The 57,671-nt window shown below is 47.4% G+C and carries 51 protein-coding genes (2 of these 51 running past the window's edge); 17 read left to right on the forward strand and 34 right to left on the reverse strand.

Annotated elements, in window-relative coordinates; all coding sequences use genetic code 11:
• Positions 1 to 317, forward strand: the 3' portion of a protein-coding gene (locus tag G3M78_12550) for a response regulator (GenBank protein QPJ66177.1). It extends 2,269 nt beyond the left edge of the window; the window shows 317 of its 2,586 coding nt (coding positions 2,270-2,586); its start codon lies beyond the left edge, outside the window; its stop codon occupies positions 315 to 317.
• Positions 318 to 458: 141 nt separating this feature from the next.
• A complete protein-coding gene (locus G3M78_12555) occupies positions 459 to 608 on the forward strand; it encodes a transposase (protein QPJ66178.1) in 150 nt (49 codons plus the stop codon).
• 108 nt (positions 609 to 716) lie between these two features.
• Here G3M78_12555 and G3M78_12560 read toward each other — a convergent pair whose 3' ends face one another.
• The 12 genes from G3M78_12560 to G3M78_12615 form a co-directional block, all read right to left on the reverse strand.
• The gene (locus G3M78_12560) at positions 717 to 1,859 is read right to left on the reverse strand and encodes a hybrid sensor histidine kinase/response regulator (protein QPJ66179.1); all 1,143 of its coding nucleotides are present in this window, start codon (positions 1,857 to 1,859) and stop codon (positions 717 to 719) included.
• A gap of 84 nt (positions 1,860 to 1,943) precedes the next feature.
• A complete protein-coding gene (locus tag G3M78_12565; protein QPJ66180.1) occupies positions 1,944 to 3,467 on the reverse strand; it encodes a response regulator in 1,524 nt (507 codons plus the stop codon).
• A gap of 327 nt (positions 3,468 to 3,794) precedes the next feature.
• Positions 3,795 to 4,913, reverse strand: a complete 1,119-nt coding sequence (locus tag G3M78_12570; GenBank protein QPJ66181.1) for a response regulator — start codon at positions 4,911 to 4,913, stop codon at positions 3,795 to 3,797.
• A 97-nt stretch (positions 4,914 to 5,010) separates the two neighbouring features.
• On the reverse strand, positions 5,011 to 6,297 hold the full coding sequence (locus tag G3M78_12575) for a response regulator (GenBank protein ID QPJ66182.1): 1,287 nt from the start codon (positions 6,295 to 6,297) through the stop codon (positions 5,011 to 5,013).
• On the reverse strand, positions 6,294 to 6,755 hold the full coding sequence (locus G3M78_12580) for a response regulator (protein QPJ66183.1): 462 nt from the start codon (positions 6,753 to 6,755) through the stop codon (positions 6,294 to 6,296). Before G3M78_12580 ends, G3M78_12575 begins: the two co-directional genes overlap by 4 nt.
• Positions 6,752 to 10,075 (reverse strand): hypothetical protein, encoded by a 3,324-nt coding sequence (locus tag G3M78_12585; protein ID QPJ66184.1) that lies wholly within the window; start codon positions 10,073 to 10,075, stop codon positions 6,752 to 6,754. The genes G3M78_12580 and G3M78_12585 overlap by 4 nt, the downstream gene beginning before the upstream one ends.
• Positions 10,062 to 10,658 carry a response regulator gene (locus G3M78_12590; protein ID QPJ66185.1) on the reverse strand — a complete coding sequence of 199 codons (597 nt, stop codon included), beginning with the start codon at positions 10,656 to 10,658 and terminating at the stop codon, positions 10,062 to 10,064. The genes G3M78_12585 and G3M78_12590 overlap by 14 nt, the downstream gene beginning before the upstream one ends.
• Entirely contained in the window at positions 10,639 to 11,088 is a 450-nt protein-coding gene (locus G3M78_12595) for a response regulator (protein ID QPJ66186.1), read from the reverse strand. The genes G3M78_12590 and G3M78_12595 overlap by 20 nt, the downstream gene beginning before the upstream one ends.
• A 27-nt stretch (positions 11,089 to 11,115) precedes the next feature.
• The gene (locus tag G3M78_12600) at positions 11,116 to 12,207 is read right to left on the reverse strand and encodes a two-component sensor histidine kinase (protein QPJ66187.1); all 1,092 of its coding nucleotides are present in this window, start codon (positions 12,205 to 12,207) and stop codon (positions 11,116 to 11,118) included.
• A 44-nt stretch (positions 12,208 to 12,251) separates the two neighbouring features.
• Positions 12,252 to 13,859 (reverse strand): PAS domain S-box protein, encoded by a 1,608-nt coding sequence (locus G3M78_12605; GenBank protein ID QPJ66188.1) that lies wholly within the window; start codon positions 13,857 to 13,859, stop codon positions 12,252 to 12,254.
• 72 nt (positions 13,860 to 13,931) lie between these two features.
• Complete coding sequence (locus G3M78_12610; GenBank protein ID QPJ66189.1) at positions 13,932 to 14,357, reverse strand: response regulator; 426 nt, start codon at positions 14,355 to 14,357, stop codon at positions 13,932 to 13,934.
• Complete coding sequence (locus G3M78_12615) at positions 14,347 to 17,364, reverse strand: PAS domain S-box protein (GenBank protein ID QPJ66190.1); 3,018 nt, start codon at positions 17,362 to 17,364, stop codon at positions 14,347 to 14,349. Before G3M78_12615 ends, G3M78_12610 begins: the two co-directional genes overlap by 11 nt.
• 651 nt (positions 17,365 to 18,015) lie before the next feature.
• On the opposite strand from G3M78_12615, the gene G3M78_12620 reads away from it, so the two are divergent.
• A complete protein-coding gene (locus G3M78_12620; protein ID QPJ66191.1) occupies positions 18,016 to 18,867 on the forward strand; it encodes a hypothetical protein in 852 nt (283 codons plus the stop codon).
• Between the two features lie 243 nt (positions 18,868 to 19,110).
• Here the strand turns inward: G3M78_12620 and G3M78_12625 are convergent, their stop codons facing one another.
• From G3M78_12625 to G3M78_12640, 4 genes are all read right to left on the reverse strand, one after another.
• On the reverse strand, positions 19,111 to 20,220 hold the full coding sequence (locus G3M78_12625) for a response regulator (GenBank protein ID QPJ66192.1): 1,110 nt from the start codon (positions 20,218 to 20,220) through the stop codon (positions 19,111 to 19,113).
• Between the two features lie 397 nt (positions 20,221 to 20,617).
• The gene (locus tag G3M78_12630) at positions 20,618 to 21,256 is read right to left on the reverse strand and encodes a response regulator transcription factor (protein ID QPJ66193.1); all 639 of its coding nucleotides are present in this window, start codon (positions 21,254 to 21,256) and stop codon (positions 20,618 to 20,620) included.
• Complete coding sequence (locus G3M78_12635; protein ID QPJ66194.1) at positions 21,240 to 23,723, reverse strand: PAS domain S-box protein; 2,484 nt, start codon at positions 23,721 to 23,723, stop codon at positions 21,240 to 21,242. The genes G3M78_12630 and G3M78_12635 overlap by 17 nt, the downstream gene beginning before the upstream one ends.
• A gap of 2 nt (positions 23,724 to 23,725) precedes the next feature.
• Positions 23,726 to 24,112 carry a hypothetical protein gene (locus tag G3M78_12640; GenBank protein ID QPJ66195.1) on the reverse strand — a complete coding sequence of 129 codons (387 nt, stop codon included), beginning with the start codon at positions 24,110 to 24,112 and terminating at the stop codon, positions 23,726 to 23,728.
• A 634-nt stretch (positions 24,113 to 24,746) separates the two neighbouring features.
• On the opposite strand from G3M78_12640, the gene G3M78_12645 reads away from it, so the two are divergent.
• Positions 24,747 to 25,715, forward strand: a complete 969-nt coding sequence (locus tag G3M78_12645) for a cation transporter (protein QPJ66196.1) — start codon at positions 24,747 to 24,749, stop codon at positions 25,713 to 25,715.
• 157 nt (positions 25,716 to 25,872) lie between these two features.
• Entirely contained in the window at positions 25,873 to 26,760 is an 888-nt protein-coding gene (locus G3M78_12650) for a hypothetical protein (GenBank protein QPJ66197.1), read from the forward strand.
• Between the two features lie 50 nt (positions 26,761 to 26,810).
• Here G3M78_12650 and G3M78_12655 read toward each other — a convergent pair whose 3' ends face one another.
• Positions 26,811 to 27,122 carry a hypothetical protein gene (locus G3M78_12655; GenBank protein ID QPJ66198.1) on the reverse strand — a complete coding sequence of 104 codons (312 nt, stop codon included), beginning with the start codon at positions 27,120 to 27,122 and terminating at the stop codon, positions 26,811 to 26,813.
• A 209-nt stretch (positions 27,123 to 27,331) separates the two neighbouring features.
• Between G3M78_12655 and G3M78_12660 the strand changes: the two genes are divergently transcribed.
• From G3M78_12660 to G3M78_12675, 4 genes are all read left to right on the forward strand, one after another.
• Positions 27,332 to 28,696: a sigma-54-dependent Fis family transcriptional regulator gene (locus G3M78_12660; GenBank protein QPJ66199.1), complete on the forward strand. Its 1,365-nt coding sequence runs from the start codon at positions 27,332 to 27,334 to the stop codon at positions 28,694 to 28,696.
• A gap of 237 nt (positions 28,697 to 28,933) precedes the next feature.
• On the forward strand, positions 28,934 to 29,134 hold the full coding sequence (locus G3M78_12665; protein ID QPJ66200.1) for a hypothetical protein: 201 nt from the start codon (positions 28,934 to 28,936) through the stop codon (positions 29,132 to 29,134).
• Positions 29,135 to 29,247: 113 nt separating this feature from the next.
• On the forward strand, positions 29,248 to 30,045 hold the full coding sequence (locus G3M78_12670; protein ID QPJ66855.1) for a carboxypeptidase regulatory-like domain-containing protein: 798 nt from the start codon (positions 29,248 to 29,250) through the stop codon (positions 30,043 to 30,045).
• Positions 30,046 to 30,081: 36 nt separating this feature from the next.
• A complete protein-coding gene (locus G3M78_12675; GenBank protein ID QPJ66201.1) occupies positions 30,082 to 30,510 on the forward strand; it encodes a cytochrome c in 429 nt (142 codons plus the stop codon).
• Positions 30,511 to 30,909: 399 nt separating this feature from the next.
• Here G3M78_12675 and G3M78_12680 read toward each other — a convergent pair whose 3' ends face one another.
• Both G3M78_12680 and G3M78_12685 read right to left on the reverse strand, forming a co-directional pair.
• Positions 30,910 to 32,106: a hybrid sensor histidine kinase/response regulator gene (locus G3M78_12680; GenBank protein ID QPJ66202.1), complete on the reverse strand. Its 1,197-nt coding sequence runs from the start codon at positions 32,104 to 32,106 to the stop codon at positions 30,910 to 30,912.
• Positions 32,096 to 34,591 (reverse strand): response regulator, encoded by a 2,496-nt coding sequence (locus tag G3M78_12685; protein ID QPJ66203.1) that lies wholly within the window; start codon positions 34,589 to 34,591, stop codon positions 32,096 to 32,098. Before G3M78_12685 ends, G3M78_12680 begins: the two co-directional genes overlap by 11 nt.
• Positions 34,592 to 34,717: 126 nt before the next feature.
• Between G3M78_12685 and G3M78_12690 the strand changes: the two genes are divergently transcribed.
• Entirely contained in the window at positions 34,718 to 35,509 is a 792-nt protein-coding gene (locus G3M78_12690) for a M48 family metallopeptidase (protein ID QPJ66204.1), read from the forward strand.
• A gap of 30 nt (positions 35,510 to 35,539) precedes the next feature.
• Positions 35,540 to 36,526 carry a GTP-binding protein gene (locus tag G3M78_12695; protein ID QPJ66205.1) on the forward strand — a complete coding sequence of 329 codons (987 nt, stop codon included), beginning with the start codon at positions 35,540 to 35,542 and terminating at the stop codon, positions 36,524 to 36,526.
• Positions 36,527 to 36,530: 4 nt separating this feature from the next.
• Here G3M78_12695 and G3M78_12700 read toward each other — a convergent pair whose 3' ends face one another.
• The 7 genes from G3M78_12700 to G3M78_12730 all read right to left on the reverse strand — a co-directional run bounded on the left by G3M78_12700 (position 36,531) and on the right by G3M78_12730 (position 43,090).
• The gene (locus tag G3M78_12700) at positions 36,531 to 37,295 is read right to left on the reverse strand and encodes an outer membrane lipoprotein-sorting protein (GenBank protein ID QPJ66856.1); all 765 of its coding nucleotides are present in this window, start codon (positions 37,293 to 37,295) and stop codon (positions 36,531 to 36,533) included.
• Positions 37,296 to 37,297: 2 nt separating this feature from the next.
• Entirely contained in the window at positions 37,298 to 38,593 is a 1,296-nt protein-coding gene (locus G3M78_12705) for a hypothetical protein (GenBank protein QPJ66206.1), read from the reverse strand.
• Positions 38,593 to 39,753, reverse strand: coding sequence for an FtsX-like permease family protein (locus G3M78_12710; protein QPJ66207.1), 1,161 nt, complete (start codon positions 39,751 to 39,753; stop codon positions 38,593 to 38,595). Before G3M78_12710 ends, G3M78_12705 begins: the two co-directional genes overlap by 1 nt.
• Positions 39,750 to 40,454: an ABC transporter ATP-binding protein gene (locus G3M78_12715; protein ID QPJ66208.1), complete on the reverse strand. Its 705-nt coding sequence runs from the start codon at positions 40,452 to 40,454 to the stop codon at positions 39,750 to 39,752. The genes G3M78_12710 and G3M78_12715 overlap by 4 nt, the downstream gene beginning before the upstream one ends.
• A gap of 11 nt (positions 40,455 to 40,465) precedes the next feature.
• Entirely contained in the window at positions 40,466 to 41,530 is a 1,065-nt protein-coding gene (locus tag G3M78_12720) for a hypothetical protein (protein ID QPJ66209.1), read from the reverse strand.
• Positions 41,531 to 41,654: 124 nt separating this feature from the next.
• On the reverse strand, positions 41,655 to 42,485 hold the full coding sequence (locus G3M78_12725) for a hypothetical protein (protein ID QPJ66210.1): 831 nt from the start codon (positions 42,483 to 42,485) through the stop codon (positions 41,655 to 41,657).
• A 95-nt stretch (positions 42,486 to 42,580) separates the two neighbouring features.
• Positions 42,581 to 43,090: a redoxin family protein gene (locus G3M78_12730; GenBank protein ID QPJ66211.1), complete on the reverse strand. Its 510-nt coding sequence runs from the start codon at positions 43,088 to 43,090 to the stop codon at positions 42,581 to 42,583.
• Between the two features lie 208 nt (positions 43,091 to 43,298).
• Between G3M78_12730 and G3M78_12735 the strand changes: the two genes are divergently transcribed.
• The 3 genes from G3M78_12735 to G3M78_12745 are packed head-to-tail and all read left to right on the forward strand — an operon-like array spanning position 43,299 to position 46,817.
• Positions 43,299 to 43,988 (forward strand): hypothetical protein, encoded by a 690-nt coding sequence (locus G3M78_12735; protein ID QPJ66212.1) that lies wholly within the window; start codon positions 43,299 to 43,301, stop codon positions 43,986 to 43,988.
• A 48-nt stretch (positions 43,989 to 44,036) separates the two neighbouring features.
• Positions 44,037 to 44,906, forward strand: a complete 870-nt coding sequence (locus tag G3M78_12740) for a hypothetical protein (protein ID QPJ66213.1) — start codon at positions 44,037 to 44,039, stop codon at positions 44,904 to 44,906.
• A gap of 12 nt (positions 44,907 to 44,918) precedes the next feature.
• Positions 44,919 to 46,817, forward strand: a complete 1,899-nt coding sequence (locus G3M78_12745) for a c-type cytochrome (GenBank protein QPJ66857.1) — start codon at positions 44,919 to 44,921, stop codon at positions 46,815 to 46,817.
• A 12-nt stretch (positions 46,818 to 46,829) separates the two neighbouring features.
• On the opposite strand, the gene G3M78_12750 is transcribed toward G3M78_12745, so the two are convergent.
• Together G3M78_12750 and G3M78_12755 are read right to left on the reverse strand one after the other, a co-directional pair.
• Positions 46,830 to 48,059, reverse strand: a complete 1,230-nt coding sequence (locus G3M78_12750) for a c-type cytochrome (GenBank protein ID QPJ66214.1) — start codon at positions 48,057 to 48,059, stop codon at positions 46,830 to 46,832.
• A 219-nt stretch (positions 48,060 to 48,278) separates the two neighbouring features.
• The gene (locus G3M78_12755) at positions 48,279 to 48,647 is read right to left on the reverse strand and encodes a PilZ domain-containing protein (GenBank protein ID QPJ66215.1); all 369 of its coding nucleotides are present in this window, start codon (positions 48,645 to 48,647) and stop codon (positions 48,279 to 48,281) included.
• Positions 48,648 to 48,875: 228 nt separating this feature from the next.
• On the opposite strand from G3M78_12755, the gene dnaK reads away from it, so the two are divergent.
• The 3 genes from dnaK (at position 48,876) to dnaJ (ending at position 52,642) form a co-directional block, all read left to right on the forward strand.
• Positions 48,876 to 50,786 carry a molecular chaperone DnaK gene (dnaK, locus tag G3M78_12760; protein QPJ66216.1) on the forward strand — a complete coding sequence of 637 codons (1,911 nt, stop codon included), beginning with the start codon at positions 48,876 to 48,878 and terminating at the stop codon, positions 50,784 to 50,786.
• Between the two features lie 97 nt (positions 50,787 to 50,883).
• On the forward strand, positions 50,884 to 51,504 hold the full coding sequence (locus G3M78_12765) for a nucleotide exchange factor GrpE (protein QPJ66217.1): 621 nt from the start codon (positions 50,884 to 50,886) through the stop codon (positions 51,502 to 51,504).
• A gap of 55 nt (positions 51,505 to 51,559) precedes the next feature.
• The gene (gene dnaJ, locus G3M78_12770; protein QPJ66218.1) at positions 51,560 to 52,642 is read left to right on the forward strand and encodes a molecular chaperone DnaJ; all 1,083 of its coding nucleotides are present in this window, start codon (positions 51,560 to 51,562) and stop codon (positions 52,640 to 52,642) included.
• 12 nt (positions 52,643 to 52,654) lie between these two features.
• On the opposite strand, the gene G3M78_12775 is transcribed toward dnaJ, so the two are convergent.
• The 6 genes from G3M78_12775 to G3M78_12800 form a co-directional block, all read right to left on the reverse strand.
• Complete coding sequence (locus tag G3M78_12775) at positions 52,655 to 53,473, reverse strand: metal ABC transporter permease (GenBank protein QPJ66219.1); 819 nt, start codon at positions 53,471 to 53,473, stop codon at positions 52,655 to 52,657.
• Between the two features lie 3 nt (positions 53,474 to 53,476).
• The gene (locus G3M78_12780) at positions 53,477 to 54,403 is read right to left on the reverse strand and encodes a zinc ABC transporter substrate-binding protein (protein ID QPJ66220.1); all 927 of its coding nucleotides are present in this window, start codon (positions 54,401 to 54,403) and stop codon (positions 53,477 to 53,479) included.
• Between the two features lie 18 nt (positions 54,404 to 54,421).
• Positions 54,422 to 55,516: a hypothetical protein gene (locus G3M78_12785; GenBank protein ID QPJ66221.1), complete on the reverse strand. Its 1,095-nt coding sequence runs from the start codon at positions 55,514 to 55,516 to the stop codon at positions 54,422 to 54,424.
• 117 nt (positions 55,517 to 55,633) lie between these two features.
• Positions 55,634 to 55,945: a hypothetical protein gene (locus G3M78_12790; GenBank protein ID QPJ66222.1), complete on the reverse strand. Its 312-nt coding sequence runs from the start codon at positions 55,943 to 55,945 to the stop codon at positions 55,634 to 55,636.
• Between the two features lie 138 nt (positions 55,946 to 56,083).
• Complete coding sequence (locus G3M78_12795) at positions 56,084 to 56,356, reverse strand: hypothetical protein (GenBank protein ID QPJ66223.1); 273 nt, start codon at positions 56,354 to 56,356, stop codon at positions 56,084 to 56,086.
• A gap of 106 nt (positions 56,357 to 56,462) precedes the next feature.
• Positions 56,463 to 57,671 carry the 3' portion of a glutamate synthase subunit beta gene (locus G3M78_12800; protein QPJ66224.1) on the reverse strand. Its footprint extends 264 nt past the window's final position, so the window shows 1,209 of its 1,473 coding nt (coding positions 265-1,473); its start codon lies beyond the right edge, outside the window — the gene reads right to left on this strand; it ends in the stop codon at positions 56,463 to 56,465.

The raw sequence follows: 57,671 nt of genomic DNA on the forward strand, positions 1-57,671 counted from the left end.
AAAATCTCCTTAACCTTCAATATGTTTACGAGGAAGAGGTAAATGAAAAATCTGAAGAAGAAACTATTGATGCAATCAATTTCAATAATCTGAATATAACAGAAAGCTTGCTCAATCAAATGAAAGAAGCCACCGAGCGTTACAACATCACCCTTCTGGAAAAATCAATTTCTGAACTCGAACAGAGCCACAAAGATCATAAAATTTTAGCAAAACATCTTAAAGTTTTGATGAATAAATATGACATGGAAGGGGTCGCCCAAATTCTCGTAAAACTAAACTCCCTAGAGAATTCCCCGGACTCTGATCTGGATTGAACCATTCCGTTACCCTTCGAAGCCCATTCGACTCCTCCCCACAATTGCAAGATCAACAATCCTTGAATAGCCTTTCAGCACAGGAGAAATGCTAAAGAAGAAGGCCCGCTGAATAGAGGGGCCGATCTTCATGGCATAAAGATGGTGTTTATCAAACCTTGGGAACAGACTCAGGACTTGCATGTGGAACGATTCAATCGAACGTATCAAACCGAAGTGTTGGACACATCTGTGTTCGGGCGATTATCAAAAGTACAGGAAATACCGAATAGCTGGATAAGGAAATATTAGCTTTTCAGGTGGGAGGCCAGCGTCAACGCGTGGGCCTTGAAAACCGAGACCCAACACGCAACAAAAAATAAAAAATATAATTGTCCAAAAGAAGATCAGTTGATCAAATTAATTAACAAACTTTTGAAGTTGTAACTTGAAACAACTTCCCTCCCCGGGTTTGCTTTCGACTTGAATCGCTCCCCCCATTAACTCAATGTACTTTTTCGAAAGAGTGAGTCCAAGCCCCAGCCCTGACACTTGCGAGCGATGTTTTTCTAAACGAAAAAGAGGCTCAAAGATTTTATCATAGTCCGAACTTTGAATCCCTTCCCCTGTATCCGCTACTGAAATGACTACTTTCCCGTTTTCAGAAGATATTAATCCAATATCAATCTTCCCCTGCTCCTTGTTGTATTTCACGGCATTGATCAACAAACTATCAAGAATCTGCTTGATCCGTTGCGCATCACCTGTCACAAAAATACTCTTCTTAAGATCAAAATCATGACCGATACGGATCCCCTTAGTTTCGGCCAGTTCCCTAATCGAACAAATGGAATTTTCTAGTAGTGGATTCAATTCAACTTTAGCTGTGAAAATCTTGTAGGCATTCGGTTCCAACAAACAAACATCCAGGATATCTTTAATTATACTGTGCAGGCGATTCCCAGCGTCCGAAATAAATTTAATGTTTTTATTCTGCTTTGGAGTCAGATTATCCTGATTGTTTTGCATTAATGCCGAAAAACCAATAATAGCATTCAATGGCGTCTTAAGTTCATGACTCATTCGAGTCAAAAATTCTGACTTTGCCAAACTATCATTTTGAGCAGCATGCAATTGTACAACCGCTAATTTTAAATCTTCAGTAGTCTTTTTCAGCTTGAGTTGTGTATGTACCCGGACAATCACCTCTTCCATGTTGAATGGCTTAACAATATAATCAACCCCTCCAACGGAAAATCCATCCACAATATCACTGGTCTCTGATTTCGCTGAGACAAATATGACAGGGATATCCTTTGTTGCACTGTTGGCTTTTAATTTTTGACATGTTTCAAAGCCATTCATACCTGGCATCATTACATCCAGCAGGATCAAGTCAGGTATGGTTTTCTCACTGAGCTTCAATGCCAGTTCACCATTAGTAGCAATGTAAATATTGAAGCCTTTAGAGCTCAGGATACTGCGCAAAACATTGAGATTCTCCAAAGTGTCATCCACAATAAGAATCTTCATGCCCTTCAATTCTTCATGATTCTGAAACATAATATTATGTATCCATTAAAGAATGGCTGAAGAAATCTATTAAACACACGGCAGTGCATTGTCTTTTAAAAGAGACACAGCGCATCACTTACACAAGGCTTGACAGATTTTCTGTTCAAGCTGGTACGCATTAAAAGGTTTAACAAGATACTGATTCACCCCCATTGTGATAGCGTCCTGAATTTTATCTTTATCATTCACGCAAGAAACCATAATGAAGGGGACATCCTTTGTTTGAGGATTCGATCGCACAGCCTTAAGCAGTTCCAATCCATCCATTTTAGGCATCACCAAATCTGATAGAACCAGATTAAAATTATTATGAGATAATTTCAAAAGGGCCGCATTCCCGCCATCCGCATCGACCAAATTAGTAAACTGATAACCCAGCTGTTTCAGAATTCCTTTGATTACCTGACGCATTACTCGGGAATCATCCACAATTAAAACACGATAATCTTCAACAGAGATAAGGGTATTGGGAAGCATTACCTGAAGCTTGTCAATAATCTCCTTATCCATTTTCCCGGCGCTTCCATGCGTTATAAATGCGGTACGATCCTCATCTTCAAATTGTTTATATATCTTTAATATTTCTGGGAAACATTTGATAAAAACGGAAACCACATCAGGATCAAACTGTTTAGCACTTTGTTCGGCAATATAGTTCCTCGCTTTTTCTACAGACCAAACATCCGCATAGGGTCTGGTTGAAGTCACCGCATCAAAAACATCGCACACGGCTACGATCCTGGCTTCAAGGCTGATAGCGCCTCCCTTCAACTGATTTGGGTAACCCGCTCCATCCCATCTTTCGTGGTGCTGGAGCGCAATGTTACAAGCCAATTTCATCAATAAACTGTCGCTTCCTGAAAGAAGATCAGCGCCAAAACTTGTATGATTTTGCATTATTATCTTCTCATCTCCAGAAAGCTTTCCCTTCTTAAGCAGTAGCTGATCAGACACGCCTATTTTCCCAATATCATAAAACGCGCTTGCTCTAAAGATACTCTCGCAAACATTATGTTTGCACCCGGATTGTTTTGCGATGAGTTTAGCGTAATGGCTCAGACGAATAATATGGTTTCCCGAGCCAATTCCCTTGTTCTTTTGAGACCTCACTATTCGAAGCACCATATCGAGATGAACATCATGGAGATATTTACTGTGATCAACAGAGTCTGCTTCCGGTTTATCAACATGACTGCTCATATGCCGAACGGTGAGCAGGTTTTTGATACGCGCGATGACTTCTTTGTACTCGATAGGCTTGTTTAGAAAATCTGTTGCGCCAATATTCAAAGCACGCAAACGGATATCCTTGTCATTCTCGGCAGTCAAAATAACTACAGGAATAAATGATTTGCCTCCAATCTTCTTTATCTCTTCAAGGATCTGTATGCCATCAACATGGGGCATACGCAGATCAAGCAGTACGATATCCGGCATGAATGTCCTGTAACATTCCATGGCCTTGCGTGAATCCAGGACGCTATACAAATCATGAAATCCTTCATTATTAAGTAGTTCTTCAAGGAGAATTACATTGGGTTGTTCGTCGTCTATGATTAGAATCTTCGATTTAAAAAGTTTGTCATCTGTTACCACGATACGCCTCAATTATATTTTCGAACTCTCTATGAGAGTTCATCAATACTTTGATTTTTTCTCTATCGATTCAACCTGAGCAAAGGTGGCACTCCAGATAAACACGGGTGATTGTTAGTTACATCCGCACCCACGAGAACAGGTTCCGGAGAATATGAAGGGACGGAGAGAGATCCGATGGTTATACTTGCCAGCAAATTTTGAAATCTAATGAAGTTGGGTCCTGGGACCCGCGAAGTGATAATGCGCGAAACTAAAGTTCAGGAGATGGTTTGAACGCAGTATCTTGTTCTAACGAGCCTGCTCCAGTCAGAAAACTTCATAGCTCTAGGTTTCCTTGTGAGTCACCCATTCCGGCCCCACAGAATCTTCAACATGCTCATCAGTAAGCTCATCTTTGATTACCAGAAACTCAGGTACTACCCCCACGAATTTATCCAGCGCCCAGGGATCAAAATGAGTTCCCCTGTTTTTCTCAATGAATGCCAGCGCGTCGTCCAGGGGCCACGCCTTCTTGTAAGGCCTGATGGAAGTGAGGGCATCAAAAACATCACACACGGCCACTATTCTTGCATCCACTGAAATGTCTTCTTCCTTAAGTCCATTAGGGTAACCGGACCCATCCCATTTCTCGTGATGTTGCAGAGCGATACATTGAGCGGCGCTGATCACATCTGAATTGTTGCCTGAAAAAATTTCACCGCCGAACAGAGTGTGCTTTTTCATAATCACCCACTCCGCTTCATCAAGAGGGCCAGGTTTCAGCAAAATACTATCAGGAATTCCGATCTTCCCGATATCGTGCATCGGGCTTGAGTTCAATAATAATTCGCAATGATCCGGGGTTAAACCCATTGCTTTTCCCAGACTGGCAGAAAACCGCCCTATACGAATGACATGGTTACCCGTCTCATTGTCTCGATATTCACCCGCCCTGCCCAGACGATTGATTATTTCCAGGCGCGTCTCGCTCAATTCACGCGTTCGTTTTCGAACAGCAGTTTCAAGAATAGAATTATGTCTTTGCAACCGCGCATTCATTAAGCGCACTTCCAGAAGATTGCGAATCCGTTGCGACACTTCGACAGGGTTTAACGGTTTGGTTAAAAAATCTTTTGCGCCTTGTTGTAGCGCCTCGACCCTGTTATGAAAATCATGATCGGCTGTTAAAACCATGATTGGAACAGAGGAATTTTTTTTAGACTTTTGAAACTCGGCCATCACCTGAAATCCATTCAGATAGGGCATTCGCAAATCCAGCAATACAAGATCTGGTTGAAATTCTTCGTACAGCGCAAATGCGTTTCTGGAATCACTGACGCTTCGGTAATTGTGATAATCCTGTTGCTCCAGGATCACCTCCAGAAGGGCTATATTTGCAATTTCATCGTCAATGATGAGGATCTTTGAGTTTTTATAATCTTCTTCTGTAATTGTGATAGTCATTTCATGCTCCCCACATCCTGCAGTTCACATCAAACTCTAAAGTCGCACTTTCATTTAAAGCGGAGTTAATTTTCGTACTCATTAAAACGCATAATGTTTACCTACCTGCGTGGATCCCCAGCAGTCTTTCTCTGGGGAACGCAAAGGAGAAGCAACTGCCCTCCCCTTGAACACTGGCAATCTCAATTTTTCCGTCCATAAGTATGGCAAGTTTTTGGGCAATGGACAGACCGATTCCGGTCCCTTCAATCACGCTTTTCTCTGCTCCCAATCGATCAAAGGGTTTGAAAATTTTGTCAAAATTTTCCTCAGGGATTCCCGCTCCCTCATCTCGAACATTTAGCCTTAACAGGTCACTCTCCATATCTAAACTTAGAGTCACCGTCCCGTTCATACGGTTATACTTAATCGCATTGCTGACCAAGTTCAGCAAAATCTGTTTAAAACGCATCGGATCCATATGAACTATCAGATCCAGCGGCTCTTTAATCTCATTCACCAGCTTTATTTTTTTCTGATCTGACAAAGCGGATATCGAAGTAATCACATCATTGACAGCGGTGACCAACGAAAAAGGTTCCACAGAAATGCTTATTTTCCCCGCTTCTATCTTAGCCAGATCAAGGACCTCATTAATCAGCGACAACAGGTGGCGACCGGCCTGGGTTATATACTTCAAATAATTCTCTTGTTTCTCGGAAGGCGGTTCCTTTGCGTTCATTAGCATCACATCGCTGAACCCAAGAATACTGTTTAAGGGCGTTCGCAATTCATGGCTCATACGGGAAAGGAATTCCGATTTTGCTCGATTGGCCAGTTCGGCCTGTTCTTTAGACTGTAATAGTTCAATCTCAATTTTTTTGCGCTGAATAATATGTTGTCTTAGCTCAACATTAATTTGTTCGAGTTCCAGGGTTCTTTCCCGGACTCGTTCCTCAAGGCTATGGTTGGATTCCCGCAGATCGTCTTCAACCTTTACCTTGTCTATCTGAAGTTGTCTCAATTGAATCGCGGAGCGGATGGAATGTTTCAATGCGCCTGAGGTCAATTTATCTTTAACCATGTAATCATGGGCTCCGGCTTTAAGAGCCTCCACGGCAATTTTCTCATTACCTTCCCCGGTGAGCATGACCACAGCTCCCCGATAAGCGCCCTTCTTCATCTCATATAACAGTTCGAGGCCATCCGTATCGGGCAAGAAAAAATCCAGGACCATACAGTCCGGATCCACTTCCCGGCATAAGCTGAGTCCCTTCTCACCATTATCAGCTTCGGAAATGTCATACGACTGCTCGCTATCATCGTTAAGTAGTCTCCGAATTCTTCTCCGTTCGTGCGGATTGTCCTCCACAAGAAGAATTTTATGAGTAGCAGTTGCAGTCATGGCGTCCTCATTGTTGTTGGGAGGATTGACAATTTAAACCAATAATCATTCAATCCCTGTATGGCCTTAAGAAAACCTTCTGAACTGGTAGGTTTGATAACATAACTGTTCGCGCCTCTGGCATAACAATTCTGTATATCTTGAGCGTTCCCGGAGGAAGTCATGATGACGACCGGGATCATTCTCATTTTTGGATCATTTTTGAGTTCTTCAAGAATCTCATGCCCATCGGAGCCTGGTAGATTCAGATCCAGAAAAATAAGATCCGGGCTGGGGGAAGCGATAGGGTCCACAAATTCTCCTCGATTGAAAAGATAATCCAATGCATTATCTCCATTGGTTATTCTATGAACAATGTTCTTAAAACCGCATTTATTGAAGGATTTCATGATAGATTTAAAATCAAAATCACTGTCTTCAATGACTAATATTAGATATGAAGCTTCTTTGGATTTCATGACTTGTTCCTGTTACCTTGCGTTCCAACCAAATCTCTCTCTGAAAGAGGATTATGGAGCGGACTGTCGTCATTATTAGGTTCTTTACCCTTCATCTGTTTAGGCCAGGTAAAGCTGAAGGTGGCGCCCTTACCTTCCAGGGAATTGACAGTGATACGCCCCCCCTGGCTTTCAACTATTCTCTTCACAACAGCAAGTCCTATCCCCGTGCCCTTCTCTTTACCTGGGAAATCAAGCGTTTTAAACATAGTAAAAATCCTGCCCTGATGTTGTTCAGGTATTCCATCCCCATTGTCGCCAACGGAAAATTGAAAAAAATCTTCCAATTCAATACAGCCTATGTTTATACAAAGAGTCGATTTATCTGTGGTTCCGTATTTGATGGCATTTCCAATGAGATTTAAGAACACCTGCTCCAGCTTGACTTTCTCAGTTGTCAATGTTGGCATTCCACGACTTATCTCAATTGCATTTTGGTGGACGGGACTCTGCGCTTTTATAATGGTATTCAGAAGATCGTTCACATTCACAGGCTCGGCCCGCGCCCCTTCTTTTCCAGCCACGGAATACTTCAGAATTCCGTCTATCAGCGCTTCCATATTTCTCTTCAGGTTGAATAAATCTTCGAAATTTTTGCGATTATCCGGTGATAGTTTATCTTTAATCTCTTCTTCAATAGATTGCGCTAATTGCCCGATAGTTCGTAATGGAGCTTTCAAATCATGTGAAACGACATAGGCAAATGCTTCAAGGTCCTGATTAATTTTTTCAAGGGCATCGACTTTTTCTTTAATGGTGATCTCTGCCTTCTTGACCTCAGAGACATCCACAAATGAGATGATCGCTCCATCACCCGATTCAAAAAAAGTCTTGTAGGGATGGATTTTGATCAGAAAATAATTCCCGGATTTATCCGTTTTCTCATATTGAACGGGCTCCATTGTTTTTATAACGGAATGTATGTAGCGAAGTATCTCATCAACGTCTAAGTCACATGAAATATCCGATAACTGCCGTCCTATATCGGTTGTTAACAAGCGAAAATATTTCTGTATGGCCGGAGTAAATTTTCTGATTCGTAACTGACTATCCAGAAAGATCGTTCCAATATCCGTGCAGTTGAGAAGGTTGTCCTCATCCTGGGTTACTTTCACCAGCTCATCAATTTTTTCATGATACTCAAGGTTAACCGAGTAAAGCTCATCGTTCACCGAATTGAGTTCTTCATTGCTACACTGCAATTCCTCATTGGCCACAAGCATTTCCTGATTCGTTGCCTGAAATTCCTCATTGGTGATTTCAAGTTCCGAGACGGTTTTATACAGATTGGCCTTGGTCCGCTTCAGTTCTTCAACTAATAATGAATGAGATTCAATTTCCTGAAGCGACACCGGGCGCCCAGACATATCAGATTTATTGAATCCCTTATCCCCTTCATCAATGCTGACAAGGAATCCAATGGGATCAATACACTCGCTATTTCCCAAAGGCCGCACAATCACGTTATAGAAGCGTTCCTTATCCACGCTACCTTCAACTTTAATAGTTTCGCTTGCCTCGATAATCTGGCGACTGACTCTGCATTGATCAATACTTGCAGAAATGACATGCGCCAGCGACTCGTTGGTTAATGCTTTAATATTCAGAAGCGCTTTTCCCGGCTTAAAGGAAATGTATTTTCCCGCATCTCCGAAAATATGGATGATATCCATCTCATCATTGAGCATGAGACTGGGCGGTATATAGCTTTGAAGCAAGACTTCCATCGCATCTTCAGTTTTAATCCCAGTCATATTTTGTGTAACGACAGGACTGCGTGGATTGTTAGTCTCTGTGGTTGCATCAACTGCAGGTCGCATGGAAGTCTTATCCCTCAAGCGTTTAATATCATGTGTCTTCCTATATATTTTCCATTTAGAGTGGATCGTGTCGAAATTATTGGATAAAATTTTGATCTGTTCACTCGGCCCCAGAAACAGATAACCATATCTCTTTAAACTAAATAAAAAGGTGGATAAGGCTTTATCCTGTGCCTCACTCTTGAAATAAATGAGCAGGTTTCTGCAGGAAATTAAATCCATATTCATAAAAGGAGGATCTTTTAACAGATTATGCCTTGTAAAAACGATGCATCTCCTTAATGCTGAAGTGACCTGGACACAGCCTTTCTTCTCCTCAAAGTACTTGCCCATGTAAGATTTAACCAGAGCATTGTCCTGCTCATAAATTCCGAGACCCGCCTTATCAAGAATATGGCTGTCAACATCGGTTGCAAAAATTTTAATATTGATGTGACGATCCAGCTTCTCAATGGCTTCCAGGAATAAAATCGCCAGCGAATACGCCTCTTCTCCAGAAGCACAGCCGGCCACCCAGATCCGGACTTCTTTGCCGGGAACATTATCAGATAGAATTCCAGGTATCACAGAGGATGAAATTAAATCGAAGGCCTCCTTGTCACGGAAAAGTTCAGTCACTCCAATTAAAATTTCATAATATATATTTGCGATTTCTTTAGGATTTTGAACCAGATACTTCAGGTATTTATCCAAATCCTTGATGTGCAAATGTTCCATCCTTTTGCCAAGCCTTCGATCAATCGTCGGGATTTTATACAGATTAAAATCAACGTCATATTCTTCATTGATGAGGTCGAGGATTTTATCCTTGGTACTTCCCTGCAACTTATCTAGAATATTCCGCCTGATTTCTTTACGTTGAGAATTAGAGGATTCTACTGTTCTCTCAGCAATCTCCGAAGCCGTTCCGACAAAATCAAATGTTTTCGTGATCATGGCCGAATTGGGCATCCCGTCAAATTTTGCTGTTTCAGGATTCTCTATATAAATTTTTGCCGCCGCATTATGGGCGTCCACTACTCCCAGAGAACCATCGCTTCCCGTCCCAGACAGAATAATAACCGTCTTTTGTCGTTCATAATCCCTCGACAAGGAACTGAAAAAATGATCGATGGGTTTTACCGGACGCGTTTCACCCTGACCCACATCAATCTTACGAATTTTCAGGATGCCATTATCTATGCTGAGTTCGTTCATCGGAGGAAGCCAATAGATCGTATCCTGCGCCACCGGCATATTGTTCTTGATGGTCACCACGGGAATGCTTGCCACTCGAGAAAGAATTTCAGGCATAAAGCTTTTATAACTTGGCGCAAGATGCTGGACGACAACATAAGCAAAGCCCGTGTCCGCTGGAATATTTTTAAAAAACAACTCCAGAGACGCCAGCCCGCCTGCAGAGGCGCCCAGCGCAACGACGGGAACATTATTACCATCTTGTTGGTTTTTAGCGTTTTCCATTATCCATACCTTTTAAATCCTCATAGAGGATTTCAATATTGGCCGATGTTTTCTTAATGGATTCTCTCAAAACCAATAATTTCGACCGGGCCTTCGCTATGTCCCGGGTGGACATATCCTTTGACATCACATTCTCGAACTTTGTTAATATGTCGACAGATAATTGCATTGATGAGGCGAGTGATTTTCTTGATTGACACAAACTCGCCGCTTTCTTTGTCCTGCTCTCTAGCAACTTTATCAAATGGCGTTCGATCGACTTGACATCTGATTTGAGTACAAAAGCGGTTGCGCCCGAGAGAGCTGTTTCGATTGCCTGGTCGTCAGTTTGCAAGGCACCCGTCACAAAAATAAATGGAGTATTCACATCATTTTGCATCACGATTTCCAGGGCTTCCAGGCCGCTAAAATCAGGCAGAACATAATCTGATATGACAAGATCAATCTCCAAGGAATCAAGATGGTGAACAAAATCCTCTCTGTTATCAGTCAATATGATTTCTGAATCGGGAATAACTTTCTTGACCTCCCTGATAACCAGACCCGCATCATCTTTATTGTCTTCAAGATAAAGTATCTTCATCAAATCCCTTTCCCTTGGGCGGCTCGTTGATCATCAACCAGTAAAACCCAAGCTTTTTAATCGTATCCGTGAATTTCTCGAAATCCACGGGTTTGACAATATAGCTGTTCGCGCCCAGCGCATAACTTTCCTCAATATCTGAATCCTCATTCGAAGAGCTCATCACCACAATGGGCGTTTTCGCAATACGCGCCATCTTCCTGATAAGTTTGAGCACCTCCAACCCGCTGAGTTTTGGCATTTTCAAGTCAAGCAGAATGAGCTTGGGCGGCACGGGATTGGCAGTCAAATAATTCAGAGCTTCTTCACCGTCTTCCACCCACTTGATATGATTCGCCACATTGTATTTTTTCAATCCACGGATCGCCATCGTTGCGTCTTCCTCTCGATCTTCTATTAAAAGGACCTCTACGGTTTCCAAAGCTTCCATACGGATTCTCCCAGTGTTAATTTGTTCTTAATTCCCCAATGTGAAGTAAAAACTTGCTCCTTGGCCTACTACTCCTTCCGCCCAGATAGTTCCTCCATGATGATGGACGACACGCTGGGCAATGGCCATTCCCACACCGGTTCCTTCAAACTCGTTGCCTTTGTGTAATCTTTGGAAAACCCCGAAAATTTTGTCGACATATTTCTGATTAAACCCCACGCCATTGTCAGTGATGTAATAGGTAGTCGTTTCGCCCTCCAGGGTTGTTCCCATTTTAATGATTGAGATCGGGCGGGTGCTACTGTACTTGATAGCGTTGCCAATAAGATTGGACAGCATATGAATTATCATGAGTTTATCGCCGCAATACTTACCCAGAGGTTCATGAGTAAACTCGATTTTATTTTTTTGCGGTGAAGAATAATCAGCGTAAATCTGTTCGACCAATTCATCCAGATCCATTTCCTGCTTGCGAACTTCCTGGCGACCGAGGCGCGAGAATTCAAGAATATCGTCAATCAAAATACCCATTCGAGTTGCATTACGCACAATCACGTCGATTGTATTCTGTCCTTCTTGATCCAGGCCGGAACAATAATCCTCCCTCAGAATATTGCAGTAACCCACAACCGATCGAAGAGGCGCCCTGAGATCGTGCGAAACTGAATAACTGAATGACTCCAGTTCCATATTAATTTTTTTCAAATCATTCGTTCGATTTTCCACGCGTATTTCCAGATTATCCTTTGCGTCCTCAAGCTCTTTGTTGATTGTTTCAATCGTTTCCTTCTCCTCTCCATAGTCCTCCAGAATATTCAGGACAGCCGTTTGAGTTGCTTCAAGAATGTCCCTTTCAAAGGAAGAGTCCTCAAGGATATTGAGCATGGCCTTTTGTGAATCTTCCAGTAAACCCTTATCGCCGGTGAAGTCTTCTAAAATATTCAAAACAGCGCTCTGGGAATCTTCCAGCAGTTCTTTATCATCCGTAAAGTCTTCAAGAACGTTCAACATGGCTCTTTGGGATTGCTCCATGAGCTCCTTATGTCCGCTCATGTCCTCGAGAATATTCATAAGAGCTTGTTGAAAATCTTCAATAGAATAGTTCGCTACTTTATCCATTGATCCAGCCTCCTTATTATCTAAGACAGCATTACCCCAATTTTTCATTCACGATTCCCGCTGACCTTCTCAAGTTCCGATTCCAAATCTTCGATACGCTGTTTCAACTCAATCATTTTCAACTCTCTTCCGACAGTAAGTTTCTGGAACCTCTCCAGTTCAACAAGACGAACCAGCTTCTTTTCTTTTTCAGCCGCATCTTTTTCAGCGCGTTTCTGTCCGGTGATATCCCGTGCCGCGGCAAAGACCCCTAATACATTTCCCTTGGTGTCTTTATAAACAGAGGCGTTATACAAAACATCCGTCAATTTTCCAGACTGATGACGAATCGTGAGCGGGTAATCAGTCACCATGCCTTTTTCAAAAACCTGCTGATACCCATCCCGGGCTTTATCCGGTTCTGTGAAATAACTTGAAAAATCCGTTCCGATCAGGTTTTCACGGTTCATTCCTGTTGCTTCGATCGTCGCGTTGTTAACGTCGGTGATTTTCCCATCAGGATTGATAGTGACCAGCGGATCCACAGATGCTTCAAGGAGAGAACGCGCATACTGAGATGATTCTTTCTGCGCGGTGATATCACGAGCCGCCGCGAAGACGCCGATAACCTGCCCCTGGCTGTCTTTATAAACTGAGGCGTTGTAAAGAACGTCGATCAGCCTTGAGGATTTGTGACGGATCGTCAGCGGATAGTCAGTGACTGAGCCTTTTTCAAATACCTGCTGATAACCTTCGCGGGCTTTAATGGGTTCGGTAAAATAATCTGAAAAGTCAGTGCCAATCAGATTCTCCCTATCCAGTCCAGTGACTTTGATGGTCGCCTCGTTGACATCGGTGATGATACCGTCGGCGCTGATGGTCACCAGCGGATCCAGAGAAGCCTCAATCAAGGATCGAGAGTACTGCGAAGATTCCTTCTGGACCGTAACATCGCGCGCGGCGGCAAACACGCCCAGCACTTTTCCCTGGCTGTCTTTATAGACAGACGCGTTGTACAGCACTTCTATCAATTTCCCGGATATGTGGCGGATGGTGAGCGGGTAGTCTGTTACAAATCCTTTTTCGAAAACATTCTGATAACCTTCGCGGGCTTTCTCGGGTTCGGTAAAATAACTCGAAAAATCGGTTCCGATGAGATCTTGACGGTCAAGGCCTGTGGCCTTAATCGTTGCCTCATTCACATCTGTGATTTTTCCATCGGGACTGATGGTTACAAGCGGATCCAAAGAGGCTTCGATAAGAGAGCGCGCATACTCGGAATATATAGTCTTTCCGGTAATGTCCCTGGCAATGGTGGAAAAACCTATAAGATCGCCTTTATCATCTTTAATAGGGGACACTGTTAAGGAAACATCAATCACCGTTCCGTCCTTACGAACGCGCTTTGTCTCATAATGTTCCAATTTGATTCCGGATTTGTAATTGGACAGAATGGTTTCGTGTTCATCGTTGGATTTTTTAGGATCAATCAGGGTGATTGATTTCCCCAGCACTTCTTCAGCTGTATATCCGTAGATTTTTTCAGCGCCTTTATTCCAGTAAATGATCTCGCCTTCAAGGGTCTTGGTTATAATTGCATCACCCGTTGACTCAACCAAAGCGGCTAAATGCGATTGCAACGCTTCTCTTTCAGTTGATAATATTTTACTCATACTCGGCCTCGCTATTAACAGGTTAATGGTTCAATTCAATCTGTAGCAGTTCTTGTCTATACAATTCGTTCCTCAACAGGAGTCACCGTTAATATTCCGGATCGCCTCTGTTAAACCTTCTGCCGTAACGGGCTTCATGACATACCCATCAGCGCCCAGCGCATAACATTTCTCGATAAAATGTTCTGTCTTAATAGAGGTCATGATAATGACCGTAATGTTTTTTAAAAGTTCGTCGCTTTTCACCTTGCAAAGAACTTCATCGCCGTCAACCCCTGGCAACCCCAGGTCCAGCAAAATCATGAAAGGGATCGGATAGGCTTCCTTGTCTGAAAAATTGCCTTCGTTGAAAAGATAATCAAGCGCATCATCGCCAGTAGTCACTCTTGTTACGCAAGCTGAGTAGCCACTTTTCTTGAATGACTTCATCATGAACCTGAAGTCAAAATCATTGTCTTCCACGATTAAAATTTCGTTTTCGAAATATTCAGTTGCCATGAGGTAATCCGTTCAGTTTGATGAAAAAAGCGCTTCCCACATCGATTTCGGATTCAACCCAGACCTTCCCGCCGTGCCGGTCAATAATTTTCTTTGCAATGGTCAAACCCGTTCCTGTTCCGCCGCCAAAATCATTCTTTCCATGAAGGCGTTTAAAAATTCTAAATATTTTTTCCAGATGTTTGTCTCGTATTCCTATTCCGTTATCTCGTATAAAAATCGTGGAAGAACCGTTTACCTGGGATCTCGTGGCGGGGTGCAACGCAGAAGAGTCGGCGTCGGGTTTATTCTCAACAACGCCTATTTCTATTAGTTTTTCACTCTTATTATTATATTTAATAGCGTTCTCAATTATGCTTTGTAGAACTTCCGTGAACTGCTCATAATCAACCCATATGTTCGGTAGCGTCTCCGGGATGCGTATGACCACATTCTCTTGAGATAACGTTGTTTGAAGCGTATTTTCTATGGACAGAATCATCTCAGTGAGACTGCATTCAACTTTATTCAATGCATGACTATCTACCCGTGAATAAGTCAGCAAATCACTTATAAGATTTTTCATGAATACGGACGCTTCCGCCATCCCGCTCAGACTTTCTTTGCCTTCTTCATCAAGTTTGTCCATATAATCTTCCAGTAAATCCTGAGAGCATATTTCAATCGTCCTTAAAGGCTCTTTCAGGTCATGCGAAGCGATATAGGTAAATGAATCCAGTTCATTATTCGATCGAATGAGTTCCGCATTTGCCACTTCCAGGTCATAGGTTCTTTCTTTTACTTTTGCCTCAAGTTCGGCATTAACTGTCTCCAGATTTTCTTGAGCCTGCACGATTTCACGACTCAGTTGCATTTGCACCGTAATGTCACTGAAAGTGACAACAGCGCCGGAAAGAACGTCGTTTTCCCAGATGGGCGTGCTGATGTATTCAACAGGAAAAGAAGTCCCGTCTTTTCGCCAGAACACTTCATTAGAAACATGGCGGGTTCTACCATCTGCAATCGTGGAATGTATCGGACACTCGCTTGTGGGGTAATGGGTCCCGTCTTCTTTTGAATGGTGCAGGATGTCGTGCTGAGGCTTGCCGATCAGTTCACTCAGATCGTATCCAATCATGCTGGAGGCGGCAGGGTTTATAAAAGTCGTTTTGCCCAGGGCGTCCAGACCGTAAATTCCTTCACCAGCAGATTCAAGAATCAATTCATTACGGGTTTTGATTGCCTCTAGCTCCGACTCGGTTGCTTTGACTCGAGTGATATTTGTATGGGAAATCAACACGCGCTGATCCCGTTCAGACAGTCTTTTTGCAAATAACAATAACCAGGTATTTTCAGATCGCTCCTGCCGGGTAAATTCCATAACAAACTCAGGCAAATCTCCCCGTCGAACCTGATCTATGGATTTTTTAATAATTTCACGATCCGAGTCGTTTGGAAAATTATCCAGATATACATTCGATACTTTCTTCTTGTTCCAATCATCATTGGCCATCTCTATTCTCTCTTCTGAATCCAGGACCACCACTTCGACGGGAAGATTATTCAAAAGGTTCAGAGTTTTTTGATTCTGAGATCGAATTTGCTGATAAAGATATACCAGCCATCCCAACAACACTCCCGCCATGAGTCCGGTGACAAGAAAAACAAACGGCAATGACGATTGTTCTCCATCTAACCAGTGTTGCTTAGGAGAAATGCTGAGAACCCAACTTGAATTGATAAACTCAATCGTTTCTTCCTGCTCCCAATCGGGAAAAATTTGGCCTGAAGCAAATTTTGTTTGATTGTCTTCACTTATGGCAAAAGACATTTTATCGGCGAACCTTTTCTCTAAATTTATATGTATAAATTCTTCCAGCAATACCGTTCCAATAAGGAAACCATCAATAGTCCCCTGGCGAGTGAGCGGCAAAATTATTAAAAAGATTTTCTCCCCAGAATCCATCGCAGTGATCTTCGTGGACACCACTTTATGAATACTTTCGGATTTTTTCAGGTCTGAAGAATATTTATTGGCGATAAAATTCTGAGCCGTAGCCTGATTTACTGTTTTCGGAACCATCCACTGCAGTCTATAATTACGATCCATCCATGCGATGGAATGAAGGCTCCGTAAATGTTCACGGTAATAGCGTGCATCGTCCTCCCAGACTGCCTGAGCCGGACGGTCCTCGCCAGTCTCCCAACGTCTGGACATTCGAATTAACGCTTCCGAGTTTTTTTCAATAACGGTAGATAAATTTTGCTTGATGGCAGTCGTTATGAGTTTGACTTCTTTATGAATAGAAGCGGCGCCTTTAGAGTATTCAGCCGCGGCGATCGACAGGCTCAAAAGAAACACAAACAATCCTACAATCCCCGGCTGATAACCTATGAAAGTTGAATTTGCATGCAGTCCTTTATGTTTCAGAACAAGATAAAAAGCGCCTGCGAGAATCTGAAATCCAATAGAAGTGTGTACGGCCATTCGGGTCATCTCCGCCCAGCCATAAAGTTTTTCTAATTTGAGCAAATATCCAAGAAGGGCTGGAAAACTTAAAACAATTATTAAAAATGTAACGATGACCGGAATCAGCAATCTCTCCGAGTTTTCCTTATCTCTATGCTGGGAAATGAAGAATATGCCTGCAAGCAGGAAGCACAAGGCCGTATTCGGAGCCATTCGCCCGGGGTGCGATGTCTTTGTCAGGATAGTCTGTTCAGTGAACAATTGATCGATGCCAAAATCAACTGCCCAGCCATATTGAATCAGGGTGAGAGCTCCAATGCAGGAGATCAGGATTCCTGGAATTCGGTATAACACCGGGGGCAAGGAAAATTCCAGCAAGAGGAGCGCCAGCCCTGCCAGCAAAAAGCAAAGCGCTGTATTGAACTGCATCGGAGCAAAGTCAGGCAATACCTGAACCACCCAGGGTAAATTCAAAATCCAGCCCAGCATCACTACGCCACCCAGGCTATAAACCATCAATCCTGAAGTGACGCTTCGAATTGGATCATCGATTTTCATAAAATCTCTTTGGTTTCGGCTTGAACTCGCTAACCCTACTTATGTGCTGTATATATAAATATATGACGGAGCCATCCCGAAAGGTATGTGGAAAAAACCATTTAAGACCGGCTCAATCCACTAAAAATGAATTAGCCTTTCACTTGCCCTGGCATAGGACAAAACCTTACCGACCGTCCTCTTTGCCATAAAACAACTGTGATACTGGAATGAAAACCATTGGAAGTCTGGATATTAGCGCTGACAGAGGAGACTGTAGCCTGTTACCAGACCTGCGCTTTTAAGCGTGTGTATTATAGTTACGGGGATCAGCGAATATTGGGAGGGTTGCAAACTTAAGCGGACATGGGAGTTCGATTCCAGACGAACCGCAGGGCTATTAAAGAATTTGAGATAATAGTGTGATTTTTCAATTGAAATGAATGTCAAAACGCATAGCCCTACCTCTTGAAAAAATGTAAAACAAAAATGCTAATAGAAAAAAAGCATACTATTAATAGCTAATGGTTCACCAAAAGCCTATATTACGATTGTGCTTCTAAATGCCCGGTGGGAAAACTTCATTTGGCCTCACACATTAGTAATACCAGAACTTCACTTATCAACGCTTGTCGCCATCGTTGGACAGGTTGCTGACGCACAGGATTTCCAATGAGTGAAAACATCTATTCCATGCTCGTCGCAGAAGAATCCTCCGTTTTTCCTGAGATTCTAAAAGTAATATTGGGAAATGAGGATATTTTGATGGAGCGTGTTGAATCTCCCGAACAGGGGATGCTCGCTCTCAAAAGACAAAGACCTTACTCTCTCATCTGGTCGCAGAACAAATTCTCCCGATCCAGAACAAATGGGGTCCAGTTCTTAAAATACTGCAATGAGTCATCACCCTTATCAGCAAGAATCCTGCACGATCATTTAACAAGCAAGAGCGTATTGACTTCAATGGTGACCAGAGGCCAGATTGATTCTTTCTATACCGGCGACCTGTCGCTGTACACGGGGCAGATAACACCGGGCGTAGCCAACCTCACCGCCTCGGTAAGAATGGGGATGGAATTCCACAAGCTCAATCTGATAAATCATTTTACAGACGGGATCGATCCTCAATCTATCGAATCATTAAACGGCCTATTGATGACCTGGAAGGGACTCAATCAACAATCAATATTTGAAAAGGGACAAAATAAAGAAAGGAGCGACTTTGATTTTCGAAACGCGAACACACGAAAATTATTCCTGAGCACTCAGCACAGTTTGAATAAACTTTTAAATTGTATGGAAGGTTTGAATCAATTCAGATCTCTTGAACAAGCGCTCGCGAATGAGGAAATCCTTGTACTCGTTGGAAGGATACAAAAGAAAATCAATTCGATGACGTCATATTTGACTGCGTCGGAACAACTGCTAACAAAATCAAACGACCACGCTCTACGCTCAGAACAGCAATACCAGGAAACCCGCAAAAAAACCATTCAACTCAAGAATGAATTACTAGATCAATAGCTACGCGGTATTAATCTCGCCTCTCATGAGTAAACACAACCGGCCAACCCTGCACTGAGAAACAGATTCGGAGCCTGTGCCCGCTCAAACAATGATAAAAAACGGCTCCACGAGCCGCACGGCGCTAAAACGCCCGGAGAGTTTTTGACGACTGATTCAGATCATATAAACTCTGATATCAGGCGCACCTTATCCAGGAGGGGGCGTTCACGCCGAGAAACTCGCGAACCGTCTGTTTCGAAATCATGCCATTGAATAGGTCTTCTCATATTCAGGGCTTATCGATATTTCTTTACCACCATCGTTCAATGCATTTTTAATCTCCAGTATTTCCGGAAGAACGCTCAGGAATTTTTCATACACCGCCGGATCAAAATGGCTCCCTTTATTCTTTTTCATAAAATCGAGCGTATCGCCCAAATCCCAGGCCTCCTTATAAGGACGCACAGAGGTTAACGCATCAAACACGTCGCAGATGCTCACAATTCTTGCCTCAAGAGAAATTTCCTCCTCCTTGAGACTGTTTGGATACCCCGACCCATCCCATTTTTCATGATGTTGTAAAGCCACTATATGAGCGGTTTTTATCAATGGAGACTCATTACCAGAAAAAATTTCAGCGCCGTACAGAGTATGCTTTCTCATCACCCCCCATTCATCATCAGTAAGAGGCGCCCTTTTTAAAAGGATGCTGTCGGGAATCCCTATTTTCCCGATATCATGCATCGGACTTGCATTTCTCAGCAATTCGCACTCGCTGGCATTCAGCCCCAGGGCTTTACCAATACAGGCGGAAAAACATCCGATGCGTATCACATGATTACCCGTCTCATTGTCGCGATATTCGCCTGCTTTCCCTAAACGGTGGACAATTTCAAGCCGTGTATTACTCAATTCGGCTGTTCGCGCACGAACTGTCGCTTCAAGAATCTCATTCTGCTCGTTGAGCTCGTTGTGCATCAAACGGGATTCCAGCAAGTTCGTGATACGTCGCATCACTTCCATTGGAACCAGGGGTTTAGTCAAGAAATCTTTCGCCCCTTGCGTCAAAGCTCTGATACGGACATCAAAATCCTGATCGGCCGTCAAAACCATGACCGGCGCACAGGTGCGTTCCAGTTTCTTAAATCCCTCCAGAACCTGAAACCCATCCATATGGGGCATTTGTATGTCCAGCAATACCAAATCCGGATTGAACTCTTCGTAGATTGCGACCGCTTCGCGCGCGTCTGTAGTGCTTCTAATATTCACATAATCCTGTTGCTCCAGAATTACCTCCAAAAGAGCAACATTTGCGATCTCATCATCAACGATCAAAATTCTGGCGCTTTGATATTGTTCGGGACTTATCATCTTGGATTCTCCTGTTGCGAACCATTTTTCTTAAGTACCATATCAAGGAAGACTGTTGAATATCTCTTGCAGATAAGACCGTATTGAAATGTCACCATGATCACTACCGGATCCTGGTCAGAAACCATCATTCCTGATGCGACCCCCCGGAGTGGATGAATTCTTTCCATAACAATCCTCTGTTTAGAACATTGATATATAAAAAATATAGCCTCTGTCCCTATAGAAAGGTATACGGAAAACTCCATTAAACACGGCCTATTTCCTTAAACAAAACATAGTAAAAGACTCAGCCATTAATAAGACAAACGCTTATCACACTAAGATGTGGGGGTTAGAATAGATCTGGAAGGAGGGGGGAAGGATCGCGCTAAATAATTAAAACCAAATGAGCTAGTTAAATCAAACCTTCATCGAGAGCAAAGCGTATCAGCTCAGAATTGGAGTGCATCTGCAGTTTATCAAGAATGTGACTTCGATGAGCGCTGACGGTCTTCACGCTTATGTGGAGAATTTCGCCAATCTGGGACACCGTTTTGCCGGAGGCGATCAAACGTAAAACCTGAAACTCCCGGTTGCTTAAAGTATCCAGTGGAAGCTCTGTCTGTTTTTTACCAAAATTCATTGCAATTTTTTGAGACAAATACGGACTGACTACTTTCTCCCCCTGATAAACTTTTCGAATACCATCGACCAACTGCTCCTTCGATGCGCCTTTAGTGATATAAGCAGACGCTCCCGTCTGAAGCATTCTGATTTCATGTTGCTCTTCTGAATACATACTCAAGATAATAACTTTTAAATCCGGGAACTCCATATTCAACTGAGTCAAGACCTCAAGCCCGCTCAGTTCAGGCATCGCAATGTCGAGTAAAATGATATCAGGCTGAACCTTGCGAATGTCGACAAGGGTCTGCTCGCCATTATCGGCTTCACCAATAACCTGCATGTCATCGTAAGAGGAAAGCAGTTTCTTCAATCCCTCCCGGAATATCGTGTGATCGTCTGTGATAAAAATTTTAATAGTCGACGCCATTTTCGTTGCCTCCATTCATCAATGGGAGTTGAACTTCGACCACCGTCCCTTGACCGGTAGCGCCATCAATTTTGAATTTTCCGCCAACGCTCTCTACGCGCTCCTGCATTCCTAAAACCCCAAGCGAAGGCCCATTTTCAATATGGGCTATACCGGAGCCATTATCAATGATTCTCAATAACGTTCCATATTTATTTCTTACCAACAAGACCTTGATTTTTGTCGCCTGACTGTGCCGGATGGTATTGGTCAAAGCCTCCTGAAAAACTCTGAAAAGAGTTAAGGCGATATCTCGGCTAAAATCTCTAAAGTCATGATTGCTGAAAAATTCATACTCCAGATTCAAGCGATCGTCGATATTATCCAGTTTCCATTTGATCGCCTCAGAAAGTCCGTACAAATCCAGAATTTCCGGTCGCAGATCCGTCGAAATCTTGCGGACCAAAAGTAGAGTCGTAGATACTTTTCGGGCCATTTTATCCAGCTCATTTTGAATCGACTCCTGGCTGTTAGAAATCTGATTCTGCAACCATCCGATATCCATATTGAGCGAGGTAAGACATGGCCCCAGCTCGTCATGAATTTCATGCGCCATTCGCAGTTTTTCTTCCTCAACCTCAGATTTTAAACGGTTATAAAGCCCGTGAATGATCCCTTTGGATTTTTCCAATTCAGTTTTAGCTTCGACACGATCTGTGATGGGGTAATGCGCAACCACAGCGCCTTGTTTCTCTCCAACGAGAGGGGTGACGTAGAGTAAAAACCAGCGTTTTTCAACTTCAGAATGGCAGGAGTACTCCATTTTAAAAGTTTGCGAAATCCCCTTAATCACATCCAGAATTCCTCGTCCGGCCTGCCCCCCTTCATCGCCGGAATTGAAACAAACCTCCAGGTAGTTTGTCCCGCTACCAAAAATATTTCCATTGGACAAGCCGTTCTCCAGCGCGAAACGAACCCAGGCTTCATTCACAAGAACAATGTTTCCCTCTGTATCAATCACTGAGATATGGGCGGGTAAAGAATTGATAAGACTTTTCTTTGTTTCATTCTGCAAACGCAGAGTTTCCTCAACTGTTTTCTGCTTGGTGATATCGCGAGCAACGGTAGAGAAAAAATCAACGGCGCCAGTGGAAGATTTATGTGCAACGATGACTTGAGAAACAGGAATAATGCGCCCATCCTTGTGAATTAAACTGGACTCTCCCTCCCACACACCATTTTTAATTGCGACAGGCAAGGCATAATGAAAAATATAATCAGCCGCTTTCGTCTCATGGAAATCAGATATACTCAGATGGCTCAAGTCCCCATCTGGCCCCAGTCCTACCATGAGACGACCCGCCGGGTTCACATATTTTACTTCTCCTGCAATACCGGCAATGCCAACAAAATCACTGGTAAATTCTAAAATAGACATCAGCCGATTTTGCTGATCAACACTGCTCTGGTGTTTTTTAATTTCTGACCCAAGCTGATCCCGCATTTCGATCAATTTACGTGAGCTGGTCAACACCCCTTCTTCCATACGGGAATAAATGGAATCGAATTTTTTTGAATCAGAATCTGACTTAAAATCTATAGAGTTGACTTTGGGAGACGAAATCGCTTTTCCTGTGTCATTCCTCAACTGGAATGATTGCAATGCCAATGAAAAGCTTTTCAAATAAGGATCCAGAATAAATGACATGGAGAGCGGATAGTCTTCATTAGTGTTGAAAACACAAGCAACGCCATCCATCACATTTCCGGAATTTATTGGAAGCAACAGACAACTGCTAAAAGAAGGCAACAGCGGATCAATACTTTTAGACACCACAACACCGTCTACAGCATACATACTGCGCGCTTTTCTTTGCGTAATGGTCTTGAGCAGTCCCTCAGATAAATCTTTTGTGGGAATCATTTCATCTTGAAACCTTAGAAGTTCTTTCCGGGGCGCGGCTTCTTGTGACTGCCCTGAAAATTTGGATGCCCTGAAAAACGGGGACAACTCGCCATTCTCGTCAGGTTTGACTTGCAAAAAAATAGCAAAACGACTCTTTGAGAGAGACAGTAAATCTTCCAGCAAGCGATTGTATATTATGTCGTGGGTGGAATCAGGAGATAGTTCGTTCTGGGTCCAGTGGATTCGGTCGACCAGTTCTTCATATAATTCAACTTTTGATGTTTTATCCAGCCAGAGTTGAGAAAACGTGAAGACCCAAAGAATGGAGATGGAAAGGCATCGGTTCAAAACTATTTTCCAAAATTCTCCACCGGGCGGGGATAGTATATAGCCAAGAAGAATCAGTAGAGTGCATAGAATACTGAGCCTGACGAGCAGTTTCAGATCACGTGTTCCGTAGTAGGTAACCAGAGCTAAAATGTACAGCGCCCCTGAGGCGACGCCCAGTTCGACAAACAAATCTACAAAAAAGACACAAAACACAACACTGAGAGGGAAGATATACGAGCTCAGTATAGCCATCTTCAAAACCTCATATTGCCAGGAGGCAACTCGTTCTGGCTCCAGTTGATTCGATCAACCAGTTCTTCATATAATTCAACTTTTGATGATTTATCCAGCCAGACTTGAGATAATGTGAAGATCCAGAGTACGGAGATGGAAAGACATCGATTCAAAGCTATTTTCCAGAATTCTCCGCCCGGCGGGGAAAATAAATAGCCAAGAACAATCAGTAGGGTGCATAGAACGCTGAGCCTGACGAGCAGTTTCAGATCACGTGTTCCGTAGTAGGTAACCAGAGCCAAAAGATACAGCTCTCCTGAGGCAACCCCCAGTTCCAGATACAGATCTGCCAAAAAGACACAAAGCGTAATGCTAAGAGGAATGATGTATGACCTGATATTGGACATACTAAATGTCTCATTTTGAAATATAATATTCAGTCTATTTTATATCTAGCTCCATATTCCAGTCATTCATTAAATTTATTATACAACTATTTTTTTTTTGACCTTCAGTTTGAAAACTATTCCGAATTGTAAAAATTGACCCTCGCCCCTTGTCTGTATCGGTGGGGCCCAAGAATAATCGGTCATGATTGCCGCCCTTATTCGACGTTTTTTGGAATATTTTCTGAGCGTTCAGTTTCCCTGTTAGCAAGGCGGTACAGATATTCTTCTCTCCTGGATTCAATCATCCCTCTCGCATCTTTGTTGCCTAACGCTTTCAGTAATACTTTAAGTTACTATATTTCAATGCTCCAAAATCTCGTTACCGGCGTGAGAGGCCGGTGTCCTGACCGCTAGACGAAGGGGAGGAATCCATAGCCATTGGCTGATGTGAAAAGCAGTCAAAAGCGTCCTCGATAAAAATAAATTCAGTTAAAACAGACAGCCTACATACAAAATAGCGTATAATGAGAGAGGTTGAAGCATCGTCCCCAGCCTCAAACTTACCGACGCCATTTTTTAGTTTCAAAATTTCAAGCCGGGTAACAATCCAACTTCTCTTATTCACCCCAAATTCAGGTATAATCTCTCTACCATGGCAAACCCTTCATCCAAAATTGCGATCTATGCCGCGCTGTTCGGCAATGGTTTGATCGCGATCACCAAATTTTTTGCGGCCTTTTACACCGGAAGCTCGGCAATGTTCAGCGAAGCGATTCACTCCGTCGTCGATACAGGCAATCAGGTTCTGCTCTTGTACGGTCTGAAATGCGCCGCGAAACCAGCGGACAAGTCGCATCCTTTCGGTTACGGCATGGAACTGTATTTCTGGAGTTTTGTGGTCGCGATTCTTATCTTTGGACTGGGCGCGGGCATTTCCATCTATGAAGGCATCATGAAAATTCAGAACCCATCGGTCATCACCAGCCCGCACATCAACTTCATCGTCATCGGCATTGCCGTGGTGTTTGAGGCGATGGCGTTTTCCGTCGCCCTGAGAGAATTTTACAAAACCAAGGGTTCGCAAAACTGGATCAAGGCGGTTCGCGCCAGCAAGGACCCTGCAATTTTCACCGTTCTCTTCGAAGACCTGGCGGCATTATTGGGCCTGCTCGTCGCCGGGATCGCGCTATACCTGAGCGACTTGTTACAGATGCCGATCCTCGATGGCGTCGGCTCGGTGACCATTGGATTGATCCTGGCCTCCACCGCCACTCTGCTCGCTTATGAGTGCAAAGGTTTGCTCACCGGCGAGGCCGCGAATGAAAAAGTGGTTTACGGTATTCGCACCATATTAAAAAATGAAACCAGCATCCTTCATATCAACGAAATCCTGACCATGCACATGGGGCCGCACGATATTCTTCTCAATATGAGTCTGGATTTCGAAGACGGTATTTCTTCCAATGCGGTTGAAGAAACCATATCCCGACTGGAAACGAACATCAAAGCAGAATACCCGCAGATCAGACGAATTTTTATCGAAGCTCAAGGCTGGTCTGCTCACCGGAAAAGTGATCTGTCCCAGTTGGAAGCCGACGATACGCAGACCGACCCCGCTTGAAGTTGAAACGCCGGCGGGCATACGCTCAAAACCAAGCCTTGCGAAGCTGACTTTGTGTTTCGCGTTGACCGGTCACACTATTGAAAATCGTTTAGTATCGCGCTTTTGTATCGCGCTGATTAGAATTGACTGTTTTCCTCGAAAAAGGAAATCGACCATGAGCAGACCACGTCGCTTATTTCAAAAGCTCAGCCTCGCTCTTTGGATCAGCCTCGCGTCTCCGCTATTTGCTACCGCGCAAGATTCAATTCCAGACGCTTCCACGCCTCAGCCTTTTGCCCTGCACCATGCCGCACAAGGCGATGACATCGAGCGAATCCGCGCACTGCTAGCGTCCGGCGCCGATATCAACCTGCAAAACAAATCGGGATTCACCGCCCTTCACATTGCCATCGTCAATCACCGCTTTCCCCTCGTTGAGTTTTTGATTCGCAACGGCGCCGACGTCAATCTCGCTGACCATGAAGGACTGACGCCGCTTCACATCGCGGCGCTGGAGGATCGAAGCGCAATTTCCCGCTTCCTGCTCGATCATGGCGCGCTCTTGGAGACCCGCGATCAATACGGTTACACGCCCCTGCATTTGGCCTGCGACCAGAGTAGCGAACAGGTCGCCAGCCAACTCATCACAGCTGGGGCAAAGGTCAACGCCCGTTCGCAATGGGGCGGCTCCCCCCTGCTCTCTGCCGTCGCGCAGAGCAATTTGAATCTGACTGAAATTCTCATAGAGCGTGGAGCGACGGTGAATGCGAAAGACCGCCTTGGAAGGAATACGCTTCACTGGGTAGCAGAAACCGGGGACATTGCGATCGCCCGATGGCTCATCGAACGCGGGGCGCGCCTGGACGCTTTGGATCAGGATGGGGAAACCCCGCTTCACACAGCGGCGAGATGGGATCACGCCGAGATCGTCGTTTTATTTATTGAAAAAGGCGCCAGCGTCAACGCAAAGGGACAGGACGGAAGAACGCCGCTCCATATCGCCATCGCCCACGGCAATCGCGATATCGCCGACTTGCTGACTCAAAAGGGGGCGGATTATTAGTTGGGCAAATGCCGCCAAATCATAATCCGCCCTTTATCGCGCATGGCTCGCTAGCGAACACTGTGACCCCAATCCCCCACAAGTTTTCGCAGTTGAAAACTCAACGCTTGAAACCCGTAGCGAATTCGCTTTGCCCAATCGAAACACTGATTCAACAAGGCTCCCCAGAAAGACGAAGTCTTGGCGAGGGCAACATGCGGCAAGGGGCGCAAGCGATCCATAGGAATAAACTTTTCGATGTAACAGGCTTCGCAAAGAAACGCCTGACCCGATTCATTGATATGCCCCGTCTTGCCAAACACACCGCAAGCGTCGCATTTCAGTTGAGTCTTAATTCCCGAATAAATCCAATGGCGAGGCATCCTGGCCCCCTTTCTCTAAAGATTAAACTATCGCCTTCTATCCATTAAATAAGATTCAAAACGCAGGCTGTCAACCTGCCGAACAAATGCCGAATCCGATTTATCGGGTTTCATTTCTTTTATAAGTTGCAACCCGGGCGCGTTGTTTTTATCCTGTACCAGAACGATTCACCCATGCGACCGCTTCGAAAACTGAAAACGATTTCCCCATGCCCAATGAACTGATCTTTCTCGTCGACGACGACCCCGCCATGCGCAAACTCGGGTCGACCCTGCTTGAAGACCGCTCCTATCAAACCCGGCAATTCGAAGACGGCGAATCCTGTCTGGCCGCTCTCGATGAAAGCCCCGCCGCTCTCTTTCTCGACATGGTCCTGCCCGGCATGAACGGTCTGGAAGTCTTGCAGGAAGTGAAGAAAGCCGCGCCGCATATTCCGGTCATCATGATAACCAGCATCAACGACGCCGACACAGCCGTGCGCGCCATGCAACTGGGCGCCTACGATTATCTGGTCAAACCTTATGACGAAAACCGTCTGTTCGCCTCCCTGAAAAAAGCGTTGGAGCAAAATTTCCTGACAACCCGGGTGCATTATTTAAAGAATGAGATCAGCCGCATCAAAAACCCCAAGGGACTGATCGGCTCCAGCCCGGAGCTGAAAGAAATTCTACAAAAAGCCCGGCAAGCGGCGGAAAGCGGAGCCGGAATTCTGGTTCAGGGGGAAAGCGGAACGGGCAAGGAATTGCTCGCGCGCGCCATCCACGAATACAGCCGATTTTCCAGCGGATTGTTCGTCGATATCAATTGCGGCGCGATTCCCGACACCCTGCAGGAAAGCGAATTATTCGGTCACAAGAAAGGCGCCTTCACCGGCGCGGTCGATACCCGCGCAGGCAAACTGGAACTCGCCAATCAAGGGTCCCTCTTCCTCGACGAAGTCGCGGAGATGAGCCTGCAAACCCAGGCCAAGCTCTTGCGATTTCTACAGGAAAAGACCTTCGAACGCCTGGGAGACAATCGAAAAATTCAAGTCGAGTCCCAATTCATCGCCGCGACAAACAAGGACCTGAAACTGGAAGTCGCTGAAGGACGTTTCAGAGAGGACTTGTATTACCGCCTCGCCGTATTCCCCATCACCGTTCCCCCTTTGAGGGAACGCAAGGAAGACATCCCTGAATTGTGCAAACACTTCATTGAAAAATACCGGACCCAGTGCGCCAAAAACATCGACCACATAGCCCCCTCCGCAATGGATGCGATTGGCAACTACTCCTGGCCCGGCAATGTACGCCAACTGGAAAACGCCCTGTTCCATTCAATGATTCTCTGCGCTGGCGACACCATCGAAACCCGTCACCTGCCGCTGGAAATCATTTCGCCCAACGAAAACGCTTCCCCAGACAACCAATCCCCCCCTACCGACGCTCCTGTGAGACCTCTGGATGAAACCATCAAAAGCGCCCTTCAATCCGCCATCCAACTCTCCAATGGAAAGATCCCGGAAGCCGCCAAAAAACTGGGTTTGAGCCGCAGCGCCATCTACCGAATGCTCAAAAAGTATCAGATCGGCTGAACGCTTCCCAAACGTCCCATATCTCGCACTGATCCCATTTTCGCAACAAAACATAGTCCCATTTATGGGATAACCGCCTTCCTAATCCCTCCAGCCTCGACTTCAATTGGAAAATATAAATACTTATTTATCAAATAGTTAGTTGATTTTTTACAGCAGAAATAAAATATGGCGCCGCCCTTGCTCTATATAGGCTGAAGCATGAGAGGCAAACCCTAAAAAAGGGAGAAATCAATCATGTTCTACCAGGTAAAGGTTTTCAACAAGCAGGGGAAATTGAAAAAAATCATTTCCAGTCAATCGCTCAATATTCGGCATTGGAAAGATTTCTTCAGCATGGGAGCTGAGAACAGCGCCAATTTCAACGGTTACGGCGCCATCAAGAAGCAGATGAAAACCGAGGTCTTTTACGACCCCATTTACACGGACGAGTATTGATTCCGGCGGCTTGAATTGAAAAGCCCTCTCACGGCCGCCTTTGGGGCGGGAGCAATCTACCCACTCCCGCTCCATACAAAAACCTGAAAAGGAGAAGCGCCATGAAACATAAAATGAAAATTGCAAGCGCAGTCGCTTTAAGTCTTTTACTGATAAACGCTCCGGCTTATGCCAAAAAGAGCGATTACCAGGAAATGGAAGTCAAGAACGGCGGAGCGATTACAGGAAGCGTCGCATACAAAGGCGACCTTCCCGCGCCAATCATGGAAAATCTCAAAAAAGGTAAAAACAGCGATTTTTGCGCCAAACACCCGGATACCGGCGAGAACGCCATACGTCCTCGCCATCGCGTGACAGCAAGCGATGGAAAGCTCCGAGACGCCGTGGTTTATATAGAAGAAATTGAACAAGGGAAAGCCTGGTCTGCAGAACCGACTCATTTCGATTTTCGAGATTGCGACATTTTTCCAAAAGTCAGCGTTGTACGCAAAACGCCGAAAGGGCTGAAAGAAGGTCTCGTTCAAATCGAAAACCATGATGAGAATATCCTGCACAATCCGCACGGCTATTCCGTCAACGGCGCCAATCGCAAGACTTTGTTCAACAAACCGCTTCCGTCCAAGGGAGACGTTGCAGACGTCACGAAATCTTTCAAACGCATGAAACAGGCGAAAGACGACCATTTCTTTCTGCAATGCGACCAGCATAACTACATGGAAGCCGACGCGCGCGTCGTATGGAACCCGTATTTTGTCGTCACCGGAGAGGATGGTTCTTACAAAATCGACAATATTCCAGCGGGCAAATACAAAGTCGTGGCTTGGCATCCCTATGCAGGCGAGACGATTCAGGAAGTAACGGTCAGCGCAGATGCGAGCGCCCAGGCCAATTTTGAATTAGCTAAAAAATAATCTGGTCACCAGCCATTCATAAAAAGGAGAACGACCATGAAACGCATACTGACAATCAGCCTGGCTCTGGCATTCTTAACGGCGGCCTCGAGCGCCGCCTGGGCCAAGAGCGAATGCCCACAACCGCGCAAGACCCCATCTGCTCCGGGTAATTTCACCAACATGGATAAAACATCAAGCGCCAATGCCTCGAATGGAGAGAAGCTCTATCAAAAAACGTCGAAACCGATGGCCTGCGCCATGTGCCACGGCCAGAAGGGCGACGGCATGGGCAAACTGGGGTCGGGCCTGAAACCCAAACCAAGAGACTTCACCTGCGCCGACACCATGAAGAATGTATCTGCGGGGCAAATGTACTGGATCATCAAAAACGGTTCCAAAGGAACCCCGATGACGCCTCAGAAGCTGAACGACGGTGAAATCTGGGACGTTGTGAAATACATCCGGGAAAGCTGGGTGAAATGAATCCCCTGGGCCCGTCGACGAAGTTTGTCGGCGGGTCTGACATTTCAATGTCAAAGGAACTCATGAAGCTCATTCATCGGCATGAATGACTTCCTCCTGGGACCCGTCGGTAGAAACAGCCGGCGGGTCCATCCGGATCCAACAAGATTGATCTGAGGAAATGTATTTCGAAATTCAGTGGAATTTTCAGGACATTCTGAAATCAATTTAATTATATAAAACGGAATCCTGAAGCTCATTCACTTGCTTGAATGACTTCCTCCGGGACCCGTCGGTAGAAACAGCCGGCGGGTCCATCCGGCCCCGGCAATGTTGATCGGATGAAATGCACTTCGAAATCAAGAAAGAACTTTCGAACATCTGGAATCAACTTTCAAATAGATAAAGAACTCCTGAAGCTCATTCATCGGCTTGAATGACTTCCTCCTGGGACCCGTCGGCAGAACTTGTCGGCGGGTCCGCTTGTTTTTGCCCCGATTTGTTCAAGGGAATCTCAAAAACAAAAACCGCTCCGCTTCCTTCCTCGCTTTCCAGCCAAATACGCCCGCCGTGCGCTTCGATCAAACTCCGGGCAATGGCCAGGCCCAATCCCGAACTTGTTTCGCCGCCAGTGGGTCGATTCTTGAGTTTTCCAAATGGTTGAAACAACTTTCCACGTTCCTCTTTAGGGATGCCTTCCCCCTGATCTCTTACGGTAAACCGGGCGAAACCGTTCAGAGAATCCAGAGAAGAAAATATTTCTCCGCCGGGAGGGGAATACTTCACGGCGTTGCTCAACAAATTATCCAGAACCTGAGCAATGCGATTTCTGCAAAAATAAAATTCCTCAAACGGGGACAGACTGGATCGAATTTTCACTTGTTTCTCGCGCGCCAGAATCGAATACAACTTGATCTTCTCTTCTATCAGCGCATGCAGGGAAGCGCCTTGCAGATTTAGCTCTACCCTCCCCTGCGCAATCGTCGACACATCCAGCAAGTCGTTCAACAGCATGACCAGATCATCGCTGGTTCTGAACACGGTTTCCAGAAAATCCCTGCGTGAATCGGCGTCAAGCGCATCGCCTTTCTCCTTCATAAATTTTGCGAAACCGCGAATCGCCGATAGGGGATTCCTTAAATCATGCGCCGCCATGCCCAGCAAACGGTCCTTGGTCGCGTTGAGAGCTTCCAACTCCTGATTGCTCTCTTCAAGAGATTGTCGCAAACGACGCAATTGCAAATGAGAGGACACCCGCGCAGACACTTCTTCATGACAAAAAGGTTTCGCCACAAAGTCCACGCCGCCGGACTCGAAACCTTTGAGAATGTCTTCCCGTTCGTGTTTAGCGGTCAGGAAAATGATCGGGATGTCTTCCGTCGCCGGCAGTTCATGAATGGTTTTAGCCGCATCAAATCCGCTGATTCCCGGCATCATGACGTCCATTAAAATCAAATCCGGCCGGATTTTCGGAGCCAGTTCCACCGCCTCTTCTCCGTTGGTCGCAAAGAAGAATTCGTGACCATCGTTTTCAAGGGTCTGGCACAGCACGTCTATATTCGCGGGAGAATCGTCAACCGCCAGAATTTTCATACCGCTTGCAGGTTTATCGCTCATTCGATTCCGGAATCGTTTGTAAAAGTTTTAATATCCCCTTGGTATCGTAATTCGACACTAAAAGTTCCAGGGCCGCGCTCAAGGCTTTTCCATTAGCGCCCTGCGAAGCCAGTTCATTACAACACTGTTTCAACTCCGTCATATTATGCATGCCAGCGGCATTAACGATTCGCTTTCTCCATGAGTCGGAAATGCTCAGCGCGGGCGCCTCAACCTTGTCCGCAAGAGCATCCCTGGGTTTGGGAGGCGTCGTCACACGCATGATACGCGACACGCAACTCAACACATCATCGACGCCAAAAGGTTTGGGAATGAATTCCCGGCACCCCTGACTCAAATAATGAAGGCGTTCGTCATCCAGCGCCGAAGCTGAAATTCCAATGATATTTTTCATTCCGGAATACTTCATACGAATCGCCCGGATCGTATCCGCTCCATTCATGGCGGGCATTCGCATGTCCATGAAAACCAGGTCGGGAATCGCCGAATCGATCATGGCCAAGGCCTCCATACCGTCAGCCGCCGTGCGCGTCGCCACTCCCGCGCCGTTCAAGATACTTTCAAGAATTTCCCGACTCATGGGATCGTCGTCTACAATAAGCGCATGAATCGTGTCGCCATTCTGTTTCCGCAAATTGCCCTCGCTCGCATCGCTTGAAATCAACCCCTCCTCGGAGCCCGGTGGCAATTGTAATGTAAAAGCAAAACGAGACCCCTCCTCCTGGGTCGAATCGCATTTGAGGTCTCCTCCCATCAACTCAACCTGTTTTTTTGAAATCGCCAGGCCCAGACCCGTCCCGCCACGCTTCAAACGTTCCGTCTCCTGTTGAAAGGGGCGATACAGTCTCTCCGCGAAATCCGCCGTCATTCCCCGCCCGGTATCTTCAATTTTAAAATGATACCAACCCTCCGCCCGCTCAGTCACCGACAGGGACACCCAGCCCTGATCGGTGAACTTGACGGCATTATCAAGCAAATTGATCAAGGTCTGCCTGAGTTTCAATTCATCTCCAAATACGATGCGGTTCCCTTCCCCAGGGCTGGAAACAGAGAGGCTCAACTGTTTCTCACGCGCCTTGGGAGAAATCATCCAGTCGATTTCCTGCAGAAGACGGTTTAAATCGAAATCCACCTTATGGACCTCCATCTTTCCCGCTTCGATTTTAGAGATGTCGAGAATATCGTTGATGATCTGCAGAAGGTGATTACCGCTACTGAGAATATTCGAAATATTTTTTTTCATCCATGTCGGCAAATCCCTACGCCGGATCATGATCTGCGAATACCCGAGAATAGCGTTCATGGGCGTTCGAATCTCATGACTCATATTTGCAAGAAAAACCGATTTGGCGCGATTGGCAACCTCCGCCTCGTCTTTCGCCGCTAACAAATCCATCTCCGCCTTCTCGCGCGCCGAAACTTCTTCGGTGAGGTGCAGGTTGGCCTCGGTCAATTCTCCGGTGCGAATATTCACAAGATTTTCAACGTGACGCGTTCGCGACGCCAGCATCTGAAAAATAACTGCAAGTAAAAAAGCGCCGCCGAACAAACTACCGCCAAGCCAAAACGGCACCGACAAATCGGGGCCTCCCAGAAAATTGTAATCCGCCTGCCATACCAGCAACCAACGGCTGTTTGCAAAATTCACCGGAGTTTGAAATTCAGTTTTCGGATTCTCCCAAAGCCGGCCGAAGAGTTTCCGGTCCTGATCGAAACCTTTGTAGACAACCAGATTCATCCCCTTATGCATATAGGGAGCCACCATGTCCCGGACCATTTTCTCAACATGGTAGATGCCGTGAATCACGCCCAGAAAATTGGCGCGACGTTCAGCAAGAAACTCAGGGATCGGGTAATGATCGTAGAAAGGAGCGTACACATGAATTCTGATTTTTTTATCCCCGGATTCATCCGCTTCCATCGTTTCCATTGAGGACAGGAACCCAGAATCGCGGGCGTCATAAATCGCCTGTTGAGCTTGCGGGTCGGAGGACAGATTGAATCCTATCTCATCCTGACCGCTCCGTTTATCCAGCGTGAATAGCAGGGGAAAGTATTCCTCGTCATTGAGTTCTGCATTGGGCACGGCGCGATTGCCTTTTTGCAGAATCCGAAAACGCGGTCGGCCCTCAGACTTCATCTTCTGTATAAATTCGTCGAGCTGATCGTGTTGAACCATCGGCGCCCATTGGAAGCCGTCGATGAAATCGTTGCGATTTAACAATGGAAATACATAGGTCTGAAACGCTCCCTCCTCCACCCTGCCGGTGGATCGAAACATTGAGAGAATTCCCAGCATTTCCCTCTCCGCGACCTCCAGCTTACCGACCAGAATGAGAGTGTCCTCCAGCGCTTCCTGACGCAATTGCTCCACCCAGGCGCTCTGTTTTTGCTTCCAGGAGTAATCGAAGGCAAACACTGAGAGCACAACGCCTGCGACGAAAATCCCCACCGCCTGAAGGGAAAGCGATTTCAGATGATCCATGATGCGTAAAGAAAACAAGCCAATGATCCCGATTTAATGATCTGTGAATTATGCTATATTAAACTAACTAAAGGTTATAATCGCTTTCATACGATGGCAACGACTAAATGAAACCCGGCTCAAGTCATGACTAAAATAATCGCTTCAATTCTATTCTCTTTTTTGTTCCTGAACGCCTGCGTCACCACGCCAGTGAGTGAACGCTCGGCGCTGATACTCGTACCTTTCGAGCAAGAAGTCGCTCTCGGCGTTCAGGCCTTTGATCAAATTCTGACTCAGGAAAAAGAATCGAACGACGCGAGATTGAAAGAAATCGTTAACCGGGTGGGACATCGCATCGCCGACGCCAGCGACATGCCAGACCTGGAATGGGAATTCAAACTGATCGAGTCGGATCAGCAGAATGCCTTTGCCCTGCCCGGCGGAAAAGTCGCCGTGTACACCGGCATTCTATCCGTCGCTAAAAATGAAGCGGGGCTGGCAACCATACTCGGCCATGAAATCGGCCATGCTATCGCCCGCCACGGCGCGCAACGAATGTCTCAGCAAATGCTCCTGCAAGGGGCGATGACGGCCGCCGCTATCAATCTTCAAAGCAATCCAAATCAACCCATGATCATGGCGGCTCTCGGTCTTGGCGTCAACGTTGGCATTCAGTTGCCCTTCAGCCGAATGAACGAATCGGAAGCCGATGAAATCGGCCTCATCTACATGGCGCAGGCGGGTTACGACCCAAGAGAAGCGGTCAATTTCTGGGGTCGTTTCAACGCTTCAAAGTCGGAGCAACCGCCGGAATTTCTATCCACGCATCCCTCCGACGCCACCCGCATTTCCAATTTACAAGGCATGCTTCAAAATGCGATTTCTATTTATGAGAAGTCTTCCAACAAAGTGGGACTGGGTCAAAATTTTTTCTAATCTTCCAACTGCGCCTCATCGCTCAACACCATGAATTCAGGTAAAAAAGAAATACCCGTCACCCTGCTCACAGGTTTTCTCGGCGCGGGAAAAACCACGCTCCTCAATCGCATCCTCAAAGAGAATCACGGCAAACGCATCGCGGTTATCGAAAACGAATTCGGCGACGTGAACATCGACCGCAATCTAGTCATCGGCGAAGAAGAGGATATTTTTGAAATGAGCAACGGTTGCATCTGTTGCTCGGTCAAGGGAGATTTCCTGAAGACTCTGAACAATCTCATCGGCTCGGGCAAGAGCTTCGATCATATTATTATCGAAAGCTCCGGGCTGGCCTCCGCCGGGCCTATCGTACAGGCCTTCCTGATCGAGGACGAACTGGACCATGCCTTGCAACTGGACGGCATCGTCGCCATGATCGATTCTCCAAACATCGCCCATCAGCTGGAAGAGTTCGAAGTTGCCGGGGAACAGGTCGCCTTCGCTCATCGCATTCTGTTGAACAAGATTGACCTGACCGATGCAGAGACCATTCAGAGCGCTCGAAAACTGTTGCAGGAGATCAACCCCGACGCCGTTTATCATGAAACCCGGGACGCCGTCGCAGACATCGACTTCATTCTGAATATCGGCGGATTCCGTCTCAAATCAGACGACCGCTGGAACGAGTCATCGAGCATTCCCCATCAGCACGGCGAGGAAGCGCATTCGCACAGTCACGACGCAGACATCAATTCAGTATCCCTTCAGCTAACCGGTTTCCTCAAACCCTCAAAACTCAATGAATGGCTCCAACTGGCCTTGATCAATGATGGATTGCAAATCATTCGCGCCAAGGGAATTCTCAACGTCGAGGGTCAGGACAAGCGGGTCATTTTCCAAAGTGTCTACATGGCCTTTGATGAACTGGAGGGAAGGCCCTGGGAAGACGAGGAACGGCTCAACCACATGGTTTTTATCGGTAAGAATCTCGACAAGCAAATCATCGAAGCGGGCGTTCGTGGCTGTATTGAGTGAGGCCTCAACGTTTCAAAATACTTTGCGAAAAATAACTCTCTGGGATTTCGATATCAAACTCTACTTCGTCAAAAACATAAGTGGTTTCGGTATTTTCCTTGAGAAGGTCTTTAAAAATCATCTTGCGTGGGAACTGCCGCGTCCCCGTTAAAAAATAATCTTTAAATTCCACCTGCTTCAACAGCTTGCCGCTTTTGGCGTACAGGTATTGCAAAATGACGATGCCTTTGCCCGGATCCACCCACAGTCTGCGGGTGTGGTAAGTGGTTCCTTCTTCTCTTGAGGTCAGCAATAAAACCGCGCAGTCGACACCGTCCCGTACTTCCATCTTCTCCAGCACGGCGTCGTAGGAATGGCTGAGCTTTTTATCCTCCATCATATCTTCATAGGAGAGATCGCTCCCCATCATGGACTGTCGTAGCATATGCCCCGCGATGAGAATTTTTCGATCCGCGCGCGGCGTGTACATCCACAACTTGTCGCCGACCTTCAACATTTTTGTGCCCTTCTCGCGCGCGGGCGCCGTGTAATTGCTGTAGGAACGCTCCACCCCCTCCATCCAGTTGTCCACCTCCAGCGTGCGAACCTTGCGACCGTTATCCACGATCAGGCGACCATGAATGAATTTTGTGGTCGCCCATATATTATCGTCCACCCGTTGCAAGAGACGGTTGGCGTCGATATCCGCGGGAAAACCCCAGGCCAAAGAATGCGGCAGTCCCGGCGCCAGAAAAAATATCCACAACACTAATGAGAAACCAAATTTCATTTTCATCCAAACTCCAGTTCGCGAAACAGGTTCGCTTCGGAACGTTTATAAATGACAAGAGACGCGATCCACGCTCCCGCAACGCCCGCCAGAACTCCCGGTATCATCCCGAAGATCACGCCTTCCGAACTCAAGCGGGCGCGCACCACGTCGCTGATCATCAAACCGGTTTGCGCCATATTGTCGCCCATATCGATGCCGACCTCTTGCATATAATAGGTGAATCCCGCTCCGATGACCCCTCCAGCGGCAGCGCCCAGAACGCCAATCACCAATGCTTCTGCAAGGAGCGTAGCGATCAAACCGGCGTGAGACTCGCCGAGCGCCAGACGCAGTCCCATCTCTCCGTAACGATGGATAATATTGATGATGCCCGCGTTCCACAACACCAATACCATGAGAAAAACAAACACGCCGATAATCACCCCGCGAACGACCTTGAACTTATTGTAAATCTCGCCCAGACCGCGTTGGTCCAGTGCGGAAAGAAACAGGGGGGAATCGCCGGAAGCCCAGGATTCGGGCTTTGCCCAGTCGACCGCCTGCTCCGCAAGAACGCGCTTCAATTCACTCAACTCACCCAAGCTGTTTTGTTTGGGAACAAAACCAAGCCAGTCGGTCGCCATCCCGTCCATATCAAAAGTCAATTGAGCATCCCTCAGATCAATGAGAGCCATTTTTCTGTCGAGCGCTGAAATCCCAAATTTAACGAAGCCGACAATTTTAAAATTCTCAGCCGCCATTCCGCCGTCGAAGGTTTGCCCGATCAAAGTCGCCTTGTCGCCAATTTTAACGGACAAGGAACGCGCCAACTGATAACCCAACAACATCTCCATCGGTTGAGAGGGCAATCGCCCTGCGGTGAGGGAATCTGTCAGGCCAAGGCGTTGCGCCTCCAGAGATTCCGGGTTGAGCAACTCCAGCGCCATTCCCGTGATCGGCGTCTGACTTTTTGTTTCGCCCTTCGCATTCGGGATGTCCAGCAAGGCGCCCCAGCGAATACGCGGACTCCATTCAATTTCTTTGGGACTGCGCTCTTTCAACCAGCGTCGCGTATCCTCCTCGCCCGCCAAGGCGAGATCGATCGGGTGAAGATGCTCTTCGTCGTAATAGGCCTGATTGACCAGACGCAGATGTCCGGTATCTAGGTAGGCCGTCGAATGCACCATCCCTCCCATGATGCCGTCCATGAATCCGATCATGAAAACCGTCAAAGACACGCCAACGGTGACGATGAGAAATGGAAACAGCGAGCGGGTTTTATCGCGCAAAATTCCAAGCGCAATCCAGCGAAACATTAAACCCCCTTCCCGCGCAGAGCTTGCGTTGGACTCATCGATGCGATCCGCTGAACGGGTTTCCAGGCGGCGAACACGATCACCAAGAGTAAAATGAAACCCGTCAACACCGTTTCGTCAAAATGAATGTCCAGATAAACGCGCTCCTGCACCGGCATGGTGGACGCGCTCAAATGCGACACATCCAGCCCCACGCTCTGAAACCAGGCGAAAAAAGGAACGCCAATGCACAAGGCGAAAACAAAGGCGCCCAGCCCAGAAAACACGCCCTCCATCGTGAACAAAGCGACAATGATTGGAGCCTCCATTCCAAAGGCCATCATCGTTCCGATTTCAACCTGCCGCTTGAACACGTTCAGGATTTGTGAATTGAACACGCTGACGCCGACCAGAAATAACAGGATCAGCCATAGCACCCGCGAATTCCTTCTGTCCTGCTGGATGAGATTGATCAAATCCGACATCAGACCTTCAGGGGACACAAAGTCCACCCCCTCAACATCGCCAACGCTGTCAGCGACGGCGACCCAACTGACTTCATCCCTTCGCTGTGTCATAGAACGCAAGTGGTCCAGGCGCAACCAGACAACGCCTTCGTCGACGCGCGGATTCAACAAATCCACAACCTCCAGGATCACCGCGTCGCGGGCGTCCACCGTTCCAAAGCGGTCGCGCCAACGCAAGACGGCGGAATCGCCTTTAGCCAATTTAGTTTTATCGGACATGCGCGCGCCAATGATTACAGGAACAACATCTTCGATCTGCGGTTTGGCGTATTTCAAGGCGTCCAACGGAAGGTCCAGCAGAGTCTGCTCCATGGCGATGCCGCGCAACTGCACCGGGTACAAGCGCCGGTTCGGAAACAATTGTCCCTGCAATACGAGAACTTCGGCCTTGTCTGCCAGGCCTTCCAGTTTTGAAGGAACCTTGAACGTTCGATCCTCCCAGTCCGTCGGCGATAGAATATCAAACGAAGCCTGACGATAATGACCGCCGCCCACATCGGTGATCGTCAGATTCTTCGTCGCCTGTTTCTGAAACCCATTGAGCAGGGATGTCAGAAAGATCAAGGCAATGAGCGTCAGTCCCGTCACGCAGACGCTGAGCCAGGCGCGAACGCCCTGGCGGCAGAATTGCATCCACGCCAACTTGAAAATCATGTCCCGCTCCGCAGGATTTTTTTATCCTCCACGACCGAGCCATCCTCCAGCCTCACTTCGCGACGAACGTATTCCGCCACTTTCGGATCGTGAGTGGAAAACACAAAGGCCGTGTCCAGATTCTGATTCAAAGATTCCATCAACTCAAGAATTTGGCGCGAGTTCTCCGCATCCAGATTGGCGGTGGGTTCATCCGCCAACGCCAGACTCGGGCGTTTGACCAAAGCTCTGGCAATGGCGACGCGCTGGCATTGCCCCCCGGACAACTGGCCGGGACGTTTCTGAGCCATCGCTTCAAGGCCGACCCGTTGCACCATGTCCATGACCTGGTCGCGCACCTCGTTTTCTTTTTTGCCCATGACAAGAAAAGGGAATAGCACGTTTTCGTAAACGGAATAGACCGGTAGCAGATTGTAGGATTGAAAAATAAATCCGACATGATCGCGCCGGTACATCGCCATCTCCTTGCGCGACATGGATTCCAGGTTCTTGCCACGAAAAATAATATTCCCGCTGGAGGGAACATCCAAGCCGCCTATCAAATTCAACAAGGTGGTTTTGCCCGAACCGGAAGGCCCAACGACAGACATGAACGCCCCCGTTTCGATGGCTAGAGAGACGCCGTGCAGAGCGGTGAATTCCTGCTCGCCGATATGGTAGGTCTTGACGGCGTTTTCAATTTGGATCAATGGTTCATTCATATTTATTCATCTCAGAAATACCCCACCAGAGCCAGTCCTATTAATGATTCCGTTCCATTGAAGAGACCGGTCTTACGAAACAGCCGACCCTTCTTGGGACCCGCCTCCGCTTTACCACCCCAGCGCCCATGCAGGTACAGATAGAGGTCTTCCACGAGTGAAATCTCCAACTGAGGAACCGCCTGAAACGTAGCGTCTGTCATATCGTAAATAAAAAATATCTGCCAGGTCTTGTCGATGCCAATCGGTTGATCCAGCGAAACGCCAATCTGCTGAACCGTTCGATCCGTCCGCTCATCCGGGAAGCCCTTCTCTTCAGCGCTGAGAAAATATTCGGCTAGCACATGCAAGCCCTCGCCCACATTGAAAGTGTAATCCACTCCCGCCACGCCGTCGAAACGCGCAGGTTGGCCCGGTTGGGTTTGCTCAATATCAACACGCCCTTCAGACCAGTAGCCAATCTCATACTCGCCTTTGAAGTGATAACCCAGTTGAACCATCTCAGTCGCAAACTGCGGCAAGCCGGTCAAATCGGTTTCAGGATGATACTGCGCCACCGCCCCCAACTCCAGGCCTTGCCACAAACCCTCCCAGCGCAAACCGGCGATCACGCGGTCATTGATTTTTCCGGGAACCAGCCAGCCCTGCGCGAAGGAATCGTTTTCAAAAAAATAAGTGGAACGCAAGCCGTCCACGCCGCGCGTTTCTGGGACCACCCCGGTCACGTCGCGCGTGTCAAAAAAACCGAGCGGGCGAAAGATCCGTCCCGGTCCGAAAAGAATTTTCTGTCGGCCTCCGCGAATCTTGTAGCGCCCGCCATCCCATCGCAACCAGGCGCGAAAGAAATCGATATCCGTTTCCTTGCGAATATTCGACTGAACCGCGGGGCCGTCCGCCTGCGTCGCATCTGCCGACAAGACATAATCGACACGGCCGGATTCGCCGCTCCAGGCCTTGCCAATGATTCCCAGACGCAACTGCGCCTCGTAATCAAAATCTTTATGATATGCGGGGGAAGAGAAAAACGCCTGGGTTCCCAACTTGAAGCGGCCTTCCAGAGAAGCATCCAGAGCCAAAGAGAGGGAGGGAAAGAATGATAAAAAAATCAGGCAAAACGAGGGATAGACGAAGCGTGAACGCCTGAAGTGTGACAGCAAAAATAAAATAGAATGAAAAAGCGACGCTGGCAGTTCGATTCGGTCAAGAAAGTGGCGTCCACAATTCTCCAATGATTTTCCAGGCATCATCTTCCCTAACCCATTCCAGAGTCTTCTTTCCTTTATCCGCAAAAGCATTGGAACGATAATTTTGTATGAAGGTCATTTGAATACGATTTCCAATTGCCTCGAGATGAACATCGCTGACTTCGATGACAATATTCTTGCCTTTTGAGAGAGCCTTTTTTCTTTCCTTCATCCATCGCGCCCTGCTCCCTTCATCCCCCTGATACGACTTGGAATAAAATGACAAATAAGATGCCGCATCATTTGACTGCCAGGCCTTCACCCAAAACAGGAACTGCGAAAATACGTTTTCAAGTCCGTCGCCTTCAACAATCGCAGATTCTTCATCAGCAAGCGTTTCGCCTACAACTTCCTCAACACTCGGTTCAGGTTCAGCGGGCGGGGCTGGAGAAACTTTTTCCACCCTTAGCGTTTCTTCCTTGGCGCGGAATACCATTGGAGACACGCCAAATTGGAGCTTGAGTTCCTTCGAAATACGCACCGCTTCCTCGCGTGTAGGGTAAGGCCCCAAACGCACCCGGAACCAGGGCTTGTTCACTCCGGTCACGACCAGAGAAGGAGTGTAACCTTTATTCTTGATGGTGGTGATGAACTTTTCGGCGTTCTTCCGGTTGCGGTACGAATTCAGTTGCACCATATAAGGGACTTCCGTTCTCCCGGAGGACGAGGACATGGTTTTGGGATTCTTGACCATGACCTCAACAGACTGAGCGCCGGAAAATTCAACAGCGAAAACAAGGTACAGCGCGGGGACAAGGAGAATGAGACTGTAACCAAACCTGTTCATTGTTCTCCATGGATAGGTTGATCGCGAAGCGCAGGTCGCGAACAAGCCAGAAGGACGACGCGCTTCGCGAGTAGTGAGGGATACCGCTTAAAAACCTACATATTCTTTTTCAGGTAGGCTATCAGTTGATCGGCTCCTACCCACGAGCTTCTCGCCTGAAGCTTACCATCCCGCCCAATGATCAATACCGTCGGCATGTCGACCTGAATATATGCATGATGCACCGACTGTTCAGGATCGAGCAGATAAGGGAATTTTGGCGTTTCCGGAAAACCTTTCAGATAATCCAACACAGCGGGTTTCGAATCTCCGCTTGTATTGATCCCCAGAATGACAAGCTCATCGCCCGGCAATGCGGAGCGGACCTTATTGAATTCCATCGCCTGTTTCAGACAGGGCACGCAAATATGAAACATGCCCACTAAAACAACCTTCCCCTGAAACTGAGACAATGAAACCGCCTTCCCATCAACAGAGGTCAGAGAAAAATTGGGCGCTGAATCCCCCGGAACGGGAGACTTTGCCAACGCCAAACCAGAGCCTGAAAAGGCAAAGAGACAGCCAAGAACTGCGATTGCAAAAATACGACTGATTTTTGATTTCATGGAATAAAACCTTATAAAATAGGTCATATGACAAGAGTATCATAAATTCCAAGCTACTTTTTTATTTTTTTTTGAGAAAAAAACAAGTCCACTTCTAAAATATTTTCAGGCCTTTTTAATTAATTTCAAGTATGCTATTTTGAGTTTAAACATGACGACAAACCTGTGAAAATGGTTTAATTTTTTTCATTTAGGGAAGCCTTTGAACATGCGCCAATTTCTGACAATCGGACTCACTCTTCTCTGTTTTCCAGTTTCTACGCTGGCCGGTAGCCTGCAAGGCACGGCGATTTACTCAGGAAAGCTACAGACTCCAAAACCTTTTTCGACCGGAAAATATAAGAAAGCCTGCGGAGAACATGTCCCGAACGACAGCCTGATTTTGGATGGCAAAGGTCTCAAAAATGTCGTTGTCACGATTGAAGGCGACAAGCTGAAGGGCAAAAGCGCCCCCGTCACCATCAATCAAAAAGACTGCCGCTATGAACCGCATGTAGTTGTTATCAACAAAGATTCAGAATTGAAAATCACTTCCGAAGACCCCATCAATCACAACATCCACACTTATTCTTTCGACAACGATCCGATCAATATCATGCTCACCCCGCAACAGAATGAATACATTCATGAGCTTGAAGAACCCGAGATCATTAAGGTAGAATGCGATTTACATGCTTGGATGTCGGCCTGGGTCGTTGTGGCTCCTAATGGGTTTCACGCAGTAACGGAAGATAAGGGCGCTTATAAAATTCCCAACCTCCCGTCGGGAAAGTATACAATTACAGCCTGGCATGAGACTCTTGGAAATATATCCAAAAAAATTACGGTTTCAGATGCATCTCAAACGATTGATTTCGATTTTTCTCATTTAACGCCTCAAGAATCAGAGCACGATTGAGAGGCTAGTTTCAACCTTGTGTAGAACTTCTGGATGGAGCTTAAAGTAATGATCCAAGTAAAATTCAAATGTTTATTCATCGCTACCCTTATCGCTCTGCTGACGCCTGCAATGGCGGGAGCTTATCAGGAAATAGAGGTCTCCAATGGCGGGACCATTGAAGGAAAAGTCGAACTTATCGGTTCTATTCCCGGCCCGCGCGTTTATCATCTGGTTCTGTTTCCCAACATCGATATGTGCGCGGAAGTCGATACCGACCAGGAAATGAACCGGGTGTTGTATGATTTCATCCGGGACTCCAACGGCGGCCTCAAAGACGTGGTCGTGGCATTGGAAAAGGTCGACGCAGGCAAACCATTCAATAAAGAGCCCATTTCCATTCTCTCAGAAAATTGTAAATTCACGCCCGACGTGAACGCCGTCCGTCAGAACGAAGTCTTCAAGGTAGATAATCAGGACGCCGTGATGCACAACAGTCAGGTGTATCAAAAGGAGCGCGGCAAAATCATTCAAAACCTGCCGATTCCTCCAGAGGAAATTTCAGACGGCAAAGTAACCTTCCAGAAAGATTACAAGATATTTCAAATGATCTGCGGCATGCATGAATTCATGCAAACATGGGGATACAGAGTACAAAACCCCTACTACAAAATCACCGGAACGGATGGAACCTTCAAGATCAGCGACATCCCACCGGGCGAATACAGCGTGGTGGCCTGGCATTATCTGATGAAGAAACGCTATCAGACAATCAAAGTTACGGAAAATTCAGTGCAGAATATCAACTTTGAATTTGACGGCAACGAAGTCATTCGCCCGCATTATGAAACGATCATTTCCGGAAGAATCAAGAAAGACGCAATCCTGCCAGGCACCGCTAAAGCCATGGAAGCGGATAAACATCTAACAGGAAAATGATTGATCGGTCTTATGATACAGCGCATTGCTAGTATTTTTTTATTCTCGGTTACGGCATGTTTGCTTGCGCAGAGCGTTGTATGCGCAAGCGAACTCCCTTCCTCCAAGGACATGCCGGAATCGATCCAGTTCAATGGAAAAACCATCCCACTGAACAAAACTGTCAACCCTCTGCCTGCAGACCCTGAAAACCTGGAAAAAGGGGCGACCGTTTATTTCCAGCATTGCCTGTTATGCCACGGCGATTTACTCGATGGGCAGGGGGTTTTTGCCGACCGTTTTTTTCCGCCTCCGGTGAGTTTCATCCATGAAAACTCCCCCATAACACAGCCAGATTCCTATTTGTTCTGGAGGATCGCAAAAGGCGGGATGGGTCTCCCTGAAAAATTCAAGCCCTGGTCTTCCGTCATGCCCGCCTGGGAGAACCAGCTGTCTGAAGAAGAAATATGGAACGTCATTCATTTCATTCGCAACAGGGTGATGGATCGACTCGATACACCGTCCGCCCCTCAAGAAGTTTCCCTTGAACAAGGCAAGGCGCTTTACGCCAAACACTGCGTTTTCTGTCATGGCTCTGAAGGCGACGGCGATGGCATTTCTGCCGACGTATCCAGCCCCAAGCCTCAAAAACTCACCAAAGGCCATATCAAGCTGAGGAGCACCGCTTTTGGCAAAATCCCCACGGATGAAGATTTGTTCGATGCCATCACTCGAGGCATGAACCACACCACCATGCCGCCATGGTCGCACCTGTCCGTGAATGATCGAAAAAGTCTGGTTCTCTTTGTAAAGACTCTGAGCTCCAAATTTGAAAAGTTCGTTAAAAAGAACAAGACGCATGAAATTATAGACATCCCCCAACCCGCCCCGTTCACACTCGCAAGCGTCGAGCGAGGCAAGGATTTGTTCATCAAAAACTGTTCCGCCTGTCACGGAATCAAAGGTCGAGGCGACGGCGCCTCCACCTATAAAATCGTCGATCTTGAGACCAACGCATTATGGCCAAGAAATTTGAGCCAGTCCTGGACCTTTCGCCGCGGATCATCGCGCACGGATATTTTTAAAACCATCCGCACCGGACTGTCGGGAACCGCCATGCCGCGATTCTCAGATCGCATTTTCAATGACGAACAAATCTGGGATATTGTCAATTACGTCGAGACCCTGTCCCCCGCCATTCGACCTGAAACCAATCTCACGCTCAAAGTCCAACGCATCAAAGGGAGCGTCCCTCTTGATCCTGAAGACGAACTCTGGAAGAAAACGGAATCCTATTTTTTCCCGGTGGGAGGTCAGATCATGGTTTCTGAAAAAGCCTATTACCCATTCACTGAATCCGTTTCAGTGAAAGCCCTGCACAATGGAGAGGATATCGCATTCTATCTGCAATGGGACGACCCGCACCACGACCCCATCCTCGCCAGCTATGGAAGCGTTCAGGAATCTCCACCGCCTCCCCTGCCGCCGGAACTGCAAGTCAACGAACCGGTACAACAGAAAAAAGAATTCATGGCTCAGGAATTTCCCGATGCGATTGCGATCCAGTTTCCCTCCCGGTTGCCTGAAAAGGGACCCTGGCCTTATTTTCTCAACGGCGATGCAGAGCGATCTGTCAATCTGTGGAAATGGACAAGCCATCCTTTAAAAGCGACCGAATTTAACGCGAAAGGATTGTCGCAATGGAGCCAGCAGGCAGAATCCAGTCAGGCGCTCGAGTCAAAAGCTAGGTTCGCGTACGGTCGATACCACCTCGTCGTCAAACGAAAAATGATGACTGGAGATCTAGATACCGATATTCAATTCTTAACGGGGAAAACCATTCCCATCGCGTTCAACGTTTGGAATGGATCGGCGGGAGAAACGGGAAGCCGCAAGGCGGTATCTTCCTGGGGAACGATGTTGCTCAAATAATTTCAAGTAAAGCTAGCGAGTGAAAGTAACGTTTTTTGCTGTGAGGGTTTTGAGGAAAGCCAGGCAATCGGCAATTTCCTGAGGCGATAAAATATCTTTAAAATTCCCCGGCATCATTGATATTTTCTGTTTCTTGAATTTTTTAATCTGATCGCGGCTTATGTAGACCAAGTTTCCATCTTTATCTACCAGTTCAATTCCCGAAGCATCCTCATTTTTTCGAATACCGGTGATGAACTTCCGGTCCTTGGTCAGCACCATCAGGGAATAATAGCCTGCCGTGATGACTGCCTTGGGATCGAGAATCGATTCCAGCAGGAACAGCGGAGTTCGACTGGACCCGGTATAGCTCAAATCCGGTCCCACACTCCCACCGACTCCCTTCACCGCATGGCATTTCGAGCAATTGGCCTTGCCTTCCGCGTCAAAAAACAGTTTTTTGCCTCGTTCCGCATCCCCTTCCAGGCTCAGAAAAGAACTCCATTCATCGGAAATCCCTTCAACCTCAATATCCAGATTGCTGAGATAACTCACAATAGCCCAAGCCTGCTTGTCATCCAGTCCCACATTTGGCATCTTGGTGTGCGGCTGGAACTTTTGTGGATTCTTAATCCAGGCATACATCCATTCAGGCCGGTAATTCAATGACGCTCGAGAAAGGTCCGGTCCCACCTGCCCCCCCTCTTCGCCAATCTTGTGACAAGCGAGGCAACTTTTTTTACTCCAGAAAAGTTTCTCTCCCAATTGACGCCATTCCATCTTTTTACCCTGAGCCTCAAACCAGCGTAGGAAAAATTCGATATCCGCAGGTTCGACTGCAATTCCGACCGGACGTTTAGAATCTGCATGGGCAGGAGCCTCCACCGGGTGCGAATCGTCCGCCGCATTGTGGCGAATCCAAATGACCAGCGACCAGATTTCCTCATCGGACAGGGTTTTGCCAAAAGACGGCATGAGGAAAGATTTTTTAACATCCAGACCGCCATGCTTGATAGCTCGATAAAGCCGATCGTTACTTCGCTTTGCAAGGAATACGGTATCGGATAACTCTGCGGGGTCTTTATCCAGAAACTCGGAATTATAGCCATCGCCGGCGCCAGAGACGCCATGACAATGAGAACAATACGCTTTATAAACTGTCTTTCCCTGCGCCAACCATTCATCCTGGGATTTTGCCCAAATGCTTTGAGGAGCAAAAAGAAACGCCACGATCAGAATGCGCGCAAAAGTCTTTAGCGACATGGTTTATTCAGAATACAATGTGGGAAAAATATTAACTCTAAGGAAACATAACAATATTATAGCAAGCAGAGAACGCCTTCAATGAATTTTGCGGGGGCGTCTTTGACGGGCGTCAAAGAATACCTGAAAAGACTTTCCAAGGGGGGAATGAAGCGCTGAAATCGGAAATAGAAACCAGGGATCGTCTAAAGACCGAATTTTAATAGAAAACCGGGTCGGTCAATCCTTTTTCTTTAACCCCACATGTTGGTTGATTTCCTTGTCAATCTGATCGCTGTTTTGAGCGTTATAGCGCAACAATTGCTGTAAATGCTCATAGCTTTCCAAACCCATCTCAAAAAACTCTATCGCCATGCCCGAATCAAGAATTCGCTCTACCCTTCCTCGAAACTTCACATAAATAGGTTCAGCCCCGTGCAAAACCAAAGAAACATCGCACTCCTGATGCAAGGGCCATTGCTGATCGCTTTCAACCAGAACGCCTTTCATACTCAAGTCTTTAGTCTGCGTCGACTTGATCGATCCGGCCTCGCATTCGAGTTGAACTTCAACATGGATCGGAACGCGGGTGAACTCTCGACCTTCCATTTGTTACCCCTCAATTTAAGTACAAAGAATCCATCAAAAACGGAACAATTTCATACCGTAATCTACTATTAAAAATACCCCCTTCACAGGACAAAGGAAAGGGAAAAATAAATTATCGACAGCTTGACAGCCCCGAGTCTGAATCTTATTTAAGGAAATGATTAAAGAGGATTCATTCCAATAATTTACCGGATAATTATAAATTGACGCAAAGAAAGGAAACAACTCATGGGTAAAATAGTAGGCATTGACTTGGGTACAACCAATTCGGTTGTCGCCGTGATGGAGGGTAATGAACCCAAAGTCATCCTGAACGAGGAAGGTAGCCGCACCACCCCTTCCGTGGTTGCATTCACCAAGGATGGCGAAATTCTGGTCGGGCAAGTTGCAAAACGCCAGGCGATCGCCAATCCTGAAAACACCATTTTTTCCGTAAAACGATTCATGGGTCGCTCGCTTTCCGAAGTGTCTGAAGAACAGAAAATGGTTCCCTACAAAGTGGTTCAGGGCGGTAAAGGTGAGGTGAAAATCGATGTTGGCGGAAAACAGTATTCGCCGCCGGAGATTTCCGCAATGATTCTGCAAAAGCTGAAAAAATCCGCCGAAGCCTATTTGGGCGAATCTGTCACCGAAGCGGTTATCACCGTTCCGGCTTATTTCAACGACGCGCAACGTCAGGCGACCAAAGATGCAGGCAAAATTGCCGGTCTGGAAGTCAAACGAATCATCAACGAGCCGACCGCATCGGCTTTGGCTTACGGTCTCGATAAAAAGAAAGACCACACCATCGCGGTTTACGATTTCGGCGGCGGAACCTTCGATATCTCCATTCTCGAAGTCGGCGACAATGTCGTTGAAGTTAAAGCCACCAACGGCGACACGCATCTGGGCGGCGACAATCTCGACCAGAAAGTCATCGCATGGCTGACCGACGAATTCAAAAAAGACCAGGGCATCGACCTGTCGAAAGACAACATGGCTCTGCAACGTTTGAAAGAAGCGGCGGAAAAAGCAAAAATCGAGTTGTCCACCACGAATGAAACGGATATCAACCTGCCCTTCATCACGGCGGACGCCAGCGGCCCGAAACATCTCAACGTGAAACTCAGCCGCGCCAAATTCGAATCAATGATTTCCGATTTGATCGAAAAATCCATCACGCCCTGTAAACAGGCGATGAAAGACGCTGGCCTGACCGCTGAAAAAATCGACGAAGCTGTTCTGGTCGGCGGTTCCACTCGCGTTCCTCTGGCTCAGGAAACTGTTAAGAAATTATTCGGCAAAGAACCGCATCGCGGCGTGAACCCGGACGAAGTCGTTGCTCTCGGCGCGGCCGTTCAAGCGGGCGTTCTGTCTGGCGACGTGAAAGACATCCTGCTTCTGGACGTCACTCCCTTGTCTCTGGGCATCGAAACCCTGGGCGGCATCACCACCAAGTTGATTGAGCGCAACACCACCATCCCGACTCGAAAGAGCGAAACCTTTTCGACGGCGGCGGACAATCAACCCAGCGTGGACATCAACGTCCTTCAAGGCGAACGAGAAATGGCGAAAGACAACCGCTCGCTTGGTAAATTCCTTTTAGACGGAATTCCACCGGCGCCGCGCGGCATGCCGCAGATCGAAGTGACCTTTGACATCGACGCAAACGGCATCATCAACGTTTCCGCGAAAGACAAGGGAACCAACAAAGAGCAGAAAATCACCATCACCGATTCCACCGGACTCTCCGATGCGGATATCGAAAATATGGTGAAAGACGCAGAAGTGAACGCCGAAGCGGATAAATTACGTCGCGAAAAAATTGACCTTAAAAACCAACTGGACTCCACCATCTACAGCACGGAGAAAACCATTCGGGACAATAAGGACAAACTGCCTGAAGACGACGTGAAAGAAGCGGAAGCCGCTATCGAAGAAGCTAGAAAGCACCTCGAAGGCGAAGCGGACGTTCTCAAGGAGCAAAGCGAGAAACTGAACGAAGTCGCTCACAAACTCGCCCAAGCCATCTACGCCCAGGCGCAACCGGGCGGAGACCAGGGCGACGCGGAAGGCGGCTCCTCCGAAGGTTCCGAGCAAGCTAAAACGGACGACGATGTTGTCGACGCCGAGTTTGAAGACGTAAGCAAAGAAAAGTAATGACCGTTTGATACCCACGCCGCCCTACCGAGTTTTCTCGGTAGGGCGGCGTATTACTTAACGCGGTTCACTCTCCATTTGGAAATTGACTGACCTCATGAAAAAAAAAGAAACATCAGAAGAACAAAATCAGGAAAAACCCAAAATCACGATCATTGATCGACGCAGCGCTCTGCTCGAAGACGACGCAGATGGAGAAGCGGCGACTCAGGCTTCCGATCTCGACGAGCGTTTTCCTTCATTTGTCGAAAAGCTGAAACACGACGCCGAAGAAAAAGATAAAAAACTCAAAGAATACATCGCCGCCTATAAAGAAAAAAATCTGGAGAACGACGAATTCAGAAGTCGTCTTCAGAAAGATAACGAATCCCGACTTGACCAGTTCAAAGCCAACCTGTTTTCACGGCTCGTCCCCATTCTCGATAATCTTAAACGCGCCAACGGAGCCGCCACGGACAAGGAAAATTTTGACGCCTTGAAAAGCGGAATCGATATGGTAGTCCGTCAGTTCACGCGAGAGTTGGAAGACAATCAGGTGACCGTCATTTCCACACAGGGACGAAAATTCAATCCCAAAACAGACGAAGCCTTCCTGACCGAGCCCACGGAGGAAGCGGACAAGCATAACGACATTCTTGAAGAACTCGAGTCCGGGTACATGTTCAAGGACAAATTGATAAAAGCCGCGCGAGTAAAAATCGCCGTTGCAAAAGACTAACGAACGACGCAGGGAAACACCCGCTAGCGATCTAAATCAATCATAAGGAGCCGGGATGGCGAAACGAGATTATTATCAAGTGCTCGGAGTATCACGCAACGCGAGTGAATCAGAGTTAAAAAAAGCCTATCGAAAACTGGCCCTGCAATTTCACCCGGACAAAAACCCCGGCGATCACGAGGCGGAAGATAAGTTCAAGGAAGCCTCGGAAGCCTACGATGTCCTGAAAGACCCCAAGAAAAAACAGATTTACGATCAATACGGCCATGAAGGATTGAAGGGCCAAGGCTTCAGCGGCTTTCAGGGATTCGACGATATTTTCTCAGCCTTTGGCGACGTGTTCGGAGATTTTTTCGGCGGCGGAAGACAACAGACCGGCAACGATCTTCGCCTCGACCTCACCGTAACCTTTCTGGAAGCGGCCTTCGGTTGTCAAAAAGACGTCGACATCAACAAACACGCCGAATGCAAACCTTGTAACGGAAGCGGCGCCAAACCCGGCACCTCTCCGAAAGTCTGCCACACCTGTCGCGGCACCGGTCAGGTGGTGCGCACCCAGGGATTTTTTCAAATGGCATCGCCCTGCCCGCATTGTCACGGACACGGTCAGACCATTTCCGATCCCTGCAAATCATGCCGAGGCGAAGGTCGCGTCATGGTCTCCAAAAAAGTTTCCGTCAATATTCCGGCTGGCGTCGACGAGGGGTCGCGCCTGCGTTTGCGCGGCGAGGGCGAACAAGGGCCGCAGGGTCTGCCGCCGGGAGACCTCTACGTCTTCATTCACGCCAAACCGCATGAATTTTTCCATCGCGATGGACAGGACATCTACAGCCGCCTCAACATCACTTTTTCCCAGGCCGCGCTTGGCGCCGAAATAGAAGTCCCCACGCTCGACGACAAAACCAAAGTCATCTCCATCCCAGCGGGAACCCAGTCGGGAGAAACTCATAGAATCGAAGGCGCGGGAATTCCCAATGTACGCGGCTACGGACGCGGCAATCAGATCATCCAGTTGGTCGTGGAGACTCCCAAAAAACTCAACAAGCGGCAAAAAGAGTTATTGCACGAACTGGCCGAACTCGACGGCAGTCCCGTCAAGGAAACGCTCAAGGGATTCTTTCAACGTCTCATGCAATGAGTCGTCGCTGAATCAGCGACGACTCAAACTCAGAGTCAGACTGGCGAAGAATAACAAACCCAGCACGCATACGATGGACCCGCCCGCGGGCAGGTCCATCGCATAAGACATCGCCAGTCCAAACAGGCAAGCGCCCGCCCCCAGCAAAGCTCCTAACATATATTGCCGCCCGCTCGTCAGCAAAGTCGCGCACACCGCCGGAATGATGAGCAAAGCGAAAACCAGAAACACGCCCGCAACAGGCGTCGCAAGGACCACCATGATTCCCAGGCTGGAAAAAAAGAAAACATCCCACCACGAAAATGCCAACGGCGCTTCCAAAGAGGTCTGCCCTTTTTGCGTTTGACTCATGATCCTGTCTCTGAATTTCCAATGCAGAGACAAAACCAACCCGGCGACAACGGCAATCTGTCCCGCCACAGCCCAGGATATCCAGAGCACCGAACCGTTCAGCAGACTGTGCAAATGTTCGGCTCCATGCGGCAGGCCATCAGCAAGCAATACGCTCAACGACGCCGCCACGACATAGATCACGCCGATCACAGCCTCTTGAGACACCTGGCGAGAGTGCATGCGAAGCCAGGCGAACAAAAAACTTCCGAACACGACCAGAGCCAGAGAGATTAAGGTGGAGCCAAGCGAATCGTGTTCCGCACCCAGCGCCAGCGCCAGGGTCGCCCCCAGCGCCGCCAACTGAGCCAGTGAAAGATCTACAAACAAAATCTCTCGCTTGAGGACATGCAGTCCGAACCAGGCGAAGGTCGTCGATAGAGCGATGCAGGCCAGCGCCGGAGCCGCTAAAAAAGACATCGCTGTCTGTAACGATTCCACCGACTAATCCTCCTCAAAGGCATGAACCAGCTTATTCACCAACGCATCGAACAAGTCCATATATTCCTCTATACCCTCTTCACCGCCAACGTCCACCGGCAAAGGCAAAACTCGAGCGCTTGTCAGAGACGCCACTTTCTCAGCGAACCGCGTTTCATAATAATTGGACTGTATGATGATATTCGTCTGAGTCCGTTTCATGCTGTCCGCCAGACTCGCAAGGTGTTTTGCCGAAGGCGGCACGCCGGGCTTTCGCTCAATCGACCCGACCACCTCCAGCCCGAAACGGTTCAAAAAATAAGTGAAGGTTTTGTGATAGGTCGCAACGCGACGATTCCGATACGGTTCCATCAGTAGATTCCAGCCTTCGATCTTTTGTTTCAAGCGACTTTGAAAATTTTTCAGATTGCTTTCAAAATCTTCCGCATGTTCCGGGGCCAGTTCCGCAAGTTTACTCTTAATACTCTCTGCAACCTGGAGACCGTTCACCGGATCAAGCAAGTAATGCGGGTTGCCCTGTGGATGCACATCTCCCATCGAACGATCCACCTCGCCAAGCGGAGTTTCCAAAGGTCGAATATTCAGGGACGCATTCAATATACCGGAAGCGCCGGGCAACACCCGAGGGTTACGCGCGCCCTGAATCAATAACGGCAACCAGGAAGCCTCCAGTTCAAATCCCTGATAGATCAAAAGATTGGATCGATTCACCAGAAGCATATAACTGGGCTTCGCCTTCAAGAAATGCGCGTCCTGATAGCCTTTAAGAATACTCTGCACCTCCACCCGATCGCCGCCAATAGAGCGAGCGATAGACGCCAGACCTGGCGTCGTGGTCGTTACCTCTAATGTTTTTGCGCTGACAGCCGGAATTTCTCCGGCGCCCGCCGCTCCCATGAGGAGCATGAATAGAAACGCAAGTTGTTTCATGATCGAGTCTCCTCATTCTTAATAGTTGTGAGCCGGGTGCGAGCCGAAGGTGTAGTTCAATTGGAGAAAAACCTGATGCTCATCCTCGGTCGCCTGGTTCAAAAGGTTGTACTGCAAACGCAAAGCGGAAAATTCGCTCGGAGCAAAGGCGAGTAAGGCGCTCCAGCGATCCTTATTCTCCGCCAGGTCTTCCTTGACTTCATAATGATCGTAGCGTCCCTGAATCCACCACTGCTTGGCGAATTGATATTGAGCCAGCGTGTACACGCCCGTTTTCACCTGCTCTCGCGTCGATGTGATCAACTCAGTCTGCCAGACCAGACTTCGGTAAGTTTCACGCCCTGCGGGAGACCACTTCAGGGTCAGGTCGCCTCCGGCAAGATAGGTCTCGTCATAATCTATCGAGTTGAAGCTGTTTTTGCCATAGGCATAAGAAGCTCCCAGTTCCATCGTGGTTTCATCGTTCAACTCCCACAGATTCTTGCTATGCCCGAGGTAGGCAAAGTCGTCATTAAATTTTGCTGCAAACTGAGCGTTGTCGCCTTCAAGAAACTGAAAGGTCAATTCCGAAAAAAATGAAGTCGGCAGAAGATAATTCACGCCCAGACCGATTTCATTCAATCCCTCCTCGCCAAATATTTCTTCGTTGGCCAGTGGCGCGTCGATGAATGGAAAGGCGTGCGTGTGAAGCAGGTTATGTTTTCCAAACGCGGTGAAAAACTTCCCCGCTGTTAACGAAAGGTTATTGTCCAGCAGTAACTCCGCTTTGGTTTCTTCTATCTCAATGCTCTCGGTTCCCTCAATGGCCAGAGTCATATCCGCTTTCAGGTAAGTGTCGACCCAGGATGAAAAGCGAAGTTCCATTTCCTCCACCTTCATTCCCGTCTTCACTTCCTTCGAAGAATCCGCATTGCCCTCGCTGTTATAGGTTCCGCGTAGCAACACATTGGCGCTGATCGCCGGGTTGAAGGAACGAGAAATCCCCGTGACCGTCGTCCCTCCAGATGCCGATTTTACTTTCTTCTCTTGCCTCTCCAAACGATCGATGCGTTCTTCAAGTTGGCGGATGATATCGTTTCCATTATTTTCAGCAAGCGCAACGTTTCCATTCATAACCAATCCCAAACAACAAACAGCCAAAAGATACTGTTTCATGGCGCAGTTCTCCCATTAAACTAAAAAGTTAATAAATTTTTCGCGCCGCAAGCGCGAGTCTATGACTTTTGTGAGTTACAGGAAAAACGGAGGGGCGCGACTGCTGATGAAAAAGCGTTGGATTAAATCGGCTGGGCGGAAGACAGCGTTGAGCGCGTAGAAGGTCATGAAACCCGGACCCAACTCCGCCTTGCTCTCGTTGTCCGCGTGGAACGTATGCGACCACATGCAGGCGACGCAGTCCGGGTCGTCGGTCGCTTCGACATGGTTGTGCCAGATCGCCTCGCCCGCAAGCAGTACAAGGAGAGCGACCAAGGCAAGCCAGACACGCCAGGGCGAACGCTGTGAAATGTTGGAACCATTTGCAACCATTGCAGGCGCAGACATGGAATCACCAATGAGTAGGAAGTATTAAAACCATGCGCAGGCAGACGCCACACAGGCGCGCGCGCAAATCGATACAAAAGCGCAATTCATACGCGCTTCAATCTGATCAGAAAATTTTAAAACTATGGAGGAAAAAAACTAGAGGAGTGGCGGCGAGCGACCCTGAGCTGACGCGGGTTTTGCCGATATCGAACGGTGAGATGTAAAGGAAATTTTGGAAACTACGACTTCAATTTTACGAAGGCTCAGGGATTCGGCATCCATGCTCTGAAACGAATGGTTCCACAAACAGGAATAACAATCCGAATGATGTTCGCCGTCGTCGTGGCTGTGCATGTCCGGCGCGAGACTGGAGTAACCCAGGAGCCAGGCAAGCAAAAACAGAGAGGCGAATTTTGAAAGTCGTTTCATAAATCAGGAATATGTTTCCAGGTAGATCGATAGCGCCTGACAACAGGCGCTGGAAACTCTAAGATTGCGACGGACTTCAAAAGGATTTATTTTTTTTAACGCGAGGTCAGGTCAAAAACTCGCTGTGCGGCAAATCCGTCTTGCCCATCAGGAACAAATCCACTCCCCGCGCCGCCTCACGGCCTTCTGCAATCGCCCACACCACCAAGGATTGTCCGCGCGACATGTCGCCCGCAACAAAGACTCCATTGACGCTGGTCATCTTATTCGTATCCGCCTCAACGTTGCCGCGTCCGTCGAGTTTGACATCCAGTTCCTGAATCATGCCTTCATGGACAGGATGCACAAAGCCCATTGCCAGAAGAACCAGTTCCACATCCATCTCAAATTCAGAGCCGGGAACTTCTTCCATGACCGGGCGACCCGTCTTCGGATCGGGAGCGCCAAACTGAATGCGCACCGCCTGTATTTTTTTTAATTTGCCGTTTTCGCCAATGAACTTTTTCGTCGACACGCAAAAATCCGTAATATTGTCCTGCGCTTCTTCATGCGAAGAGGTGACCCTGAAAATACGCGGCCATTGCGGCCATGGGTTATTTTCAGCGCGTTCCTCTGGCGGTTGTGGGAGCAGTTCAAATTGATGCACAGATTTTGCGCCCTGCCGCAAGGAGGTTCCCAAACAGTCCGAACCGGTGTCGCCGCCGCCGATAATCAATACATTCTTGCCCTTCGCTGTGATCGCGATGTCTTCAGGAATCGTGTCGCCTTCGTTTCTTTTATTCTGTTGCGGTAAAAATTCCATCGCGAAGTGAACGCCGTCCAGATCGCGTCCTTCCACCGGCAAGTCGCGCGGCTTTTGCGCGCCGCCGCACAGTACCACTGCATCGTAGTCCTTACGCAGTTCGCTCATCTTCACATCGACGCCGACATGCACGCCGGTTTTGAAGACAACGCCTTCTTCTTCCATCAGTCGGATGCGACGTTTTACAATTTCTTTTTCCAGTTTGAAATGGGGAATGCCATACATCAACAAACCGCCCACCCGGTCGTCCTTTTCCAATACGGTGACCGTGTGGCCCACGCTGTTCAGTTGAGCCGCGCAAGCCAGACCCGCCGGACCGGAGCCGACCACAGCCACTTTCTTGCCCGTTCGTTTTTCAGGAGGACGCGCCTGGATGTATCCATCCTCGAAACCTTTGTCGGAAATTTTCTGCTCAATTTTGCAAATGGTGACCGGCGGCTCGGTGATGCCCAATACGCAAGCGCCTTCGCAGGGAGCCGGACAAATACGGCCCGTGAACTCAGGAAAATTATT

The sequence above is a fragment of the Candidatus Nitrohelix vancouverensis genome (assembly GCA_015698305.1).
GTDB classification, from domain to species: Bacteria; Nitrospinota; Nitrospinia; order Nitrospinales; family VA-1; genus Nitrohelix; species Nitrohelix vancouverensis.

Coding starts and splice junctions, on each gene's coding strand:
- G3M78_12555 (QPJ66178.1), top strand. CDS start 459: ATGGTGTTTATCAAACCTTGGGAACAGACTCAGGACTTGCATGTGGAA.
- G3M78_12560 (QPJ66179.1), bottom strand. CDS start 1,859: ATGTTTCAGAATCATGAAGAATTGAAGGGCATGAAGATTCTTATTGTG.
- G3M78_12570 (QPJ66181.1), bottom strand. CDS start 4,913: ATGACTATCACAATTACAGAAGAAGATTATAAAAACTCAAAGATCCTC.
- G3M78_12575 (QPJ66182.1), bottom strand. CDS start 6,297: ATGACTGCAACTGCTACTCATAAAATTCTTCTTGTGGAGGACAATCCG.
- G3M78_12580 (QPJ66183.1), bottom strand. CDS start 6,755: ATGAAATCCAAAGAAGCTTCATATCTAATATTAGTCATTGAAGACAGT.
- G3M78_12585 (QPJ66184.1), bottom strand. CDS start 10,075: ATGGAAAACGCTAAAAACCAACAAGATGGTAATAATGTTCCCGTCGTT.
- G3M78_12590 (QPJ66185.1), bottom strand. CDS start 10,658: ATGAAGATACTTTATCTTGAAGACAATAAAGATGATGCGGGTCTGGTT.
- G3M78_12595 (QPJ66186.1), bottom strand. CDS start 11,088: ATGGAAGCTTTGGAAACCGTAGAGGTCCTTTTAATAGAAGATCGAGAG.
- G3M78_12600 (QPJ66187.1), bottom strand. CDS start 12,207: ATGGATAAAGTAGCGAACTATTCTATTGAAGATTTTCAACAAGCTCTT.
- G3M78_12605 (QPJ66188.1), bottom strand. CDS start 13,859: ATGAGTAAAATATTATCAACTGAAAGAGAAGCGTTGCAATCGCATTTA.
- G3M78_12610 (QPJ66189.1), bottom strand. CDS start 14,357: ATGGCAACTGAATATTTCGAAAACGAAATTTTAATCGTGGAAGACAAT.
- G3M78_12615 (QPJ66190.1), bottom strand. CDS start 17,364: ATGAAAATCGATGATCCAATTCGAAGCGTCACTTCAGGATTGATGGTT.
- G3M78_12620 (QPJ66191.1), top strand. CDS start 18,016: ATGAGTGAAAACATCTATTCCATGCTCGTCGCAGAAGAATCCTCCGTT.
- G3M78_12625 (QPJ66192.1), bottom strand. CDS start 20,220: ATGATAAGTCCCGAACAATATCAAAGCGCCAGAATTTTGATCGTTGAT.
- G3M78_12630 (QPJ66193.1), bottom strand. CDS start 21,256: ATGGCGTCGACTATTAAAATTTTTATCACAGACGATCACACGATATTC.
- G3M78_12635 (QPJ66194.1), bottom strand. CDS start 23,723: ATGGCTATACTGAGCTCGTATATCTTCCCTCTCAGTGTTGTGTTTTGT.
- G3M78_12640 (QPJ66195.1), bottom strand. CDS start 24,112: ATGTCCAATATCAGGTCATACATCATTCCTCTTAGCATTACGCTTTGT.
- G3M78_12645 (QPJ66196.1), top strand. CDS start 24,747: ATGGCAAACCCTTCATCCAAAATTGCGATCTATGCCGCGCTGTTCGGC.
- G3M78_12650 (QPJ66197.1), top strand. CDS start 25,873: ATGAGCAGACCACGTCGCTTATTTCAAAAGCTCAGCCTCGCTCTTTGG.
- G3M78_12655 (QPJ66198.1), bottom strand. CDS start 27,122: ATGCCTCGCCATTGGATTTATTCGGGAATTAAGACTCAACTGAAATGC.
- G3M78_12660 (QPJ66199.1), top strand. CDS start 27,332: ATGCCCAATGAACTGATCTTTCTCGTCGACGACGACCCCGCCATGCGC.
- G3M78_12665 (QPJ66200.1), top strand. CDS start 28,934: ATGTTCTACCAGGTAAAGGTTTTCAACAAGCAGGGGAAATTGAAAAAA.
- G3M78_12670 (QPJ66855.1), top strand. CDS start 29,248: ATGAAAATTGCAAGCGCAGTCGCTTTAAGTCTTTTACTGATAAACGCT.
- G3M78_12675 (QPJ66201.1), top strand. CDS start 30,082: ATGAAACGCATACTGACAATCAGCCTGGCTCTGGCATTCTTAACGGCG.
- G3M78_12680 (QPJ66202.1), bottom strand. CDS start 32,106: ATGAGCGATAAACCTGCAAGCGGTATGAAAATTCTGGCGGTTGACGAT.
- G3M78_12685 (QPJ66203.1), bottom strand. CDS start 34,591: ATGGATCATCTGAAATCGCTTTCCCTTCAGGCGGTGGGGATTTTCGTC.
- G3M78_12690 (QPJ66204.1), top strand. CDS start 34,718: ATGACTAAAATAATCGCTTCAATTCTATTCTCTTTTTTGTTCCTGAAC.
- G3M78_12695 (QPJ66205.1), top strand. CDS start 35,540: ATGAATTCAGGTAAAAAAGAAATACCCGTCACCCTGCTCACAGGTTTT.
- G3M78_12700 (QPJ66856.1), bottom strand. CDS start 37,295: ATGAAATTTGGTTTCTCATTAGTGTTGTGGATATTTTTTCTGGCGCCG.
- G3M78_12705 (QPJ66206.1), bottom strand. CDS start 38,593: ATGTTTCGCTGGATTGCGCTTGGAATTTTGCGCGATAAAACCCGCTCG.
- G3M78_12710 (QPJ66207.1), bottom strand. CDS start 39,753: ATGATTTTCAAGTTGGCGTGGATGCAATTCTGCCGCCAGGGCGTTCGC.
- G3M78_12715 (QPJ66208.1), bottom strand. CDS start 40,454: ATGAATGAACCATTGATCCAAATTGAAAACGCCGTCAAGACCTACCAT.
- G3M78_12725 (QPJ66210.1), bottom strand. CDS start 42,485: ATGAACAGGTTTGGTTACAGTCTCATTCTCCTTGTCCCCGCGCTGTAC.
- G3M78_12730 (QPJ66211.1), bottom strand. CDS start 43,090: ATGAAATCAAAAATCAGTCGTATTTTTGCAATCGCAGTTCTTGGCTGT.
- G3M78_12735 (QPJ66212.1), top strand. CDS start 43,299: ATGCGCCAATTTCTGACAATCGGACTCACTCTTCTCTGTTTTCCAGTT.
- G3M78_12740 (QPJ66213.1), top strand. CDS start 44,037: ATGATCCAAGTAAAATTCAAATGTTTATTCATCGCTACCCTTATCGCT.
- G3M78_12745 (QPJ66857.1), top strand. CDS start 44,919: ATGATACAGCGCATTGCTAGTATTTTTTTATTCTCGGTTACGGCATGT.
- G3M78_12750 (QPJ66214.1), bottom strand. CDS start 48,059: ATGTCGCTAAAGACTTTTGCGCGCATTCTGATCGTGGCGTTTCTTTTT.
- G3M78_12755 (QPJ66215.1), bottom strand. CDS start 48,647: ATGGAAGGTCGAGAGTTCACCCGCGTTCCGATCCATGTTGAAGTTCAA.
- dnaK (QPJ66216.1), top strand. CDS start 48,876: ATGGGTAAAATAGTAGGCATTGACTTGGGTACAACCAATTCGGTTGTC.
- G3M78_12765 (QPJ66217.1), top strand. CDS start 50,884: ATGAAAAAAAAAGAAACATCAGAAGAACAAAATCAGGAAAAACCCAAA.
- dnaJ (QPJ66218.1), top strand. CDS start 51,560: ATGGCGAAACGAGATTATTATCAAGTGCTCGGAGTATCACGCAACGCG.
- G3M78_12780 (QPJ66220.1), bottom strand. CDS start 54,403: ATGAAACAACTTGCGTTTCTATTCATGCTCCTCATGGGAGCGGCGGGC.
- G3M78_12785 (QPJ66221.1), bottom strand. CDS start 55,516: ATGAATGGAAACGTTGCGCTTGCTGAAAATAATGGAAACGATATCATC.
- G3M78_12790 (QPJ66222.1), bottom strand. CDS start 55,945: ATGTCTGCGCCTGCAATGGTTGCAAATGGTTCCAACATTTCACAGCGT.
- G3M78_12795 (QPJ66223.1), bottom strand. CDS start 56,356: ATGAAACGACTTTCAAAATTCGCCTCTCTGTTTTTGCTTGCCTGGCTC.